Source organism: Haloarcula sp. MBLA0163 (genome assembly GCF_055632435.1).
On sequence record NZ_JBVMVV010000004.1, the window covers coordinates 57,672 to 113,699 of the forward strand.

A 56,028-nucleotide genomic window follows, 5' to 3' on the forward strand; every position below is an offset into this window, starting at 1 on the left:
ACCCATCAAGACGATATCTGCGGTCTCGAGTGCGACATCTGTCCCTGCACCACCCATCGCGACACCCAGCGTCGACGTCGCGAGCGCGGGTGCATCGTTGACTCCGTCCCCGACCATCGCGACGGTTTCGTACCGAGTCAGTAGGTCTTCGATGGCCCGCACTTTCTCTTCGGGAAGCAACTCCGCCTGGACCTCGTCGATTCCGACTTCGTCCGCGATTCGCTGTGCAACCCGTTCGTTGTCTCCGGTGAGCATCACGACCTGTTCCACTCCGAGTGACCGTAACTCGGCGATCATTTCGGCAGCCTCCGGACGAAGTGTGTCGGTAAACGCCAACCATCCGAGCACGTGAGCGGCATCGCCGTTCTCCCGAACGACCAGGACGCTCGTCTTCCCTTCGGCCTCGAGGGCATCCAGCCGATCGAAGCCCTGTTCGAGCCCGTTTATTTCGGTATCGGCGAGGACCGTCTCGAAGTAACTCCGATTCCCGATATGAACCGTCGCGCCTGCTACGACGGCTCGAACACCTTTCCCTGCAGCTGCCTGAAACCCGGTTGTCTGGACGATGTCGAGGGACTGCTCCTCCGCGGCAGTAACGGTCGCGCGTGCCAGATGGTGTTCTGAACGGGCCTGGACCGCAGCTGCGAGGGCGAGTAGGCCGTCTTCGTCCAGTTCGCCGCTTGCCCCTTCGTCACGGACGAGCACATCGGTCAACTCTGTATTTCCCTCCGTGAGTGTGCCGGTCTTGTCGAATGCCACGGCGTCGATGTCCGCTGCTGTCTCGACGTGTTCACCGCCCTTGAACAGGACGCCCTGCCGCCCACCCGAGGCGATTGCCGAAAGCACAGCCGCAGGCGTCGAAATGACGACTGCACACGGCGAGGCGGCGACCATGAGTGTCATCGCTCGGTAAAACGTACTGGTGAACTCACTGCCGAGTACGAGCGGGATGGCGATGGCCGCAGCGGTCAGGCCGAACACGCCCAGCACATACGGCTGTTCGAGCCGGTCGATGAGCCGTTGTGTCGGCGCTTTCTCGCTCTGGGCACGCTCGACCATGTCGATGAGACGGGTGATAGCCGATTCGTGGGCCTGCCGGGTAACTTCGATTTCGAGGCTTCCGCTCTCGTTGATGGTCCCACCGAACACCTCGTCACCACGTGTTTTCGAAACTGGCATGGACTCACCAGTCAGTGACGCTTGGTCTACGGCACTCTCTCCGGCCTGCACGACGCCATCCAACGGAATTCGGTCACCCGGACGAACGACGAATACGTCACCGACCTCGACCTGGTCGATGGGGACGGTGACTTCCGTACCGTCCTCGAGAATCTGGGCCTCGTCTGGCCGCATCTCGACGAGCGATTTGATGGCCCGACGCGACCGACCGATCGCGTAGTGCTGGAGTGTGTTCGACAGCGAGAACAGAAAGAGGAGCATCGCACCCTCGAACGGGGCGCCAATCGAGAGAGCGCCGAGCGCAGCGACGATCATCAGGAGGTCGATATCGACTGCCCGGTGGCGCAGCGTCTCTATCGCGCCTTTGAGGCCGTACCAGCCGCCGAAGACGTACGCGACTCCGTAGCCGGCCCACATGAGTGGTGCCGGCCCACCGAGCCACCCTGTCACAGGGCCGGTCACCATCCCGAGCAGCGTCAGTCCGACGAACACGGTCTCCCGTCTGAGTTCCGAGCGTGTGCTCACGTCCTCGGTCGTCCTCTCAGACTCGTCTCGTATCAGGACGTTCCGGTTCCGGATGGCGTCTCGAATCGTCTCTTCCGACGTGACACTCCCATCGTAGGTGATTCGAGCGTCCCCTGTCCGAAACGAGATGTCGACCTCTTGGACGCCTGAAAGTCCCTCGAGGTGGCGTTCGAGTGCCCGTGCTCCCGCGTCGCCACGACCACCCCGCCGTTCAATGCGGATAGTGCACGTCGAGAGAGACAGGGATTCAGCCTCGGTCACCTTCTCGGTACCTATGGTTTGGTCTGATTTCACGTTTTAGGTATCCCGCCGAGTTTCCGTCCGACTACACACGGTATTGGCTCGTCGAGCGCCCTCAGCAGCGTTACGTTGGGTGGGGACCTCATCCAATGATCGTCACCGGAATCCGTGCCCGTCGGGTGACTCTCTCGGCGACACTACCGAGGAGTGCCCGGTCGATGCCTGACCGGCCGTGGCTACCCATGACGATCTGATCGATGCCGTGGCCATCAGCGTAGCTGAGGATTTCACGCGCCGGCTTCCCGATTTCAGTGACCGTTTCGAGAACGATATCGTGCTCTGCTGCCTGATCTGTAGCCGTCGTGTGAATCGCGTTCGCGCGCTCCTGAGCGGTCTCGTACCACTCCTCTGCGACTGGTAAGCCACCAGCTTCCACATCGATCACGGAGTCGATCGGATTGATCACGTATATCGTGGTGATTGTTGCGTCCGGGAAGTTCTCGAGAGCGTACGTGAGCGCACGCTCGGCAAGCGGCGAGCCATCCAAGGCGACGAGGACGGTATCGGGCATAGGGGTGGATTCGAGACGAGTTGAGAAGAGTGTAGTGCCGAAGACTCAGCAGATGGGAACATGCGGTTTCGTTGAACCCCTCAATCGGTTATACGTCACAACACTCCTGCTGAATACGGGGTGCAAATGGGTCACGCCACTGTAGCTGATGAGATTGATTGTTGCCTACCGGGTGACAATCAGCATCGGCGGCGAGTGAGGTCTCAGTCGATTATAAAGAGCGAGGAGAATACCCGCGCCTTTATGCGCGGGATGAATCCGACAACCCACTCCACACCCATCGTCGATAGCACTACTGGATATTCCACACCTTCAACCCTATCCCTTACAATATACGCGAGTATAAGCGATTATACAGACGTTCAGAATGCTGGAAGTCCACCGCACCCATCGAGCAGAAATCCTCAACCACGGATAGGTAGAGGACTCGCTCGACCGACACGGATGGTCAGCCAGTAAACTCTGGAACGTCGCCAACTACCACTCCCGAGAAGTCTGGGAAGAAACCGGAAAGATTCCTGATCACGAGGAGTTGAAAGATGAGTTGAAAACACATCCAAAGTACAAGGGACTGCACAGTCAGTCCAGTCAGCGCGTTCTGGAGGAACTCGCTGAAGCCTTCAACTCATGGTACTCCAGTGATGACGAACGGGACAATCCGCCCGGCTACCGCAAACGCAACTACTAAGACCAAGAAGGCCGTCGCGTCCACGAAGAACACCCACGCAGCACGGTGACGTGGAAGCAGAACGGTATCCGTCACGATACCAAGAACAACCGTGTGCGCCTGTCAAAGGGTGCGAACCACAAGGAACACCCGAAAGCGTGGGAATACATCCTTGTCGAATACGAGACGCGTCCCGGCGTCACGGTTGAAAACCTGCAACAAGTCCGCGCAGTCTACGACAAAGCGAAGGATCGATGGGAACTGCATCTCGTCTGCAAAGACGAAATCGAGACACCCACCGCGCCCGGCAACGAGACAGCGGGGATCTACCTCGGCATCTCGAATTTCGCCGCCGTTGCATACAGCTCCGAGGATGCCGACTTGTACCCCGGCAACCGCCTGAAACAGGATGGCTACTACTTCCCCAAAGAAATCGCCAAGTGCGACGATAGCGGTGGCGACAGGGCCACTCGACTGCACAAGAAGTGGTCGGAACGGCGCACCCACTTCTTCCACGCCTTAGCGAAACACATCGTCCAACGGTGTGTCGAGAAGGGAGTTGGTCGCATCAACGTAGGAGACTTGGAAGGCGTCCGTGAGAACGAAGATGGTGAGTCGAAGAGCTGGGGTCGGCACGGCAACCTCGACCTGCATGGATGGGCGTTCGACCGCTTCACCTCGATTCTCACCTACAAGGCGAAAGTTGAGGGAATCGAAGTCGAGGAAGTGTCCGAACGCGACACGAGCAAAACGTGTTGCGTGTGCGGTAGGGAAGACGAGAGTCAGCGTGTTGAACGCGGCCTGTACGTGTGTGAAGCGCACGACGATGCGTTCAACGCTGACGTGAATGGAGCGGAGAACATCCGCCTCAACATCAACTGCGAAAGTAACTCCGAGTCCCCTGTTGGGGATAGGAGTACCGGCTGGTTGGCACAGCCCGGAGTCTACCTGTATGACCTCTCCCGAGGATTCCAACCTCAGGCAGAGGTGGTGGACTACAAACCTTAATATCCCAACTGCGGTCGGGATTCCTCCGCCTTTAGGCGGAAGAGGATGTCAACAGCGAGATATCCATCGACACTCGTTGCGATATAGAGCGTAATGTGACCGGTTCCCATACAGAATCCTGAGTGTGCCGGCGAGTAAGTGTCTGCGGTAGTCCACAGCTAGCTGACAACCTCACTGTATCGGCCACGGTTTCAGGGGTGGGATTTAGTCCATCGAAAAAGCACTGTCGCATACACCTTTTGCACATTGTAGAGTAATGCCAGCCGCAATTGAAGCGTTCAACAGAGCTGAATCGGCTAATGAGCTCTCAGTCTGGTCAGTGAGCCATCTGAGTGGCAAGTCCAGAGGGGGTTTCCGATACTGACGAGATAATTAGTGTTCTGACTGTAATTCTCGTCGTAGGGTGATTTGAAACAGTTTCTCGCTCGTTGATTCAGTCGAAAATACGTCTCAATTCCCTGCCAACCCCGCTGTAGTCTCAACTTTCGTTCGGCCGATTTGATATAGCGATATGAGATTTATACACCCGGTAAACGGCTGCCGTGTTGCGATTATAGGTGCTGGACAATTACTGTGCATTAATCAAGTAATGTGCACTGGTTTTACCAACCCCCACGCCGTACGGTAGGCACGAATGGTACAGCACGACCAGCCGCCGTCGACTGACGGACGCCAGCCCCTCTCGGCGGCCATCGACCACTTCGTCGCCGACAAGGAGAAACTCGACGGCTCCGGGAATTACGCCGACATGGCCGGCCGCATCGTACGAAAGTGGGCCGACCAGCACTGTGATCGCGTCGAGTACGTCGATGACGTCTACCCGCGCCACATGGAGAGCTATGCCGACTACCTCGCCAGACGGGCACAGGCTCGTGCCGCAGACCCACACGGAGAGGCGGGGATTACCGGTCGCACGGCCCAGCAGTACTATTCGCTAGTCCGTGCGTTCCTCACCCACTGCCAGAAGTGGGAGTGGATCAGCGAAAACCCCGCTATCGTAGAGCGGGTGACCGACAAGCTACCGGACCGCAGCCTCGGTGAGACCGATACTCAGCAATTCTGGTCGCCGACCGAACGGCGAGAGCTGTGCGCTTTCGCCGACGAACGGGCCCGCGAGGCGATTGACGAGAAGGGCCTCGAGGCGCGAACGGAGGCTCGCGACCGAGGGTTAGTGTACGTTCTCGCGTACACGGGGGCCCGCGTCGGTGAGCTGGTCCGTGACAGCCGCGACCAGCGTCGCACCGGCATCACGTGGGGCGATGTAGACCTCGAAGACAACAGAATCCAGGTTCTCGGTAAGGATCAGCAACGTGAACACGTCCCGCTTCCCGAGCAAGCCCATCCTGCCATTGAACAGTGGGAGCGTATACTCGACCCACCAGACTTCTGGCCGGTGTTTCCGACGCTCCACGCTCCGTCGCTGTACGCCCAACTTCCGGATGATGTCACGGTGGACGAGGACATACTCGACACAATGCGTTCGATGGACGCTCGCCCTCCCTCGATATCCGTCAATGGCGTCCGAAACGTCCTCAAACGGCTCTGTGAGGACGGCGCCATCACGGTGGAGGGGAACAAAGAGTACCTGACTCCACACGGGGCCAGGCGGGGCGTCGGTGAGTTCCTCTATCGGAACGTCGGCTTCGAGGCCGCGCAACGGGCGCTCAGACACGAAGATCCAGGTACCACCTCACAGATGTATTCTCATATCGAGGCTAGCGAACTCGCAGACGTGACCGGAGATGCGTTCGAAAACCACGACACCAACCGGGATGAGTAGACCTCTGTGGTAATTTGTTCGTAATTTCCCTCGTGTACACTGTTCTGAGTGACCGTCAGCTCGCTCAGGCTGGGTTTACGGGGCCGACATATTGACTCTTGACCGAGTCTCCGTCACGCCACTGGAGATAGTAGTACTCACGGTCGTCGATAGTTTTCGTCGTTATAGTCCCTTTCGAGCGACCGATTTCCGCCTTCTCGTAGGCCGAATCCAGCGCTTCTTCCCATGCCTCTTGCTTCTCCCAACTCTCTGGTTTCGACTGTCCTCGATCGTCGTGTTTGTCTCTCTCCGTGCTTTCAGATAACTGCTCCAACAACTGCTCGACCGCCTGAACCGCCTCTCGGTGGCTCTCTTCGATGCCGTCCCCTTCGAGTTCGTCGACTTCGATGTCTCGCAAGTTCGCCCTTGCTTCGAGCACCCGGTCTCGATACCCCATTGTCACAGTCATTCTGTCGCACTTACTTATCGGTCTAGCCTCGCTCGGGGCCGTGGCGGTGCCATCAATCCGATGCCTGTCTCGTGAGGGAACCGGGCCGTGGCTCCGTTAACAACAGTAGTCGACTTTGCTATCTGGCCATCCCATCAAGCTCCTCGAGCTAACAAACTGGACTGACAGTTCGAGCTTTTAGAGTTGGCTGGATGACTTGGATATTACGCCCAGTGAAGTCTAACAGCCAGACCTACTCGCCATACAAGCTGACTAAAGTATATCGCTGGTAAAGCCAGCTCATTTTACAAGCTATAATATCTAGCTATACTGAATAGCTATAGTATGTAGCTATACCGTCTGACTGAGTTTTATAGTCCGCCGGTCTAATGATACGGTTATGCTGGCCTTTACGACGTATTCCGAAGCCGGCGGCGTCGGGAAATCCACACTCGCAGCGAGTCTGGCGGTGGCTGACGCCCGCGACGGGCGCGACGTGCTGGTAATCGACCTCGACCCTCAGGAGGCCTCCCTCTCATACTTGCTTGACGTCGACGACGACAGAGACGACAGTTCGGCTGATTCTCTCGTCCGCCATCTCGTCGAGCGCCCCCGTGGAGAGTTCGACGACCTCATCGAAACGAGCGAGGGCGTCGACGTGATCCCTGCTCACAACAGCCTCTCGATGCTGGGCAAGCATCTGCAGCGGCGTGAGGAGGAGGCCAACGACTTCGGTGAGAACTGGAATCGGAACGTCCAGTTGCTGCGTGTCCTCCGGGAGAACGACGTCCAGGACCGCTACGACACGCTCATCATCGATCCGCCCGCAACGGCCGACGTCAAACTCTACAACGCGATTCACGCTACGCGCTCGCTGGTCGTCCCGTTCGAGCCCAGCGGCAAGGGGTTCAAGAGCGTTCACGGGCTCGAAGATCTCGTCCCCGGCTTGGAGGAGAACCTTGGCATCAACGTCGGTGTGCTCGCTATCGTCCCGAACAACTTCTCGGGAACGAACGACCAGCGAGATATGCTCGAGGAGATTCGAAACAAAGGGTACGACGTCCCGGTGGTGCTCAACGAACGTGGGTCGCTATTCGAAGGATGCTGGCGCCAGCAGTGCTCGGCATTCAAATACATCGAGGAACACCGGAATCGAGAGCGGGACTACGAACTCGAGACGCTGGAGAAGCTCCGGTCTCTGAGTAGAGAGCTGCATGGGACCGTGGAGGCAACAGCATGAAATCCGGTACCGGTGACGACCCGTTTGCCGATGACCCGGCCGAGGACGACGAAGAGCCAGCGGACGAGATTGGGGAGTCGTCATCTGGCACCGATACGGATGCTGACTCCCGCCCCAATAACGAGATGAGTCGGTCTTCGGCTGTAAGGTCTGATACAGGCCGCGATGGGTCAGTCGAAACCGTTTCAGAACTTCCGTACAAATACCGTCGAGACAGTGTCAAGGAATCCCGTACACAACAACCGATGTTCCTGCAAGATACGACAGAGGCACTCATCGAGGACACTGTCGATGAGATGGAGGCCGAATTCGACGAGGACGTTTACAAGACCGACGTCGTCGAAGCGCTGCTCGTCGCTGGTGCAGAGGGGTCGACACCTACGGCCGTCCTACGGCGGTGGGGATACGGTATGAAGAACGGATAATTTGGTCCTAACTCCACGACCTCTTGCGGTTTCAGGACAAAGTAACCAAATCGAATAAACCGGTGAATGCTATATACATGCCAGAGTGTGGGACTACCCCGAGGGTGGGCACCTACTGTTCAGCAAGGGAGGATATCAGGATTTGCACACTGCCACTTCTTTCTGCGGTTGGAATTCGTTAGACAAGTCGTGAAGCGACATTCTGGCTGTGCCAACCAGCCGGCATTCCGATCTGCAAGGCGCTGTTGAAATCCTCGAGATGTGATAGGTCCTGACCCGGCTGCGGTCAATAGAGCAGTCTCTACGTTCCACACATTTCACACGGATGCAACTTCTCAGTTTGTGCTCACATTTGGAGCTTCGGAGACTGGTTGGAAACAATGACCACCAACTATAGTGAGATGTTACACACTGTTGGCTATCCCGGCCACAGGTACTGCTTCGTAATCGTTAACGAGGGTTTTGATACACGTAGCAATATCTGAATACACGGCGTCGAATACTGTCTGTGTATGTCCGTGTGGGTCACGTATCTGCATCCTCGGTCCGGATGCGAAAGTACGCAGCAAAAAGAGCTGTTCTGTTGATTCCGGGTACTGTGTAGTGCAATAGTGATAGTTCCGATAGTCCATTACTAAAATGAGGTCGGCAGTTTCGATGGCTTCAGCTGTGGCTTTGACTGACCGATGGTCGGTGAGATCGATATCATAGTTTTCTGCAGTGTTCCGGGCAATCTCTGGTGAACGAGGATTATTCATTTCAACGAAACCTGCTGAAGTGACACTCATCTCAGTGATCCCATGAATCGAGAGGAGCTTGCGAGCGTATCCTTCTGCGAATGGACTGCGACAAATATTCCCATGACAGAGAAACAAAAGCGTCTCAGCGTCGCGTAAGTGTTGGATTGCAGCGTGGCGGCGTGCTGTCCGAGCACTTCGTGTCGGATGAAGCAGGCTCCAGTAGTATGTACTAATAACTCGTCTCGTTATTTTTGTCCACGTGTACTGTGGCGCTAGTCGAATCAGACTGGTAAGTGACTTCTCGCGGACTCTCGTTAGAAGTTCCGTCAAACCAACCATGCTATCGGCCTATAAGGACAAACGTACTTGCTCGACCGGTGTGTCATCCTTCGACCACCACAGACACTGGACACGGGTGAGTTGATCACCGGATATACAGCCACTACAGAGCATCATAGTCTCTAAGAATCGACTGTATCTCACCACGGAATTGGTCTGGACCTCGACCGTCAAGCCAACCAGACTGGGTCAGAAATTGAAGATCGAGGCCATCTGTCACAGGCATGTACTTGAGGGCGTGATACACGTGCCGATCAAGAGCGACAATGAGGTCGGGATTGCAAAGGTCCAATTCCTGATGAAAGTACGGCCGGATACGTTGAATCTCAGAATGAGCAAGTCCCTGCGCTGGCACAGGGCCCTGTTCTTTCGAGATATGAGTCAAATGTGCATTTGTCAACCCGAGGTCCGACAGTGTCTGGTATAGCAGGATATCGCCAGTGTCAGGGAACGACCTTCCAGAGCGTTTCAACCCGACGAACCAGATATCTCCGTCTCCTTGAAATCCTTTCACATCGTCGTGCTCTGGGAAAAAGAAGAGATCATCTCCCATTTTCGGGTCGGCTTGCATGTCCCGCTGCAGCCGCTTCAGGGGGGTCGGAACAGTTCCAATCATCTTTGCGATCGCTCCTTGAGACCAGTGGGAGTATACAGAGATTTCTGCCTCACGGAGGCTACGTGGGAGTTCGTCTGTCGGTGGGCAAATCTGGATGTCATACTTGTCATCGCTCATAGAACTATCCGCAGTGCATATCGTAATATGGTCTCTATCCCCCATTTGAGCAGTAAAATCGCCGATTTCATCTTGTTTCAACCTATCAGTAGGTCATAGAGTATACACAATCAGGTAGTAAGGTTCGATTTATACGCAGAACTGAATGGTCTCGAATAACGTGTCATGACGCCCAGAATGTCCGGGGGTCAAGATTTAGGTTAGTTGCATAACATTATGGCGTATGGTATTTCCCGATCCGCTTATCGCCAAACAGTCGTTACATGAGAAAGGCGCCGAATGGACGATAATCGGCATCGGCCTGATGTCGCTGATTAGCATACTTCTGTTCGTGAGCGCAGACGTAGAGCCTCCCTTCTTACTGGGGCTCAAACTACTCCTTGGAGTGATTTCGCCTCTCGTGCTTATTTATACAGGATTCCGCTTTGGGAGGGCAAATCTTCCTACGTTTGCGCGGTGGCGGATTACAGTCGCCGTCATCGTCGGGGTCCTGTTTGCAACAGGATTCGGACTATGGCTAATTCAGCACCAAATCATGCAAGGTGGAGAAATAATCGATAGTTGGTATCTTACCGTCACTATCGGATCGTTCGGAGCCATTATCGGGTTAACAATCGCAGTCACCCAGCTTGAACAGCAGTACATACAGTCGCTTTTTCCAAGCCTCGTTCACCGAACCGATACAATTACGCCATCTGCTGTGGCTATGCAACCATCGACGGTCTCACTCACTGATTTTCAGCGCCAAAACGTGGATACGGTACTTTACGAACATCAGCGGTTACAGCTCGCAATCCTCGAATACGTGTATCTACGCAAAGGGCAGACGATCTCAGTTGAGCAAGTGGTTGACGCGCTACTGGTTGATTTCGAAACGACGAATGACCACCAACGCAAGACACTACAAGCAGCACTGACACACACGCACCTTCCGTATCTCGCAAATTGTAATCTTATCGAGTACGACCGAAACGACGGGACAGTCAGTGCCGGTGAACTGAAGATTTAGTTCTATTTCTTTCCTGACCGACGAAGTGCAGGATATGCAGACCTACCGGACGGTTGTTTCAGCGACAGAAGTATCGAACTAATAGGATTTCAACAGAACCGAGACAATAGGATCTCAACAGAGCCATCTGCAAGTAATTCAGAGTGGGGAATGATGGTGAGTCGTGTGAGACGAATCGGTTCGGACGAACACTCTCCTGTCCGTATATTGTCGACGGTACTATGCGTGGTTCGTCGTTTCCGATAGGTCGACTCGGAATCGTACTCGGTACCCTGTGTGGCGTCGTCGGAATGGCGATTCAGGGAGTGATAGATAGCGCCCTATGGACTCTCGGAGGTTACTTTCTCGGGAAAGCTATCCAGAGTACAGTCTGGACCGTCATCGGTGAGCGACCGACGTGAACGTCCTTCAAATCGTTCGACGTATCGAAACCGTCACCAAGATTGGCATCGTCACTACAGGAGCTTGTTCACTCCTTCTGACACAGAGTGCGTCTCCGAACGGTCACTCTCGATTATTCGACGACGTTGTTTCGTTGCCCCCATCCGCAAGCGCTGGGAGTTTCTCCCGTTCGAACCACGCGTACTCCCGTGTGAACTGCTCTCGTTCTTTGAGGGACCACGGATCAGCGTCGGTAACCCGAGGTCCCTCGAGCCAAGAGACGGCGATATTCCAGACAAATATGAGTTGACCGACGGTTAATATCACGACGCCAACTGTCGCGGCCTGATGCAAGAGCGAGAACAGCTCTATCGGGCCGGCAGTAACGTTGTAGGTCGCGTACCGCCGCGGCATCCCGGCGTAGCCCAAAAGAACCATCGGGAAGAACGTGACGTTGGTCCCGATCAGCGTCAACCAGAAATGCCACCGGGCCAACGACCGCTGATACCACCTTCCAGTATACAGTGGGAACCAGTAGTAGATACCCGCGAACACAGCGAAGGCGATGCCCCCCATGATTACGTAGTGGAAGTGTGCCACGACGTGGTAGGTGTCGTGGAGGATGAGGTCGACCGGAATCGCGGCCTCGAAAACACCAGTCACACCACCGATGATGAAGTTACCGACGAACCCGACGCAAAACAGAAAGGGAACTGTCGTCCGGAGACTGCCGTTCCACATCGTCGTGATCCAATTGAACGTCTTGACGGCACTGGGGATTGCTATCGCGATCGACACGGCCATGAAAGACGCCCGAAGCCGTGGATCCATCCCAGTCGCGAACATGTGGTGGGCCCACACGCCGAACGAAAGGACCCCTAGTGCGAGCGTCGAGTAGACGACGAACTTGAACCCGAACAACTTCCGCCCGCAGAACTTTGGTAAAATGTAGCTCACCAATCCCATTGGTGGCAGTACGAGGATATAGACTTCCGGATGACCGAAGAACCAGAACAGATGTTGCCAGAGTAGCGGACCGCCCCCTTCGACGGCGAAGAACGTCGTTCCGAGATTCCTGTCCAACAGCAACATCACGAGAGCACTACCGAGAAGCGGGAACGCGAATAGTATCTGGGCCGACTGCACGAGAACAGTCCAGGAGAAAATATCCAGATTCGCCCACGTCACCTCCTCACTACGTTCGGTGAAAATCGTCGCGATGAAATTTATCGCGCCCATCGTCGCCGCGACGCCCGAGAGATGGAGGCCCAGGAGCATCAAATCGACCGCGGGGTTCGGCTGTTCCACCGAGAGAGGCGCATAGATAGTCCACGCCGTCTGGGCGGGTTCGAGGCCCTCGATGAACGGTGCTCCGAGAATACCGCCCCAGATGAGGATGGCTGCGGCCGGCAACAGCCAGAAGGCGATTGCGTTAATCCTCGGAAACGCCATGTCGTCCGCTCCGATAAGTAGCGGGATGAAATAGTTCGAAAACGCCGCCAATATGGGTGTCCCGAACAGGAACAGCATACTGATTCCGTGGGTCGTCAGCAAGCCGTTGTAGAGATTCGTGCTGAGGAAATCCTGGGCCGGATACAGCAGTTCCAGTCGCATGAGCACGACGGCGACGCCGCCCCACGCGAACGAAACGACCGCGAACACTCCGTAGAGGATACCGATATCCTTGTGGTCGACTGTCGTCAGCCAACGAACGATTCCGCTCGGCTTCTCGGCGTGCCTCTGGACGGTCGATGTCTGGCCACCACCAACCGATGGTGTGTACGAGCGCCAGTTTTCGACGCGGCTGAGACTGGCAGCCACTCCAACCATGAGTAACGCCATCAGAACCGTCCAGACGAGTGATCCAGCAGGTGCCATATTGCGGGTTTTCTTAGGAGTCCCGTTTGGGAGTTGTCCGGAACATCTTCGCTTCGATCATCCATTCGCTCGATTCCCGGTCGGCGAAGCAAGCCCTCGGCGCGTCCGGAACCGGTCGCTGGTTAGCTACGCCTCCCCGGTTGCACAGATAACTGATGGGGCCTCGCGTCGAGGATGCCGTCCATATGTGAGTGGCGAGATGCTATGAAGCGACTACCCACCTAACGGTCCGCGTGACACGCTATTGGGGTCGTTCTTCCGCACGACCGAGAGCGATCTCCTTCGCGGTATCGCTGTCCTCTGGTCTTTGCTCCGTGAGTTCGATCTTCGCTGTCCACTTGATGCTCTCCCAGCAATCGGCGTCGTCATCGGTTGGAATTAGCCGGACTGGACCGCCGTGTTCGACCGAAAGGGGTTGCCCACCGAGTTCGAACGCGAGTAGTGCGTCACGTGCACGGGCTATCGGAAACGAACTCGCGTAGTCCCCGTCCATCGCCTGGACGAGCACGTACGCAGCATCCGGATTCGGAGACGCGCGTGTCAGAACTGCCGCCATACGAACTCCACGCCACGAGAGGTCCTCGGCCCGCCAGCCTTTGACACACGTGAAGTCGTCCGTGAATTCGCCTTCTGGAAGCTCAACTAACTCGTCCCGCGTGAGCTGGAGCGGCTGAGATACGGCTCCAGTAACACGGAGTGTCCAACCTCGGGGGTCGACACTGTCGGGGACTGGATGTGATTCGAGTTGGTCCATCGTTCGAGGGTAATCCGCCGGTACCGAACGCTCCGTAACTATACTGGTCGGAACCGTGATTGTATCGACGAACCGGTTCGGGTGAACACCGAATGTGACAGCGACGATACCGTGTTTCTCATCGAGGTTGCCGCTCACCTCCATGGCGCATTCTCGCGATTCGGACTCCATTTCACATCTGCCGCCATGGAGACCGGTGTCGAACGTGTCTTTCGTGAGATCAAACGACAACCTTCTTTCTCAAATACGTTTAGCAACGTCACGCTGGCGACTGCAGAACCGTGCTTGAGGCGTTTCTTGTTCGGTAGAACCGATACCCAAGTGAACACGATTGCTGTGTACGGCCAGTCGCTCGGCGACTTCACCGTGTCGTACGACCGCATAATTGAAAACAAGGCCCGGTTCAGTGTCGTCCTCGAACCGTAGTCGAGGGTCATTGTTCGGATTTCCCGTCTGTATGGCACGTGATTGATAGCTGAGTGTTCCCAACGAGACAGACGATAGTCACGACTGACGAGGCTATATTTTCAGGAAACGTCTGGTTGGGTAATTACGAGATTTCTCTAGCAACTAGACCTCGTTCTGAATATACAATTAGAACCGCCAAATTCGGTTAAATTCTCGTGAGACTGCTACTGCGTGCCGAGGTACAACTCGGCGACTTCCTCACTATCGAGCAGCGATTCGGCGGTCCCCTCGAACCGATTTTCTCCTTGATCGAGGACGATACCACGGTCGGATTCCCGGAGTGCCCGTCGAGCGTTTTGTTCGACCATGAGGATCGCTGTCCCCGAGTCGTTGATATCGACGATTTTCTCGAAGACGTCGTCGACGAGCTGTGGCGCGAGGCCCGCCGAGGGCTCGTCGAGTATCAGCAGGTCCGGATCGAGCATCAGAGCCGCCCCCATGGCGACCATCTGCTGTTGGCCGCCCGAGAGTGTGCCGGCCGTCTGGTCCGGCCGCTCCTCGAGGACGGGGAATCGGTCGTAGACCTGCTGGACGCGTTCCTCGAAGTCGGCGTCGAGATCGCTATCCCCAAGCGCCCACGCACCCATCTTGAGGTTCTCGAGGACGGTCAGGTTGGGGAATATGTTGTCCGTCTGTGGTACGTGACAGATGCCCTCGTAGATGACTTCCTCCGGAGGAAGGCCAGTGATATCTTTCCCGTCGAGCTTGATAGTCCCGGACTTGATGTTGAGCAGTCCGACGATGCTTTTCAGGAACGTCGACTTCCCGGCACCGTTGGGTCCGATAATCGAGACCATCTCGTCGCTTGCGACTTCGAGGTCGACGTTGTGGACGATCATCAGGTCACCGTAGCCGCTCTCGAGGCCGGACACTTCAAGCAGCGTCATACTTCACCCCCGAGGTAGGCTTCGAGCAGTTGTTCGTCCTGCTGGACGACCTCCGGCTCCCCTTGCACGAGGACTTCCCCGTTGTGCATCCCGATAACGCTATCGGAGATGGACATGATCGTGTCAATGTCGTGTTCGACGATCAGAAACGTTCTGTTCTCTTCGTCCCGAAGCTCCATGATCCGTTCGAGGAGATGATCGGTGAGATCTGGGTTGACACCAGCCATCGGTTCGTCTAGGAGCAACACGTCGGGGTCGGACATCAACGACCGGCCGAGTTCGAGGAGCTTCCGCTGGCCACCCGAGAGATTGCCCGCGTATTCGTCGCGCAACTCCCAGAGTTCGAGGTACTTGAGCAGCTCCTCGGCTCGCTCGCGATGTTCGTTCTCGGTCTCCCTGACCGTACCGAGTTGGGTTAACAGCGGGATGATACGCTCCCCGGGGTTGGCTTGGGCTGCGAGGAGCATGTTGTTCATGACAGTCATCCCGGAGAGCTCCCGGGTTATCTGGAAGGTCCGGATCAGCCCGTGCCCGGCGCGTTCGTCGGGTCGGAGTTCGGTCACGTCCTCACCCTTGAGCATCACTGTCCCCCCGTCGGGGTCAAGGAAGCCGCTCATCAGATTGAACAGCGTACTCTTTCCGGCACCGTTCGGGCCGATGAGGCCGGTTATCTCCCCTCGATTGATCGAGACGGAGACGTTGTCGACGGCGACGAGCCCGCCGAAACTCTTCGTTATGTCCTCCGTCTCGAGGATGGGTCCACTGCCGCTCATCGTGTGGCCTCTCCGAATAGACCGTCCGGTCGGGTGAGCAATCCGATGATCAACAATACGAGGCCGACGACAGGTTTGTACTCCGACGGAATGAAGGCCACACTCACTTCCTGCCCGATTCCGATGACGTAGCCGCCGATAACGGCCCCGGTCGGGTCACCGATTCCCCCGAGAATTACCGCGGCGAAAATCGGGATGAGTGCGATGAACCCCATATTCGGCCGTAGGTTCGAATCGAGCCCGAGCATGATGCCCGCGAACGCGCCGATTATCCCGCCGACCAGCGAGATGTAGATCACCAGGCGTTTAGTGTCGATTCCGCGCAGCCGGGCGAGGTCGGTATCGTCGGACGCCGCACGCATCGCGATGCCGATACGGGTTCTGTGAAGCAGCAGGAACAGGAGGCCGAGAACAACGAGGCTCATCGCGATGATGGCTACCTGTTCCGGCAGGAATGTGATGCCGAAGAGCGACGGTCCTTCCTCGACTGGAACGGCGTAGTACTTCGGGTCAGTCGACCAGAAGATGCGTATCACGTTTCTGAGGATGAACGCCATCCCGATGGAGACGACGAGCAACACGATCGGGTCGCGGTCCATGAAGTTGCTGAAGACGAATTTGTGGACGCCGACCGCGAGGACGCCGCCACAGAGCGCACCGATCAGTACCGATACGACAATCGGGAGGTCCAACCCGACGTTCGCAGCGAATGCGAAGTACGCACCGAACGCCATGTAATCGCCGTAGGCGATGTTGATGAAGTTCAGCAGGCCGAACAGGAGCGTCAGCCCCAGTGCGGCGAGCGCGATTAGACTGCCGACCACTATCCCGTTCCAGATGAACTGTGGATCGATAATCATCGTCACTCACCTCCCCCGCTCATGCCAGCGAGCGACCGCTCCTTGTCGCCGAACATCCCGTACGGGCGGTAGTACAGCACACCGATGAGGAGCACGCCGATGACGATCAGCCGGAGGTAGGGCAGTTCGTTCCCGAGCGGGATATCACCCGGCAGGAACCGGGTAATCTGTCGGATTCCGGTGACGATGACGGCCCCGGCGATTGCACCGAAGTAGCTCCCGGCACCGCCGATGATGACCATCGCCCAGATCGAGAACGTGAGGTTGGGCAGGAACATGGTCGGCTGTATCGCGTAGACGTAGTGCGCCCACAGGGAGCCGCCCAGTCCGGCGATGGCGGCCCCGAGCGCGAAGGATTTGAGTTTGAACCGCCCCGTGTCCTTGCCGAGTGCCTTCGGGACGTCCTCGTCTTCACGGATTGCGTGGAGGACGCGACCGAACGGTGAGTTCGCGAAGTGTCTGAACAGCGCGTAACTTCCGAGCAACACGAGGACGACGAGCCCGAAGTAGAACACATCGTAGGGGAGGACTGCAGGCAGACTCCCGTCGAGTGGCCGTGGGATGTTTTTCAGCGTCTGTTCCCCACTGGTGAGCCACGCCTCGTTCGAGATTAACAGCCGTGCCGTCTCCGCTCCGGCGAGCGTGACGATTGCGAGGTAGTCCCCTTCGAGCCGGATGCTCGTGACGCCCAGCAGGAGCCCGAACAGCCCGGCTGTGATCGGGGCAGCGACCATCCCGACGATTATCGGGAAGTTGAAACCGACGGTGCGACTGGCGAGCAGTCCTGCGTCACCGACCGGTGTCGTCAGAATCGCTGAGGTGTACGCCCCCACTGCAAAGAAGCCGGCGTGTGCGAAGTTCAACAGGCCCGTATCCCCCCAGTGCATGTTCATCCCGATCGCCAGAATCGCGTAGATTCCGATAATTATCAGCGTGACCATGACGAGGGAGAACGACACAGCCATGCTATGCGACCTCCGGTCGTCCGCGTCTTTTAGTGGCCTTACTCGACGCTTTACTCCGTGATTTCCAACTTCTCACCAAGGGTTCGGTGATTATACCCGATACCCGCTCAGCTGTCTCTGGATTCAGATACTGTGGTATACGTTCCATATTATTGAGTTTATTAATTATATGGTGTCGTTGAGTCCGGTGGTTCTGGCTGGCTCGGCGACTGTCGGCCGGTGCAGGGGCGATGAGGATATCCACTCGCCTGCGCGGGAGTTCACCCTGAAACTGCGCCACGGAACGTGGCACGGTATCGCCCCTGCGGACGGCCGAGCTTACTCGGCCAGCTCGTCGGCGGAGTAGGTGATCTGTGGCGTCCATTCACCGTCCACGGCTTGCAGCGCCTGGAACGGACCGAGGACGTTCCCGTTGTCGTCGAAGTCCTGCGGGTTCCCCGCGCCCTGGTAATTGATATCGTTGCCGTTTGCCAGCTCTTCTTTCCCCTCTGGGAACGTCGAGACCTTCGTTCCCGGCGGGTTCGAGATGTTCTTGAGCTGCTCCGGAATCGCCCGACGCTCGACTGCGCCATGTGCCTCCCAGGCGAGCGCGAACTGGTTGACCGCGTCGTACGCGTTCGCGCCGAACGTTCCGGGGGCGCTGTCGGTAACTTCCTGATGGGTCTCTGCGAATTGCTCGTAGGACGGCCCGGGTGCGGGTGCTTGACCGACCATCCCCTCGATAACGTCCGCGCCGACCGTCTCGATGAAGTCTGCGGTGAGGACGTCGTTCGACAGGGTGAGGTTGAAATTCTCTCCCGCACCGAGTTCGGTGTAGTTGTTGATGAACAGTGAGCTAATCTCGGTTCCGGCCGTCATTTGGACGATGTCCGGATCCGCGTCGATCAGCGTCTGAATCTCGCTCCGGTAGGAGTCGGTTTCGAGGGCCAGTGGGGTTTCGTTGACGACCTCGCCACCGAGGTTCTCGAAGAACTCGCCGACTGCGAGCGAGAAGCTCTGGGACCCGCGGTCGTCTTTGAACGCCAGTGCCATCGTTTCGTGGCCGAGCTCTTCGTAGCTGTACCGCGCCGCCGCGCGACCACCGATCGCGTCGCTCGGAACGTTCCGCCAGAACCACTCGCCGCCGACGTCGTCGAGCTGAATCGTTCCGGCCATGATCGTAATCAACGGTATCTGTGCGTCCTGGACCGGCTTGACGAGGTTCGGCACCGTCGAGCTGGATGGACCGACGATCCCGGGGATGTCGTCGTTAGCCGCGAGCGTCTCGAACCCGCTCAGGGCCTCCTGCGGATTGGTCTGGGAGTCCTGTTCGTTTATCTCGATTGTCATCCCATCGAGGACCCCGTCGCTGTTATCGTTGATTTGGTGGAGCGCCGTTTTGTAGCCGCGTCGGGCGTTGCCACCGATCCATCCAAGCCCACCGCTGAAAGGATTGAGCGCGCCGAGTGTGATCGTACCACTGCCGCCAGAGGTCCCCCCAGTGTCGGTGCCTTCAGTGTCACCACCGTCGCTACCGCCGTCACCGCCGTCGCCACCGTCGCTGCCGCCGTCTCCACCATCACCACTACAGCCGGCGAGACCGAGAATCCCGGCCGCACCGACAGATGTGATGAATTGACGACGCCTGGTCGAACGAGTTTGGGTGCTATCGTCTGACATGACATAAAGCAACATTAATCAAAGTTTATTAAATATTGGGATGTGATACTCGTCTGACAGGAGTTCATACAGGCAAGTGCCGCGGCTCAAGCGACGGCCAGATGACCGGGTCCTTCTCGTGCGGCGTCACTCGGTAGTGAAGAGTAGCCCGGTACTCTAGAAGCTCCCAGTTCGGTGTTGTGCGCCCGAGCCCGGAAGATGTGATGGCAACCGAGCCAATCCTCCAGAATAGGTAGTGGTACGCGGACGGTCAGGCGAGCGCTTCGGCTAACTTTTCGACGGGGTGGGGCGGACGTTCGTCCGCTCCTTCGCGGTCGCCTAACTGTGACCGACAGGAGGCGCCCGGCGCGGTCACTGTTTCGGCCGGACTGTCGTCGACTTTGTCGAAGAGGATGGAGCCGATGGCCTTCGACAGCCCGTAGTGTTCGGCCTCGTAGCCGAACGAGCCGGCCATCCCACAGCAGGTGGTGTCCAGCGGGTCGACCTCGTAACCGGCGCGGCGGAGCACCCCGACCGCGTGGTGGTCCTTGTTCGTCGCCTTCTGGTTACAGTGGCCGTGGTATGCGAGTGACTCACCGGGGGCGGCGAACCCGATTGCCTCGTCCAACCGCGCACTGTCGAGATACTCGAGCACGCCGTAGGCGGCCGCCGAGACCGCCTCGGCGTCGGCGCCGTCGAGTAGGTCCCGGTACTCGTCCTGGAACATGACAGCGTCGGACGGCTCGACGAAGACGACTGAGTAGCCGTCGTCCACAAGCGGGCGGAGCCGTTCGACGTTCTCGGCAGCGCGGTCACGGGCGCGGTCCAGATAGCCCATCGAGAACGCCGCTCGGCCACTGGGTGCAAGGTCGCCCGGCACCGTCACGTGGATGTTCGCTGCCTCGAGCACCTCGACGGCAGCTTGGCCCGCCTCAGGGTAGCTGTAGTTCGTGTACGTGTCGGGGAACAGCACGACCTTGTCGTCGGCCTCCGCCTCGGGGACCCGGGCGCCGTTGCGGCGGTCGAACCACTCCTCGAACGACGTCGACCGGAACGTCGGCAGTTCACGGTCAGCGGCGATACCGAGGGTCTTCTCCATCACGGTTCGCGCGCCAGGCACCTTCGAAGCGGCGTTCGACAACGGTGCCAGCGCGCTCCCTATCCGCGAGGCGGTGTCGATGTTGGCGAACAGTTTGCTCCGGAGCGAACCGCCCTCCTCCTTGTGGTGCTGGTGTTTCACCTCGGCTTTCAGCTTCGCGAGGTCCACGCCGGTCGGGCAGTCGCTCTTGCAGCCTTTACAGCCGACGCAGAGGTCGAGCACCTCCTCCTGGAACCGGTCTGAGTGAATCTCGTCTTCCGGGAGTTCACCGGAGATGGCCGCCCGTAGCATGTTCGCCCGGCCGCGCGTGGCCTGTATCTCCTCGTCTGAGGCCCGGTATGTCGGACACATCACGTCCGAGCCGGTCTCCCGGCAGGTCCCACAGCCGTTACACAGCTCGACGAGATGCGAGAAGCCCCCCTCATCGTCGAAGTCCAGCGCAGTCTGCGGTTCGAGCGACTGGTACTCCGCGCCGTACCGGAGGTTCTCTCGCATGTCCGTCTCGGCTGCCGACTCCGGGTAGCCCCGCTCGCTGGCCGTCTCCGAGTCGGTGTAGACGACCTTTCCGGGGTTCATCCGCCACTCGGGGTCGAACGTGCTCTTGAGCTCCTGGAAGGCGCTCCACAGCCCCTCGCCGTACATCTTCGGGTTGAACTCCGTGCGGGCGAGACCGTCGCCGTGTTCCCCCGAGAACGCACCGTAGTGCGCCAACACGAGGTCCGTCACGTCGTCGGTGATGGAGTGCATCTTCTCGATGCCTTCGTCTTCTTTCAGGTTCAGGATGGGCCGGATGTGAAGCGTCCCCGACCCCGCGTGGGCGAAGTAGGCCGCGGAGGTGCCGTGGTCCTCGAGCACTTCCTCGAACTCGTTGACGTACTCGGCGAGCTCCTCGGGCGGGACGGTGGCGTCTTCGATGAACGGATACGGCTTCGGGTCACCCTCGAGGCTCATCAGCAGCGGAATCGCTGCCTTGCGGAGCTTCCAGAGATCGTCCTGTGCCTCCTCGGTGAACGCCTCTAGCACGTCGAAGGCGTCGCCCGATTCCACGAACTCCTCGTTCGTGTCGGCGATTGCCGCCTCGAAATCGTCGACGAGTTCCGAATCCCACTCCAGCATCAGCGCTGCGGCGGCTCCCTCGGGGATCGGCTCCTCGTACTGGGCGTACTCCGTGGACTCGCGGGCGAGCCGGAACACTTCGTCGTCCATCAGCTCCACCGCCGAGACTGGGTAGTCGAGCGCGACCGGCACGGCTTGCATCGCGTCGACTAGGTCGTCGAAGCAGTACAGCGCCAGTGCAGTCTCCTCGGGCTTGGTGACGAGCGAGACGGTCGCTTCGACGATCGTCCCGAGCGTTCCCTCGGAGCCGACGAACAGTTTCGAGAGGTTGATAACCTCCTCGCCGTCGTCGTTCTCGTAAATGACCTTGTGGAGGTTGTAGCCGGAGACGGACCGCTTCAGGTCGGGGTACTTGTCGTCGATCTCCTCCTGGTGTTCGTCGACCAGCGACCGGACTGTCTCGTAGAGCGCCGCTTCCGTGTCATCCTTCGAGATGATGTCGTCGTACTCCTCGGAGTCGAGGACGACCTCGCGTGTGTGCAGCAACGTCCCGTCGGCCAGCACCACCTCCAGTTCCTCCGTGTAGGCGTCCGTGATGCCGTAGCGAACCGAGTGGGCACCGGTCGAGTTGTTGCCGATACCGCCGACGACTGTCGCCCGGCCGGAGGAGGCGGGGTCGGGCGCGAACTTCAGCCCATAGGTCGCCAGTAGGTCGTCGAGGTCGTCTTGCACGACGCCGGGCTGGATCGTTGCCTCCTGAGCGTCAGGATTGACTGACAAGATTTCGTCCATGTTGACGGTGAAGTCGAGCACGATACAGCCCGGCCCGACCGTCTGTCCAGCCAGCGACGACCCGGTGCCGCGGGGGAGGATGGGCACGCCGTGGTCGGCGGCCACCTCGTGGGCCGCCTGCACGTCGTCGACGTCGGTCGGACAGACCACCCCGGCGGGTTTTGCCTGGTAGATGCTCCCGTCTGTCGAGTACAATACCTGTGCGTACTCGTCGAACTGGACGTCCCCCTCCACTCGGTCGCGGAGGTCTGACGCCAGTGCCTCGTACGCGGGCACGTCCGGCCTGTCGTGACCGAGCGAGCTTGCCGACGTGTCCCAGTCGGCCGTCTCTTGTCTGTCTCCAGCGGCCATAGTTCTCTGGTGGGAACATTAACCCAAAAACCCTTTGTCAAATAATGTCTCACGTGGGGACTGTTCTCGGTGTTCTATCAATCGTACCTGACAGAGTCCTGTCCGAGCGTAGAGCAGACGCCCCCGTACGGTAGCCGGTAAGGATTTGAGGCCAGGGCGACACGACGCCGACTATGACGTTCCTACACGTCTGTCTGAACGTGGCCGACGCAGAACGCGCCGCCGACTGGTACGAGGCCAACCTCGGCTTCGAGCGATCGTGGGAATTCAACACCGACGACGGCACCCACAACCTCTACGTCGCCGACGACGACGGCGTCGAACTTCAGCTGTCCGATACCGACGGCGAAGACGAGTTCGAGGCGGGCACTGCCTACGATCACTTCGCGGTGAAGGTCGACGACGTCGACGCTGCTTTCGAGGAAATCGACCACCACGGCGTCGTGAGCGAACCGGCTGACCAGCCCGCCGCCGGCGCGCGGACCGCCTTCGTGAAAGACCCCGACGGCCACACGGTCGAACTTATCGAACCGCTGGCGGAGTGACGACGACCCAGGCCGTCCGGAAGCGTGGCAGCGTCCCCGGCAACGATTCGATATCCTCCGGACTCGTTAGCGAGCCCTTTTGTCAGGGCCTTTCCGAATGATTAATATTTTGGGATGGGCAGGCGAAAGGGCCTCACGACCGCCATGACCGTTCAACGACACTACGACCGCGAGTTCGTCCGAACGTTCTTCACCTCGCCGACTGCCGTCGAGGGCGAGGACGACTCAGCGAAGATGATCCGCAGCGCTGCTCAGCTACGCGGGATGCAGGCTCCGGACGTGTGGATACCGGACAACGAGGACGCCACAGCGCCAAATATGCGCGACGAGGGCGTCGAGAACATCATCGACGTCGTCTCCGAGCACGGCGCGGACTTCCCAGGCGAGATTCACCCCCGCGTCGTCTGGCACCGAGAGGACCCCTCGAAGCGGCACGACGGGTTCCAGTACATGATGGAAATCGCCAACCCGGAGAACGGAGCTGTCGACCACATCGACGGCTTCGTCATCCCCGAGGTCGGCGACATCGACGACTGGAAGAAGGCCGACGAGTTCTTCACCATCGTCGAAAACGAGCACGGCCTCAAGGAGGGAAGCCTCTCGATGTCGGTCATCGTCGAGTCCGGCGAGGCGGAGATTGCCCTCAACCGCATCCGTGACGAGATGGGCAAGCCGTCGAACAACCTCGAGCGGATGTTCATGCTCGTGGACGGCGAGGTTGACTACACGAAGGACATGCGCGCGATGACGCCGACGGGCGAACTGCCCGAGTGGCCGGAACTCCGGCACAACACCTCGAAGGGCGCCAGCGCCGCGGGCCTGATCGCTGTCGACGGACCGTACGACAACATCCGCGACGTTGAAGGCTACCGCGATCGGATGGAGGCCAACCGCGCCAAGGGAATGACCGGCATATGGTCGCTCACACCCAAGCAAGTCGAGGTGGCGAACAAGGCTCCACTCCCCCCGAAGACAGGAACGTGGCTGCTAGAGGTCGGTGGCGAAGACGTCGAACTCGCCACAGAGGACGGTCGCGAGGTGTACGACGGCAACGACGTCTCTCTCGAGGAGACGGCCGACGGCTACGTCCTCGCTATCGACGGTGACGAACACGAACTCACCGAGTCGGAACTCGTCGACGAACTGCTCGACCGTACCTCCTACGTGCCGAGTATGGACGACATGGTGGAGTCGATGGAAGAGTTCGAGGCCGCCAAGGAGGCCGGGAAGGGTGCCATCGCGATGTCGCAGGCCGCCACGCTCGCAATCGATGGCGTCGAGGTCGATCTCAGCAAGGACCGGATGTGGGACGAGGCGACCTACCAGGCCGCCCAGACCCCCATCGACCTGTTCCAGGACGTCTACGAGCACCGTCCGGACCAGCACGAGGAACTTGAGGAGATGTACGGCGCCGAAGTCGTCGAGCGAGCGACCCAGGTCGGGGACTGACAACCGACGCCGGGTATCGAGCGGGCCGGCCCACCGGTCGGTGTCCGGGTGACGGCGCTCATCCAGACGAACCCCGGTCATAATTACGAGAGCCGACTGCAGGCGGTTCCTGTGCCGTGAATCAATGGTCGTACGCGGGCGGTACGGAGAGCGCCCGCACGCCCGGACTGGTCAGTCGCGGGCGACGCGGAAAGCGGCAGCGGCGAGCGGGGCGGGAGTGACGGACACAACAACCGCGACCGTCTCTCGACGCCCTTGCGTACCAATTCCCCGGCCCGTGCGACCACATGGCATTCGAAGGACTGGCGGCCCGGAACAGAGAGGTAGCCGTACCACTCGATACGCGCTGCTGTCGGGGCCAGGACAGAGAAGCATAGATACCTATACCGGTGGCTGGCTGTCGTGACAGCTGGGTAGGAAACACTCTCCACCGATGTCGGGGATTATTTTAGAGACCGGAACTGTTGGCCCACGTACAACCGGATGGTGTCACTGTTAACCGTCGCGGGCATCGCTGTGGCCGTATTCGTTGGGTTCAACATCGGCGGCTCGTCGACAGGCGTGGCGTTCGGGCCGGCGGTCGGCTCACGCCTCGTTCGGAAGGCGACCGCCGGGGTCCTCTTCGTCGGCTTCGGGTTCCTCGGGGCATGGACCGTCGGACGGAACGTCATCGCGACGATGAGCAGCAGTATCGTGCCGGCAGCTCAGTTCACGCCCATTGCAAGCGTCGGGGTTCTGTTTTTCACGGGCGCGTCGCTGTTGATATCGAACCTCTACGGCGTTCCAGCCTCCACGTCGATGACGGCTGTCGGCGCCATCGTCGGGTTGGGTCTCGCGTCGGATACGCTCAACCAGGCGCTGATGTTCGTCATCGTCTCGGCATGGATCGTCGCCCCACTGGTGAGCCTCGCCATCGGGCTCGTGGTGGGGCGCTACGTCTACCCGTATCTCGACCGCTACGTCGCGTTCACGAAGTTCGATCTCCACTTCGTCCAGCTCGACCGCTCAGGAGCGATTCCACGCCCATCGATCAACCCGAACGCCTCGGCACAGGACGTCGCCGGGTCACTCTCAGTGGTCGTCATCGGCTGTTATATGGCGTTCTCGGCGGGTGCGTCGAACGCGGCGAACGCCGTGGCGCCCCTCGTCGGGGAGGGCGGCGCCCTGACTGTCGATCAGGGGGTCCTGCTCGCGGTGGCGGCCTTCGGCCTGGGGAGTTTCACCATCGCTCGTCGGACTCTGGAGACGGTTGGGGACGACATCACGGAACTCCCCATCCTCGCGTCGTTGATCGTCTCCGTCGTCGGTGGGACGGTCATCACGATCCTCTCCTACTTGGGAATCCCTGCGAGTCTCGCGGTCAGCACAACGTCGGCGATCATCGGGCTCGGTTGGGGGCGAGCGAGTCGGGCTGCGACCCTCGCGGAGTTAGCGACGCCGACGCCCGAAAAGCCGGAGATGGACGTCGCGACCGGGGCGCTGGTTACGTCACGCGTCGAGGAGGCGCCCGCGAGTCCGACCATCGGGGACATCGCTCGACACGAAGATCCAGTGGAGGAACCGGAGGAGATCTCGAGCGTTCCGGACATCGGTGCGGAGGGACCGGCCGACCTCGACGAGCGGAGCCTCTTCGACCCAGCGGCAGCTAAGCGTATCGTCGCGATGTGGGTGTTGACACCCTCGCTAGCCGTCGCCGCCTCCTACCCGGTGTTCGCAGTGCTGCTGTAGCGGTGGGCGGACGTTCTACGAGCGTTGATACACGCCCGATACGGTCGGTGGCGAACGACACAGAGGTCCAGCGAACGCAGTGGGCGGGACGTCGGTGAACTTTGCTCACCGGAAGGTGGCAGCGGCGAACGGGTTGGGCTGGTACGTCTACTCCTGTCCAGCCGGCCACGACATTTGGCGACTCAGATTTTGGTCCTGGTGGACTCAGAAAGGGCGAGGCCGCCCCCCGATCCAGCAAGCACCCTGGGACGAGGCCCGCAGCGGCGTTCTCGTGAGCGAAGCGGACGAGGCCAGCGAGACGCAGTCTCGCGCGGTCCATGGGTGACCGGCGTTGTAGCGCGTGGCTGACGGCCACTCGGAGGCCGGTCACGCGTCGAGGCGCTGGAGCAATTGCGTCACGTAGGGACTGTTCTCCCAGTTGCGGTGCGGGCTGATCGTCGTGAGCAGCGTTCGAGCTACTTTGTGACTCAGATGTCCGTTCCGGGCGTAGTCGACGATGAGCCGCGGGGTCGGGACGATCCGCGGGCTCTGTAGCACGGCGTGGATGAGTGGGAAGTTCGTTCCTCCTCACTGACCACCGCTACTACGTCTACTCCGAGGAGCTCGACGCCGTCTCGCCGGCGGCGCTCTGCTGTCACATGCTGGTAATCGACGACACCAGCCGCCACCGCTCGTACTGTCTCCTTCTGCTCAGCCACGTCGACGTCGACGAGGCGGACCTCCGAGAACAGGCGGCGAAGTATGGCCCCGAAGACGAGATCGACGCCTTGCTTCGCTACCTCGAGACGCACGGCGAGGTCGACGATGCCCGGCTCCCGGCGTGGGACGAGTTCCAGGAGCTGGCGGCTGACTACGAGGTGTGACTATCCTGAGACCGAACATCGTCACCAGCCATGCCGTCTGCCAGCGTCAGTTCGGATCGTAGGGATTCGTTGCTGTATCGAGCCGATAGACGTCTTCGACAGCGTCAAAATCGTCGTCAAACGCATACAGGTAGCCGAGCCCCTCGGTTTGCATGTACGCGACAATGCAGGCATCGACGAACGAGAGGGGTTCGTGTTGGCGGAAGAGGGCCTTCCCTGTCGCGAGGGCGTCGGTGGTGAGTGAGTCGATGTGGAAGCGGGCGTTTTCTTCGATGCGGTCGAGGAGATCGACAGCCGCGTCGTGGCCGGCGTGGGTCGTGAGGCCGTTGAGCGTTTCCGCGAGTACGTAGTCGAGGACGACTGCCTCCGGGAGCGTTCCATTGTCGATGCCCTGGAGCACGGGAAGCGCGGCATCGTGGGATCCATCCCGCCGGTATGCGGCGGCAAAGAGGACTGTCGTATCAATGAGCGCACGAGGCATTTACTCGATGTCGACGCCCCAGGCGTCGTGATCGCTCGTGACATCGGTCGGCTCCTCACCAGCGTAGCCGTCGAAGTCGGAGAACGTGCCCGTTTGCTGTTGGATCACTTGGACCCGGATGCTCCCGTCGTCTTCGAGATGCCAACGGAGTTGATCACCATCGTCGATATTGAGTTCACGCCGAATTCGGGCAGGGATGTTTGCCTGGTTTCCAGACACCTTGCTTTCGGCGTCAATTCTGTCGCTGCTCATACTTCCCGGTATGTGGCCGACCGTGAAAAGCCTAGTGTGCCGCCACACTACCCCGTAACAGTAAAGCGATTCCGACGAAGAGAATGGTGATCTACCATGGGTTCGTTGGGAGCCGGCCGTCTGGTCGGGGAATGCGGCCCCGTTTGATCTCGTGATCGACGCGACGTAGGTGCTTGCAGCCGCCTTCGGGCGAGCGCTGCTGCCAGTCGGGACAGGTACACGATTCGTCGATGACGTCGACTTCGTACCTGTTGCCGGACGCGGACTACACCTCGTAGCGGCCACCTTTCGAGAGGAATAACTCCGCGGTGAACTGCCTATCCTATTCCTCTCCGCGCTTTATCAGTTCCATGCCGCCGACAGCGTCGGAGAACTCGAGGTGGTTTTCGAAATCGGTCGTCAGTGAAAGCTAACCGCCCGGTTGGTCGCCCCTGAGAACGAGAGGGCCCGGACCGACACTGGCGGCGTATACGGCTGCCGAGAGACAAGCAATACTAAGATTCTGTACTCCCTCAGTTTTTCACTGGGTGTACCTGCCGATGAGGGAACGCAGTTGTTCCTCACCCTGCACCCCGACGATTTCTTCGACCTGTTCCCCGTCGACAAATAGTATCAGTGTCGGAACGCCCCGGACGCCGTATGTGGCTGCGAGTTGCTGGTTAGCATCGACATCGACTTTGGCGACCGCCGCATCAGTCTCTTTGGCCAGACGCTCAACCACGGGTTCGAGCATTTGGCATGGGCCACACCAATCGGCGTAGAAGTCAGTGAGGACGACGTCGTATTCTGCTACGATCTTGTCGAGCTGGGACTGGCCGTCGACGTGGAGGGGTTCGTTCGTGCTCGCGCTAGCAGCATCGGATGCAGTATCTGTTGTCATCACAAGTACGTATGCACCAGCAGTTATTAAGAGTTTTGGATAGAAATCACAATACTACCCAATATAAACTGACAGTGAAAATGGTGGCCAGAATCTCGCACTGTGAGTAATTTTCTGTCCCAAAGAGAGTATCAGAACCTGGGAGAGAGAAGCGAGAGTATTAGCTTTCGGCGGCCGGGACCGCAGTTTCAGACTCTTCGTACTTTGTCTCGAATTCCTGGATGAGCTGCCCCATTTTCGCGTACCAGTCGTTTAGCATTCGCTGCATGTCGTCGGCGATTTTGGAGGGGTCAGTTGGTGAGTAGACGTGGTAATAGCCACCCTGATCGTAGTTTATCTGATTTTTCTCGATGAACCCGGTTTGCAGCAATCGCTGAACGGCACGGTAGGCTGTCGAGCGCTCGCGGTCGACTGCGTCAGCGATCTCGTCGACGGTCAGCGGTTCTTCTGCCTCGACGAGCGCCCGAAAGCACTCCTTGTCGAGTTCTTTGAGGCCGTGGAAGCACTCCAGCAGCCCCTCGCACTCCATGTCCTGGCGGAGTTGTTCAGACATCGAATCTGGCATCGTTATCGTTGCTATGTAGATACTGAGCCACTAAAAGACTTTTGCACAGTTCGCACAATTTCGGGGAGAACCCGGACCGTCTTCCATGACGTCCTTCCTCATTCCGACTCTCCCAGGTGCAGGCGGCCCCTGCGTACCGAACTCGGGATTGGCCTCTGCCATCCTACGGTACACGAGTACAAGGATGATTCCGGCGACGAGCAGGCTGATACCACTGACGAGTCCGCCCCGATGGCTCCCGAGGCGTTGCTGCCCCGGGTAATGGCACCGGCGAATTCGAAATGCCGGCAGAGGTAAACGGCGTTGCGCCGCTCGAGACGGACAGAGTATCTTCCAATGAACAAGTTGGCGAGCGCTGCACTGGCTAAGAGAGCAGTGAGAGCGAGATACAAAGGAGTCGGTTAGTCTGCACCAGTCGCGGCGGTGTCACGCGCCCCACGCTAGCTTCGCCAGTAGCCCTGAGCATATGCGCCGACGAACATCCCGGCGAGCGCCCAGAGGATGGTGACGTTGCCGACACCGAGGCTGGCGTAGGCCGCGCCGGGGCAGATGCCCGACAGCCCCCAACCAACGCCGAAGACGGCGCCGCCGACAAGGACGTTCCGGTCGAACGGCTTCAAGCGTCGCTCGTAGGGGTCGCCAGTGAGCGGTGCAGCATCTCGAATCCTCGGCAGCAGGGCGAACGCAATTCCGGAGACGATCGCGGCGCCGAACATCACGAACGGGAGGCCAAGGTCGTCGAACTGCAGGAAGTTCAACACGACTTCCGGTCGTGCCATGTGGCTGAATCCCAGTCCGAACCCGAATACGATGCCGCCGACGAAGATTAACGGCTTGAACAACGGGTGCTTGTCGCTCATGGGCTCACCCCCAGCGCGGCTACGACCTGGGCCGTACCGATGGCTACGGTCAGGAACGTCAGCACGCCGACCAGCGACGTCTTCGACGCGGAACCGACGCCACAGACGCCGTGTCCGGACGTACAGCCCTTGCCGATCCGAGTGCCGATGCCGACCAGGATGCCGCCGACGAACAGTCGCCACGGCTGGACCTCGGTCATCCAGAGTGTCACGCCAGCGACCTCGTACAGTTGGCCGGTCGTTCCGGGCTCGTACAGCGAACTCGTGACCAATCCAGATTGGAACGTAGCAGCGAACGCCAGAGCTCCCAGGATGATGCCGGCTGTGAAGACGAGCCGCCAGTCCCGGGAGCCGACGTACTGTTTGAACCGCGACTGGTCGGAAACGTACGACAACGTCGACTCCAGGAAGGTACTCGCCCCGGCCGGGATGCCCGTCCCGATGTAGATTAGGACGGTCCCGAGGCCGACGAGAAGTCCCCCGACGGCGTAGCGACTGATTCCGTTGGGGAATAGCTCGGCAAGCGCCTGGAGCAGTACGGGGTCAGTAACCATCGGCGTCGTCAGTCACCCGCGAGCGAGTCCTGACTGGCTGCGCAGTTGTTCGGCCCGAGCTCCAGAGTAAACGCTTCCTCGTCGTCGACGGCGTTCTGGCCGAGGTTCGTCGCGATGATGTCCTCGTAGTTGGCAGGCCGCGGTGGCATGTCTGCAAGGATCAAATCGACGAATTCGGACTTCTCCATCGTGAGCGCGTCCATCTCCTCGACGAGCTCGCCGATTGGTGCGGTAAAGGTGCCGTCGACAGCGGGCTCGGCGGCGTCGCTGAAGTGGGCACCACCGACGAGCGTGTCGTCGGGCAGTGTCAGAACGCGCTCTTGCAGGGATTCGTACAGCACACGCGCGGCGTCGGGCGCACCATCGTCGCCCTCCTCGAGATCGGGGCGAGCGACGCTCTCGATGAATAGCCCGTCGCCGGTCGCAAGCAGGCTGTCGCCAACGAGGTACGAGGTCATCCCGGTCGTGTGGCCGGGCGTGTGGACAGCCTCGATGGTGGCGTTTCCGACATTGAAGATGTCGCCGTCTGCGGCCGTGGTCAGCTCGTCGGTGTACGTGATGCCGCGGTCGACGGCAGCCTCAGGGATGACGCCCTCTACGCCCTCAGCGTCGAGGTCGCGGACGCCAGAGATGTGGTCGGCGTGGATGTGTGTGTCCAGCGCGTACTGCAGGTCGACACCGAGATCTTCGGCGTCCGCGAGGTAGCGATCGGTGAACGCCCGCAGCGGGTCGATGACCGCGGCCTCACCGTCGCCGTACAGCAGGTAGCCGAGACAACCCGAGGAGGGGCGCTGGTACTGCAGTAGCGTGCCGGCACCGTCGTAGCGTTCGACTTTGACAGCCTCGTATATGCTCGCCCAGCCGTTCATGCCGTCCTCGAGGTGGTTCACCTCGTAGCCGAGCTCTGCGAGGGTACCAGCGACGTACTCGCTGGCGCCGCCCTTCGCACACAGGACGGTAACCTCCCGGTCCGCCGGTATCTGCTCGAGAACGTCCGCATCGACGTCGTCCTCGAGGAACTCGAAATATGGGACGTTAATCGACGTGACGTTGTCGCCATCGATGCGCCATTCCTCGTAGTCCGATTGCATACGCGCGTCGAGAAGCGTGACGTCCTCGCCAGCATCAATACGACTCTTCAGCGTTTCTGGGTCGATAGATTCGACGTCGACATCCGGAGTCGGGAAGTCGTCGGCGTTCATGTTGTGCAGTCGCTTCTACTGGGCCGACGTACAAAAGAATTTGCATAGTAGTTCCCTTACTAAGCAATACTACTGGACCTCTACTCCTCTCAGAAAGACTCATTCTACAAATTCACCGTTCTAAATCCCTCTCACCTGTGGACCGGGGCAGGTAGTAGTTCACAATATACACAAGAATCGACAATGTTTTAATTGTGCAGGGGGTATTGTGTGATAGCTCCAATACAGACTAACGGAGCAGATAACCAATGAGTGCTGAATTCGACATCACAGAGACGCTCGACGTCAAAGGTGCATCGTGCCCCATGCCAGTTGTAAAGACGAAGGCCGCCATCGATGAACTCGCCGAAGGTGAGGTCCTCGAAGTGCTGGCGACCGATTCGGGGAGTATGAGTGACATCGACGGGTGGGCGTCCGGCACTGAAGGCGTCGAACTCGTCAATCAAATGGAGGGGGACGACGTATACAAACACTACGTCCGCAAGACAGCGTAACGATGAGTACGGACACACCCGACGCCTCAGCCGAAGACACACCCTCCCGTGCGGAGCTGGCCGCACGCGTGGACGAATTGGAGGACGCACTCGCCGAGGCAACCGACGAGGACGACGGCAAGAAGATGAGCATCATCGCAACGAAGGGAACGCTGGATATGGCGTACCCGCCACTCATCCTCGCCAGCACTGCGGCTGCGTTCGATTACGAGGTGACAGTCTTCCATACGTTTTGGGGACTGGACATCCTCCACGAAGAACGCTCGAAGAACTTGAAACTCAGCTCCGTCGGGAACCCTAACATGCCCGTCCCAAACGCCGTCGCGGCGCTCCCTGGGATGGACCGCGTGACGACGAAGATGATGGAGAAGCGGATTGCGGACAACGACACGGCCACTATCGAGGAACTCCTCGAGACGAGCCTCGACATGGGCGTGGAGTTCCAGGCCTGTCAGATGACCATCGACCTGATGGACTACGACGAGGACGACTTCTACGATGGTGTCACTACCGGTGTCGGCGCGGCGACTGCTCTTCAGGATATGGCCGACGCCGACATTCAGCTCCTCGTCTGACCGTTGATGAATACACTCAAAGACCCGGTCCCGCAAATCGTCGACGTCGTTGCAGAAGCAGAGGGCCTCGAGCCAGTCACACTCGACCCGCCGCTAGCCGAGGTCGTCGACATGGATGCGCTCGAAACATTGATCGAGCATTCGACGGCATCTGACCTCGAAATCCGATTCACGTATCGTGGTCACGACGTCGTCGTCGACGACAGCGGTCGCGTACAGGTCAAGTGAACTACCCCATCCTACTCGCACTATTCGTCTCTGCTATTCTGGTTGCCATTGTAGACTCTACGTACCGAGGTGATTGATTGTCTTGGGTACACTGTACAATATTATTGACATCCCTCTGGAAAATCGACCGGCACATCAGATATCGCTATCGGGGGCCGAGGTAGCTGTTGGTCGCTATAGAAATGGAAGGAGGAAGTCCACGACCTTCATCGTAGACTGAATCCATCACTAGGATTGGCCGTCGCTCCGTTCCCGGCCGATGGCGCCTGCAAGCGCCAACAGGTAGCCCAGCCCATACTGGACATCCTGATCACGTAAGCCGCGAAGTAGGCCGACACCCCCAACCTGCTTGGGTGACTTCCGCTCCGCTTCACCAACACTCTCTAACAGAGTTTCGATGCCATCACGAGTGTCATCGTCAGACGTCGTCTGCGCAATCTCGCCGAGCGCGGCTCCGGTGCCGGCTAGTGACGTGATCATCTCGTCGTCGAGCGCTGCAGTTACCAGTGACCCGACCTCCGCGAGTTCGGCCAGATCGTCGAGGGTGCCGCTCCGCTGGAGCTCAAGCAAGGTTTCGAGTGCCTCACGCAGTTCGTCACCGTTCTCACCGATTGTCTCGGCCAGCACCACGGTCTCGTCGGTCGCAAGTCCGTCAGCGGACTCTGCCAATGTCGAACCCGTCGCCGATAGCTCCCGGACCATCTCGTCGTCGAGCGCGCTCTCGCCCAGCGAGAGTACATCCAGTAGCTCGTTGACGGCGTCGAGGTGGTCAACGAACTCGAGAACAGCCTCGGGATTCTGTTCGATTGCCGACTCCAGATCAGCCCGCTGGGATACCTGTTCTTCAGACATTATCAGAGCAGTCCTCGTGCGGTCAGCCAATAGGATTCGTTGTACGCCAACTTCGACCAGTGGAGTTTCTCCGAGGGCGACGCTGGCGACGGCGGATTCTCGTAGTCGAATTCGACGAACGAAGCTGCGTCCATCCCCGTCTCGATGAAGCACAGCGTCTTTCCATCGTAGGTCGCTGTCGCCGGGCGGCCCCGTATCTTGCTGGCGAGGCGCTGTCCGACAACGCTGGCCTGGTAGTGGGCGACGCTGCCCGCATTCGGGACACCGGTGTCGGCGGTGTCACCGAGCGCGTACACGTTCTCAGCGGCCTCGGCTTCAAGCGTTCGCTTGTCGACGTCGACCCAGCCGTCGTCGCCGAGGCTGGCCTTCTCGATCAGGTCGACGCCGGCATGGGGTGGGATCGCCACGAGTAGGTCATAGTCGAGTTCGGTCCCCTCCATCGATGTGATGGTCTCCGCTTCGGGGTCGACCGATTCGGCGTTGAAGAACGTCTCCACCTTGATATCGCGTTCCTCCATGATGGGACGGGCCCACTCGGCGATGTGGGGATTACCATGGACACGCTGGATCGGGTATGTGTAGGTGATGTCCACGTCCTCCCGCAAGCCCCGCTCGCGGAGCCAGTCGTCGGCCATGAAGACGAACTCGAGGGGTGCCGCTGGACACATGTGGGGTGTCCCGATGACGCTCAACACTAGATCGCCATCCGTGAACTCAAGCAGTTCGTCGCGCAGTTTAGTTGCCCCCGACTCACTGTAGTAGTCGTACCCGCCCTCCGTGAGGCCGGGAATCCGTTCGGGCTCCAGTGTTGATCCGGTCGCGAGGACGAGGTAATCGTAACCGATTGACGAGGCGCTCTCGTCGAATTGGAGCCGTTGGGTCTCGGTGTCGATGTCGCACACGCGGTCGATCTTCAGGTCAACGGCGTCGTCGACGAGCTCGTCGAGCGACCGGCGGCCGTCATCCGGTTCGCGTTGGCCAAACGGCACGTACAACCAGACAGGCTTGTAGATGTGATCCGGATCGTCGTTGACTAACGTGATGCGAACGTCGCCGGTGTCGAGCTCCCGTTCGAGTCGGTCGGCGAGATCGTTCGCGAGGACAGTTCCACCGGTCCCCCCGCCAACGATGACGACGTGCTCAGTCATGCTTTCTCCACGTAGAACGCATTGTGGTCGTCAAACTCCTCAACCGCTAACAGCTCGTTGCCGGCTTCCTCGGCCCACTCGGGAACGTCGGTGAGTGACTGGTCGTTATCGCTCAGAAGTCTTATCACGTCACCGGAATCGACACTCCGAATCTTTCCGATGAGGTCCATCAGTGGACCGGGGCAGGCTGCGCCTCTAGCATCGACGGTTTCGTCGGGTTCGATGTCAGTCATAGATCTCTCACAGTCAGTAATTGGGAGGGGAGCGTATTAGTATTGTGCGACGTTTCCAAGATTCTGAAAATCTAATCTCGAGACCGTCAATGTTCACTCGCCGAAGACTCACAGAATAGTCGAGAGCCCATCGCTTGAAGAGGTGTCCGTAGTTGTATGGCGGCAGGTCGACCTGCCGATGGAACACGGACAACGAGGCCGTGTGCACGATATCTTCGGTTTCTCCGTGCGCTATTCGAAGTCCGGTTGGGGCCCCACGAGGCTTGGCCTCGACAGTCGTCGTTTCGCGCGCCCGCTCGTGCCAGGTGATGATTACCAGCCTTCCGCCAAGTTCCATCTCGTCGCAAATATTCTGGACAAATCCTTTCTGGTCGTCAACACCGTGGAATGTGTTCGCCAAGACAAGTGTGTTGACACGTCGGGGAGTACTGTGGGCAGATTTCGCGCGCCGCACCGTATTGGCACGATGTTTTCGAGATTATGGTGTTCTGCGATGCGCTTCCCTCCAGCAGGGGCATAAGTCCCCCGCTGGAGGGGCGTTCAGTCAGTACGCCCAGAAGTCGGGGATCATGACCGTGAACGCGACTGAGGTAGCGTCCGATATGCCTGTCTCGGCAGAACGAGAGTCCACCGACAAGCCCACCGATTCAGCGGTGGGTAGCTGACAGTGGAAAGTAGTGTGACGGGTGACTCCCAGAGTGATTCTCGAACACCACAAAAATCCAGTAGCCATGAAATGAACTAAGAGACACAATCCATTTGAGACTGCACCCCCGCAGGAAAAATACGAAGGAGTTTTGTTCTATAAGCCCAATATAGCACACGGATGGTACTCCCTATCGACCCGACACAGATTGACCCTGCAGACATCGGTGAAGAACAGGAAACGCTCGAGATGAGTCATGAAGACGCCATCGAACACGTCCGTGACGTGTTTACGGATGCCGGCTTCGGTGTCCCCGTCGAGTTCTCTCCATCCGAGATGCTCAACGAGAAAGTCGACGCGGGCCGGGACCCCTATTACGTGCTCGGTGCGTGTAATCCCGAAGTCGCCGACCGCGCGCTTGATGCGACCGACAACAAACTCGGCGCGCTCATGGCTTGTAACGTCGTCATCTGGGAAGAAGAACCTGGCAAGCAGGTTGTCTATCACGTCTCAATCATGCGGATCGCCCGACTGGTCGGAATGGCTCCGGATAACGAAGCGATGGCAGACATCGTCGCCGATACTGGTGAACTCGTCGACGAGGCATTCTCGAACCTCTAATCCAGAGTCTCACACGATTGATGTCGATTGTGCCGACAAACTTCGGGCTGGCCTGGCCACCATGGGCTTGACGTGGTTTTTGCAAGTCCCACGCCGTCGAATCCTGGCTGGGAAGTCTACCCCGGAAATGAATATGCGATTCACAGGAGTGCTCGATCCATTACCGGCCGAGCGTCGCTCTATATCTGTTCCAGTGTAGTTGCTGTGTGTGGAACGCTCCTTCCTTGGACTGCACATTGCTCTCCGGATTCATACGACCCCGACCGACAATCGCCTAAGATCTGCCCAGACTGGGTGTGAGCCTTGCAATCGAATCTCGGTGAACTCGCCAGTGATGATTTCCTCCGTATCTATTGTTGGCCTGGACCCGCCATCGAACTCTCTCCCCCAAATGATATACTAACTCCGCTCATCCGTAGCACATTGTTGATTTCACAGTGTCGCTCGAACAGCGTGCTTGAGAGCATCTCGGCCGGGTTTCCGAAACAGCTCTCGGCGCAGCTGAAACGCTCTGAGATACTGTGTTAGCTTGTCTTTGGAGATTCCTCGGTGGGGCGAGAGCCACCGTCGCACCTGCGACGCGTGGCTCTCGCAGGTGTTGACGTGGACCTCGTCGTCGGCGTATTCGCCGTCGCCGTGGACGACGTATTCGCGGTCGAATGCGTCGTCGTCTTCGAGCGGTTCGTACGCTCGAAAGCCGTCGGTATAGACGGTGAGCGACTCCTGCTGGCGGTCGGCCAGCAGGAGTCGAATCGTCGATTCGTCCGCGGCTTTCGACGGGATCACGTACCGCTGTCCGGTGCCGCGGTCAGCGAGAATGAACACCGGTGGCTTGTCGCCGCTATACGAACCACGCCCGCGCGTGGACAGGCCACGCGAGCGCGACTCCCGGTCGCGCTCGCGGCCTTTCTTCCCCGCAGAAACGTACACTTCGTCGATTTCGACGGGTCCGACAAGATCGAGAGAAGGCGCATCGAGCGCTCTGGCGAAGCGCTCGATGCGCCGGTGCATCGTTTTGTGTGTTACTCCGATTTCGCACTGTAGTTGGCGGAGACTCGTGTTAAACCGGAGGAACGCGTAAATTGAGAACAACCACCGACGGAGCGCAATCTTCGAATGAGCGAAGATTGTGCCGGTCTTGTCGTTGAACGTTCGGTCGCAATTCTTACAGAGATACCGTTGAAACTCTCTGTAGCTGCCGTTTCTGACCGTCCGGTCAGAACGGCAGCGAGGACAGGTAACACCGTCACGCCAGCGAACCTGTTCCAGCAGGTCCGCTGCGACCGATTCCGACCCAAACACATCTAGCGGAATCATTCGTGTCGGGCACCGCTGACGCGGTGCCCTTGTCCTCTTCGACTCCGCAGCTACCGCTCTGCAGTATCAACAATCTTCTACGCAAGAGCGACGACGATAAGTAGCCCGCCCGCGGTAGCGATGGCCGAGTTGAACACTAGCAACACCACCAGTTGACTGGCGCTTTTCAGACTGTTGAGCCACGTTACGGTACTCGGGTAGCCGGCGGCGCTGACCAGACTCGAGACGACCTGTGTCAGCGCTGTCGAGACAGCAAAGAGGACAGCCAACCCGAACAGGTCACGACTGAATACCGCGAGCGTCGTCAAAGACTCCAGATTGGCGTACGCGAGCGCGCTTGCCAATGTGATGTAGCTGATCGCGAACAGGATAGCGAGCCCGAGATAAGCATCGACGGGTTCGCCACGCTCGCTACCGATTTTCTGCACCGTCTGGCTGATGCCTCTCACCGGCCGGAGCACCAGCGCGATGGTAAGCGCGATGAAAAAGTAGCGGCCGGTGGCGGTCGGCGACGTGACGAACGCGTAGACGACACCGCTGAGGACGTACAACGACGTCGAGAAAACCGCACCACCGGCCGTCCGAATAGAGGATTCGAGCAAGTCGACGTCGTTGCCGTTGCGCACCTCGACCATCACCCGCTACTGTGGAAGACAGCCCCAAAGCACTCTCGCTTGTCAGGAGTCGTCGTCTGATGGGGGCCGACTCGAGAGCCGGTCAAAGCGGTCCTGAGCGGCCTCCCGCCGATTCTCAGTCGTCTCGGGGTCGTAAGTCCACTCGATAGCGGTTCCGTCTGCAATCGTCACCGAGAGGATTGCGTCGGCGTGCCGTCCGTCTTCCGGTAGGACTGACGCCTCCAGCACGGTGTCTCCGACCTCTTCGCCATCGTGTTCGAAGAAGACAGTCGCTAAGCCGTCCTCGACCGAGTCGACGACCGCGATATACTGTCCGTCCTCGAGCGTGTCGAGTTCAGTCATTCGTACGTCTCCTGTCGCACGACGTCCCCGTCACTGTTTCGCACAGTGACCGTATCGCCTCCGTTGTTCCAGACTGGTGACTCAGCGTCCCAGTAGAGGTCCGTGTCCGTATCGGTACCGCTGCCAGTGTGCACCGTCACCGTCGCCCCCGCGTCGAGCGTGTAGTCTGCTGGGAACGTGTAGGTCTTGCCCACCTCGTCGGACACGGTCCAGCCACCCAGGTCGAGTGACTCGTCCCCACTGTTGCGGAAGACGACGTACTCGTCGTCAAGGTTCTCGCGGTCGTCGCCACTGGCGTCGGCGTGAATCGTCTCTATCGATAGCGTCCCCGTATCGGTTGAGCCACCGTCCGTCGAGACCGTGTGCGTGCCTGTGGCTGAGGTCGCAGCGTTGTACCTGGCCCGTTCGACCAGCTCGCCGCTCGTTCCCGGCGCGACTGGGTCGCCATCCCGGAGGTCGAGCGGGTCGGTCGGCGCCGATCGCTGCGTCCGAACAGAGACTGACTGCCCGTCACTCACGAGAACGATGTCACCGTGAGTGGCAGTCCAGTACGCTGGCAGAGACCGGTCGGCTAGGCGCCGCAACACCTCTTCGGCGGGATGGCCGTATTGGGAATCGTACGCACTGGAGATGACCACTGTCTTCGGATTGACTGCATCGAGCAACGATTCGCCCGTCGAACTCGACGAACCGTGGTGACCAGCTTTCAGGACGGTTGCCTGAAGTTGCTCGCCGTACCGGTCCACGAGATAGGCCTCTTGATCGTCTTCCGCATCGCCGGTCAACAGGAAACTCGTCTGCCCATGGGTGAGTTTGAGGACGATACTGTTCTCGTTACGAGCCTCGTCTTCGAGATACGGCTCTGGTGGGCCCATGACCTGAACCTCGACGCCCTCGAAGGGAATCGAGTCGCCCGCACGTGTCTCGTACAAGGTGACGCCGTGCTGTTCGACGGCATCGAGATACTCGCCGTACGTCTGCGTACTCGCGGCGATACCCGGGTCGTAGACGGCGCCGATACCGCCGGCTTCGGTCTCGTAGTAGTCGATGACAGCGGCGTTCCCCCCGATGTGATCGGCGTCGTTGTGCGAGACGATCATGTAGTCGATACGGTCGATATCGTTCTGTCGGAGGTACCGCAGTACGTACTCGCCGTCGTCGCGATAGTGACCGGTGTCTATCAACATCGTCTCACCGGTCGGTCCGACGACGAGCGTACTCACCGACTGGCCGACGTTGATGAAGTGGACCTCCACTGTTCCGTTAGCGGTGGTCGTCGACGTGGTGGGCGTCGTCTCCGTCGGTGTCGTCGATTCGACGGTGTCCACTGCCGGCGCTGCACCCGAACAGCCAGCTATGAGCACGACGAGTAGCAGAGAGGCCACCAGCACAGACGGCGACCAGCGAAGCATGAATCCAGTCTACGTGCGTCGTCGGTATAGGTGATGTGGCCCGTCAAGAAGCACAGCGGCGGCGATGATAGGGCGGACACAGTTCGCCGGCACTGGCTTGCCACATCGGCTCACTCGAAGCGAGCGACGGCACGGACCGGTGCTCCGTCAGAGGCTGTGATTTTCAGGGGGAACGCGAGGAGTTCGAAGCGCTCGGGCACCGCCTCGAGATTGGTGAGGTTCTCGAATATGAGATGGTCGTTACCGAGGAGCGTGTGGTGGACGGGGAATCCTGCTGGTTCGTCAGGGGCCGCACTCCGGGTCGGCGTCGGATCCGGGTTCAACGCGTCGACAGCGACATCGTAACCCTGTTGCAGACAAAAATCGGCGGCTGCCGATGTCAGATAGGGATGGTCCCGATAGGTGGCGTCGCCCCAGTGAGTGTCCCACCCAGTCCGAACTACGACCACGTCGGCGTCGGTGGCTGGCAGATGTTCCGGGCCGATTGGGGATCTCGGGTCGAGTCCGCGGCAGTCGGCCAGGACGGCGTCGAGTGCGAAACGCTCGACTGGGAACTCGTCGATGGTCGCACCGTCTGACTCGGTGTGGCTCGGCGCGTCCACGTGTGTGCCCGTGTGACTACCGCAATCGAGTCGTTTTACCCGGTAACCATCTTCCGGCATATCTGCGTGCGCCTCGATCGAGACGGCCGGGTCGTCAGGGTAGATCGACATCCCCGGCTCTACAGTTTGTGTCAGGTCATGGGCCTTCATGGCCCTAAATGCGTACCGTTGACACAAATAGGTAGCGTATGTCACAACCCCCTATATTTTAGTAGGTTCATGCAAATGGTGAGGTTGATGTGGCAAACCATTTCCACCAGAATCGGTCACAGGGACCACGCACCGTCAACCGGGGGTCGGTACCATGGTTAGTTCCACCGGCGGATACGCCCTGATCGGCGTCTGGGCGGCGCTGATGATCGGACTCGCGTACTTTATTTTCAGACGACAGAGCGTCAACGACACCAAGGAGTTCATCACCGCGGGTGGTCGTGCTCAGGTTGGGCTAACGACGGCGAGCTTCGCGGTGACGTGGATGTGGGCAGGGGACATCCTCGGTGTGCCCCAGTACGTCGGTTTCGTCGGCGTCGCCGGTATCTGGATGTACGCCGGTCCCGCTGTCCTCTCCTCGTTCGTCGTGATGCCGTTCGCGCTGCGGATGCGCGAACTGTTCCCACAGGGACTGACCTACAGCGAGTACTTCATCAAACGGTTCGACAAGCGAGCCCACCTCGCTGTCATCTTCGTCGTCCTGTACACGATGGTTCTCGGTGGCGTCATCCAGCTATACGTCGGGGGGACCGTCATCGGTGGTCTCGCCGGCATCGACCCGACGATCGTCATGGCACTGCTGATGGCTGTCATCGGCGTCTACATCCTGCTCGGTGGGCTGTGGGGGTCCATGACGACGGACTTCGTCCAGTTCATCAGCGCCATCGCGCTGACGCTGGTGTTCGCACCATTGCTCGTCTTCGAGGTTGGCGGCCCCTCTGTCGTCTACCAGGATATGGTCACGAATCTCGGCGACCAGTCGAGTGCCTTCCTGAGCATGGCTAACTTCGCGCCGATTGAGGGATTCTTCCTGCCGTATGCGCTCGGTTTGGGTGTCTGGGGTATCGTCAGTCTATCCACGTGGCAGCGCATCTTCGCGGTTCGACGGGACAAAACCACCCGCTTCCTCACAGTGGGCGGTATCGGGGTGTTCTCGACGATAGCGATGTACAGCCTCATCGGCTTCGTCGGGCTGGCTGCGTTACCAGACGTCGCGCCGGGCGCCATCGCGACCGAGGCGCTCGCGCTGCTGCCCGGATGGGCGGCAATCATCTTCCTGCTCGTCGCGCTGATGGTGCTGGGCTCCTCGACCGACTCGTACTTGACCGCTATCGCCAGTCTGTTCTCGCGGGACATCTACTTCCGACAGTTCAAACCCGATGCCGACGACGAGAGCCAGCTGCGCGTCGCCCGTATCGCGAGTCTCGCGTTCGCCCTCATCATTTTCCTGGCGACTGAGTTCGCCCTCCAGAGCGGCGTGACGTTCATCCAACTGCTGCTCATCGGCGGTATCGGTTCGACGGCGCTGGTCGGGCCCTTCGCTCTCTCGCTGTTCTGGTCACGAACCAGCACAGCTGGCTTCGTTTCGGGGGTCATGTTCAGTCAGGTGGTCACGGCACTCCTGCTGGTGGTCTCGTTCGAAGTGTACGCCGTGCCAGGTGTCCCGGCGCTGAAACTGTGGGAGGTCATGCTGGTCGGGCATCTAGTCTCCACGTCACTGACTGCCGTCGTCAGTCTCGCCAGCCCCGACGACTTCGACTTCGATAGTGTCGCGGGTGATACTGTCGTGGCCGACGGAGGTGACGACCGATGATGAGCGAATCGATGTTCGTCGGGATGCTAGCGCTGTTCTGGATCGCCGAATTCGTGTTCGGGGCCATCGTCGTCTATTGGTTCGTCAAGCAGGGGTTCGCCGATGATGGGACTGCGAGCGGTACAGACTTCCCGCTCGAAGACCCGAGTCTCACGAAGCAGTCGCTCGGTATCTGGGGGCTGTTCTTCCTCGCTATCGTCGTCGGTATCATAGTCGGAGCCTGAGAGCGAGGAAGCGCCTCGGGGTGGTGTCCGCAGGTGCTCACTTTGATCCGCTTTCGAGCTAAAATTCCGCCGCAGTCACTCCTGCAGCCTCGAACTGGTTTCTCCTGAGAGTGCCATAAAGCGTCGTCCATTCGTCGGCGATGCCTCGTTCCGTCAGCAGGCCGAGGCCGATCTCTCCGACCGCACTGTACGTCAGCGAGCAGAACTCCCAATCGGGAGCGTCACCGGGGAAGGGCCCGTCTTCGCGTGGCCGGCGGATATCGACAACACCACCGAGCGAGCTACGCGTTTCGACGGCGAAGTCGCGGCCCTCTTCGTACCGAGTCAACGGGAATTCTCGGTTGTCGATGATGAGGCGTGCCAGATCGCCGTCTAGTGCGGCCAGGGTGTCAGTCCGCCCGGCCTCCAGCAGGAGCGTCACGATGTCGATGGTCGCTCCTTCGCCGTTTATGACGTCGATGTAGCGTCTGATGCCCCCGCCCGCGGCATCGGGGGACTGAGAGAAGACCGTAGATGGGTCCGGGTCGGGGTCGTACTCGGCGATACCGCCGGTGATTAGTTGGGTACTTATGCCTCCGGACAGGAGGACGCCGTCGAGCGTGAGCGAGGAGGGGAGGGCCAACCGATAGTCGCCGGGCTCGGTGACGTCGGCCTCCGATACTGCCACCGGACACGGGCCCAGCGGGGTCTCTTCGAGGCTGGAGAGGAGGTCAAGCGCCCGGGCCACAGCCTCATCGTCGAGGTACGCCGCAGCCACCACGAGCTCACCAGTGTCTTCTAACGGATCGTAGGTCACGCGACTGGTCAGCATCGCGATCCGTGCCCTGATACGCTCTCGGCGTGCGTTCACATGTCCCGTCTGGAGTGCGGCGCTGCCGGCTTCGGTCAGCCGCCGTCCCTTGCCGGGAACCTTCTCCGTGAGGCCACGTTCGTCCATATCCGAGAGGGCCAACCGGATCGTCCGACCTTGTATCGTATAGCCATGCCGCTGCATGAGTTCCACGAGCCGGATCGATCCGATCGGCTCGTTCTGACGGATGAGGCGCAAGAGGTCGTAGGTCCGCTCGTCGAGATCCCCGTCCATACGGTGTGGGAATCCGTGCGGTTACTCATAGTTTCCGGACGGGCGACGGAATCTTTATGAGATACCGCACGTTCAAATCCACTAAGGTGGAAGCATCTTTCCACGTCAAACCACTCAAATATGTCAGATAAAATGACTGGCGGGCCCGACCAAGACGCGGTCGACGGGAACGACGACGTCGTGGGTCGATACGACGACTACGTGATGCCGATCTGGAAGAGTCTCAACGTCCCGGTCAAACGGGCGTCTAACTGTACTGTGGAGGACTATGAGGGCAACGAGTATCTCGACGTGTTCTCCGGTATCTCCGTGACGAACGTCGGTCACAACAACGAGGCCGTCGTAGAGGCGGCCAAAGCGCAACTCGACGAGTTCGTACACGGTTGCTCGTACGTCCATCCGAGCGAACAGGTGGCACGTCTGGGCGAGCGACTGGCCGAAATCACGCCAGGTGACCTTCAGAAGTCCTTCTTCTGTAACTCCGGGACGGAGGCTGTCGAAGGTGCGATCAAACTCGCACGGAAGTACACCGGGAGCAAGGAGGTCCTCGCCCTCGAGATGGGGTTCCACGGCCGAACCCTGGGGAGCCTCGCGTTGACCGGCAACAAGGCCTACAAGAGTGAGATGGCTCCGACCATAAACGACGTCGCGCACGTCGCGCCGCCGTACGCGTACCGCTGTCAGATGTGTAGTGGCGGTCCGTGTTCCTGTGCTTGTGCCGACGACCTAGAGCGAGTCATCGGAACCCACACCGCCGGTGACTTGGCGGCCGTCGTCGTCGAACCAGTGATGGGTGAAGGTGGAATTATAGTTCCACCAAATGGCTGGCTACAACGGGTCAAGGAAATCACCCACGATCACGGCGGCCTCTTGATCGTCGACGAGGTCCAGACCGGGTACGGACGAACCGGCGAGATGTTCGCCTCCGACCACTTCGACGTTGTCCCCGATATCCTTCCGCAAGCGAAGGGCATCGCCAACGGGATGCCGTTGGGGGCGTTCACGGCGTCCGCTGAAGTCGCAGACGCCTTCGAGGCGGGCGACCATCTCTCGACCTTCGGGGGCAACCCCGTCGCCTGTGCCGCCGCGCTCGCGACCATAGACGAGTTGGAAGACGGCATCGTATCGAACGCCAGCGAACAGGGCGCGTGGCTCTCCAGCCAGTTGGCCGATCTAGAGGCGGAGTTCGATGTCGTCGGTGACACCCGCGGCCTCGGCCTGATGCAGGGTGTCGAATTAATCGATCCCGACGGTGATACCGGTCCGATGGGGGTTGCGCCAGAACCCGCCCCGAAAGTCGCAAAGCAGGTCGGGAAGCATCTCAAGGACAGCGGCATCATTATGGGCGTCGGTGGGTACCACAAGAACGTCATGCGGTTCCAACCGCCGCTGACTATCAGTCGGGACCAGCTCTCGCGAGCCGTGGATAGCCTGCACGATGCCTTGACGGAGGTGGAGGTGTGAGTCGGCAACACGACAGCCGTGTGGGCGATCTTGGCCCCGGGGTAGAACTCCCATACGCCGGTATCCAGACGTTCCTGAAGTCCGACCACCGCGACGTCGTCGAACTAGATGGCTACGATGCGGGCGTCGTGGGCGTCCCCTACGATGGTGCCGTCAGTAACCGTCCGGGCGCCCGGTACGGCCCACAGGCCATCCGCCAGGCCAGTAGCTGGTGGGCCTATCTATCGGGATACAAGGGCGGGCTGACGAACATGCGGACCGGCAAACAGGTCGACTTCTCCGCGCTCTCCGTGGCCGATTGTGGCGACGTACCGGTGTTTCCGATGGACCGCGAACGCACTGCCGAGAGTATCGAGGCCCACGTCGCGGCTATCGCCGATCAGTCGTTCCCAGTCATGCTCGGTGGGGACCACTACTGTACCGCCCCGTCGTTCCGCGGGTTCGCCGAGGGGTCGGGCTACGACGACGTCGGGTTCGTCCAGATAGATGCTCACACCGACACCAGCACCGGGAGTCCGGTATTCGGCGACGAGTTCCACGGCTCAAGCACGGCTCTCGTGGCGGACTCACCGTACTGTGAGTACGAACACATCAGTCAGGTCGGTATCCGAGGGTACGAGTCCCCGGACTTCTTCGAGTTCGCCGAGGAGAGTGGTTTGAACCTCTTCACGATGCGAGACGTGGCGGACCGTGGCATCGGTCCGGTAGTCGAAGACGCTATCGCCGCCGCCGCTGCAGAGACGGACGCGGTCTACGTCACCTTCGACATCGACGCCGTCGATCCGAGCGTCGCTCCCGGCACTGGGACCCCCGAGCCGGGCGGACTCTCCGCTCACGAGGCGCTGACTGCCGTGGAGACGTTGGGACGGCACGAGGCCGTCGAGGGTGCGGACCTCATGGAAGTCGCACCGGGATACGACGACAGCGAGGGAACGCAGCGACTCGCCGCGTACCTGCTCGTGACCCTCCTGGAACGACGATTCGCAGAATGACATTCGAAACAACCAATCCAGCGACTGGCGACAGTATCGAATCGTACGACCCACACGACGAGGCGGCAGTCGACGCTGCCCTCGACGATGCCGTAACGACGTTCGAGGCTTGGCAGGACCGCTCCGTCGAGGCTCGGCAGGAACTGGCCGCGGAACTGGCGACCGTTCTCCGAGCGCGTACGGACGAGTATGCGGAGTTGATGGCTGCGGAGATGGGCAAGCCCGTCGATCAGGGCGTCGGTGAAGTAGAGAAGTGTGCTTGGCTGTGTGAACACTATGCCGAGCGAGCCGGCGAGTATCTACAGGACGAGCGTATCGGCACGGAACCGAACGCGGAGACGTACGTCGCGTACGAACCGCTCGGCCCGGTGCTGGCAGTCATGCCGTGGAACTACCCGTTCTGGCAGGTATTCCGGTTTGCTGTCCCCGCACTGACAGCCGGGAACGTCGCGCTGCTGAAACACTCTCCGACCACGTTCGGATGCGCCGAAGCCATCGAGACAGTGTTCCGGGACGCCGGGTATCCGGAGGCGGCATTCCAATCACTCCGTGTAGAGGCCGACCGGGTCGAGAACCTCATCGCCGACGACCGCGTACGGGCCGTGACACTAACCGGAAGTACGCGGGCAGGTCGTGCGGTCGCCGAGGCGGCAGGTCGGAACATCAAGAAGACGGTGCTAGAACTGGGCGGTAGCGATCCCTACGTCGTTCTCGACGACGCCGACCTGGACGATGCCATCGACACAGCGGTCACTGCTCGTACCCAGAACGGTGGCCAGTCGTGTATCGCCGCCAAACGGCTACTTGTCCACACCGACGTCTACGACGAGTTCACCGACCGCTTCGTCGAAGCAATGTCTGCTCTGACTGTCGGCGACCCGACGGACACCGAGACCGACGTGGGACCACAGGCGCGCGAGGACCTATTGGAGACACTGCACGAGCAGGTGCAGGCGAGTGTCGATGCTGGGGCGACGCTCCGGTGTGGCGGTGACCCACTCGATGGTGACGGGTTCTATTACCCACCGACAGTCCTGACAGACGTTCCAGCCGGCTGTCCGGCCCGGACAGAGGAACTGTTCGGCCCGGTGGCGACCGTCGTCGAAGTCGAGGACGAGGCCCAAGCAGTCGCACTCGCCAACGACACCAACTATGGCTTGAGCGCGTCTGTCTGGACCGAAGACAGAGAGCGCGGTCGGCGTGTCGCAGAGCAAATCGATGCTGGGGCGGCCTTCGTCAACGAGATGTCGAAATCGGACCCACGCCTCCCGTTCGGCGGGGTCAAAGATTCCGGTTACGGCTCCGAACTGTCTCACCACGGCATCAAGGAGTTCACCAACGCGAAAACCTACTGGATACAATGAGTCACGAATTCGCTGTAGGCATGCGGGAGCGGCACGAAGAGGCGATAGCCGAGGCGACGGCCGACCAGGAGTTTCCACTCTGGATAGACGGGGAGGCACGAGCGGCTGAGAGCGGCGATAGCTTCGCTACGCGTGACCCGGCCGTCGGCCTCGAAATCGCCTCCGTTCCCCGTGGTGACACACCCGACGTCGATGCCGCTGTCAACGCCGCTCGGACAGCGTTCGAAGGCGAGTGGGGCGGACTAGACCACACGGAGCGAGCCGACCGGTTGCTCGCATGGACCGACCGACTCCGCGAAAATACCGACGAGCTGGCTCGCTTGGAGTCACTCGACACCGGCAAGCCGGAAGCGTTCGCGGCTGCCGAAATCGAGGAGGGAATCGACTACATCGAGTATTACGGTCACCTCCTTCACGGCGATACCGACGAACGGATCCCAGTCGGGGCGGACACCCACGCCTACAATCGGAAGGAACCGTACGGCGTCGCCGGCCTCATCGTCCCGTGGAACTATCCAGTGTTGCTCACGAGTTGGAAGCTCGGGCCAGCACTCGCTGCAGGCAACTCCGTCGTTCTGAAACCCGCGGAGTCGACACCGCTCACGTCGACCCGATTGGCACAACTGGCAGACGGTATCCTTCCGGACGGGACTCTGAACGTGGTCCATGGGTTCGGCGACGAGGCCGGCGCAGCGCTCACGAGCCACCCAGGCGTTGACAAACTTTCGTTCACCGGTGAGGACGCCACTGGTGAACTCGTTATGAGCGCCGCGGCGAGGAACATAACACCGGTGACCCTCGAACTCGGAGGGAAGTCCCCGTTCGTCGTCTTCCCGGACGCGGACTTGGCCGCCGCCGCCGAGACGGCCGCCGAAGGTATCTTCTACAACGTCGGACAGTCCTGCGACGCGTTCTCACGAACACTGGTCCACGAGGACGTCCACGACGAGTTCCTGGACCTGTTCATCGAGGCTGCCGAGGAGTGGACCGTCGGCGATCCCCTCGAAGACGGGACGATGGTCGGCACCCTATCGTCAGAACAGCAGTACCAGAAGGTTCGCGAGTACGTCGATGTCGGCCGCGCGAGCGGTGCGGAACTCGTCCACGGTGGTGAGGGTATCGCCGGTGACGGCTGGTTCCACGAACCCACTATCTTCGACGGCGTCGACAACGACAGTAGACTCGCCCAGGAGGAAGTGTTCGGTCCTGTGGCCTCCGTGATCGAATTTGCCGACTACGAGGAGGCCATCGAGCTTGCTAACGACGTCGACTATGGGTTGGCATCCGGCGTGGCGACCGAAGACGTCTCGCTGGCCCACCGGGCGGCGGCCGACATCGATGCGGGCACGGTGTGGGTGAACGACTACGCGCGATTCGCTCCCGGACTTGCGTTTGGTGGGTTCAAGCGTTCGGGCATCGGCCGTGAATGTGGCGCCGAAACGCTGGACGAGTATCGGCAGAACAAATCTGTCGTGCTGAAACTCGACTAAGGTCAAAACGGATTGACCGAGACTCTTTGGCGATATGCGAACGTATCGGGTACCCACCACTGACCGGTGGATTTCTCACGCGACTCCGATCCAAATTTCGAACCGAAAAGAATCGCTTCGAGGCCAGGCGCCTGAAAGATTCAGATTGCTAAATAGAAGATGAAATACCACGACCGCCCACGTTTCATTGTAATGTAGCGTTCGAAACTGGAGCAAAACAGATTTTTCAGATGATTCTGGCAGTGTATAAGACAAAACTAGCCCGGTATTCCATCCAGCCACTGCTATATGAGTATAAAACAGAATTGATAGTCGAACGAAGGAAAGAAATCAGCTCTAATCTACGAAATGGACCGATGCAATCTTGAATCGAATGGTGTATGTCTGATTTGGATGATACGTGATCGAACTCTACTTGTCCTTATCTATAGTTCTGGAAGACAGACCATTCAGGCCGTGAAGAGTGTAGCTCTATATAACAGGCGTACTACTGTTCCCCGGGCAGCGTAGTTGGCAATGGATGCCCACCATAGTGCACTAGGAGCAGGCCAAAGAAACTAACAAGAGTATGTGTGTTATGACGGTGCCCTGGATGATCGCTTCGATAAACGTCGGTGCGCGTGCAACCTGCCATCTGGACCAACGAACGACTGCGAGTTGTGTCTGACCCACATTCGGTCGATCGCAGCTGCCGGAAGGATGTCGATGAAATCCGTAAAATGGAGTCCAGATATACTTGATACTGAGTATTGACTGTTGATATAATATAAAATCAGTCAAAAGATACCACGCTCACTGAAGGGTCTGACTGATTTTATCGCGTGATGATACCACGCTGAGGGTACGTCTCTTGTTACCATGGTTCAATACCGGGGTTTATTTTAGGCATTTTGTTATCTAATCAGAGTATATTGGGCAGAAATGATTGTCTCAAGGAGCCTGTGATTCTGCCGAGACGGAGGGAGTTCTACTCACCCAAATATTTAACGTGCGCCCTGACGCAGTATAGCCTGATGCCCGACTACAGCTCAGATTTCGACGGGGACACCGTCATAGTCACAGGAGCCACCTCTGGAATCGGCCGAGAAATCGCAATTAGATTCGCGGACGCTGGGGCGACAGTTCTCAACGCGGACATCGAGTCCGAACCAAAGGATGCGGACACTCCGACTCATGAATACATCCGCGAGGAAGGTGGGTCGGCAGAGTTCGTTCAGACGGACGTCTCGAACGCCGACGACGTCCGCGCGGTGGTCGAACGTGCCCGAGAGTACGGTGGTGTCGACGTGATGGTGAACAACGCAGGACTGTTCATCGGAGGGAGTTTGCTCGACGTTAGCGAAGAGGAGTTCGAGAAGATACACCAGGTGAACGCCAAGGGGGTGTTCTTCGGGTGTCAGGCCGCAGCACAGGATATGATCGACCGTGGAACCGAGGGTGCAATCGTCAACACGGCATCGATCAGTTCGTTCGTCGCCCAGCGCGATCAGATACAATACGACTCCACGAAGGCCGCGGTAAAGATGATTACCCGGGGTGCAGCACTCGAATTAGCGGACCACGATATTCGCGTGAACGCAATCGGTCCCGGCCAGATAGCGACCGAATTCATCGACGGCTGGTCCGAGACGGCGCCCGAAGCAGCGGCCAAAAACGAGCTCATCAAACCGGTCCCTGCCGGACGGGCGGGCACACCAGAGGATGTCGCGGGAGCAGCGCTCTTCCTCGCAAGTGACGACGCTGACTACGTGACTGGCGAGGTACTGATGGTCGATGGAGGGTGGCGGATAATCTGATCCTCATCGCCCGGTAGGAGAATAGTTATGTGGGTGGGTTCACAGTCACTAGGTGGAGCCAATGACTACAGAGTCACTCCTCGACACTCCGTCGGGGAACGCAGTCGTCGTAGCGCTAGACCACGGACTGAGCCTCGGTGCGCCCGAGGGATTCAAGAACCCGATAGAGACAATCGACAAGGTCCTCGCGGGCGAACCGGACGGCGTTCTCGTCGGTCCGCACATGGCCCGTCACTACCAGGACCGCTTCGCGGAGGCCGACGTCGACGTCATCCTCACCGCCGACGTAGTTACGTGGTCGACCAGCCCGGGCCGAGACCACGATAAGGACCTCTGGACGCCAGCGTTCGACGCCGAGTTCCTCGCGGAGCTCGACCCGGTCGGCGTCAAGACGGTGCTCGTGTTCGGCCGCGACGACACCGAGACCTTCCGCCGGAACGTCGAGTACATCGCTGAGCTCGCCGAAGACCTCCGCGGGACGGGCATCCCGCTGGTCGTCGAGCCGGTCATGTGGGGCCGACGCGTTCCGGACAAGCTAGAGACGGATGTGGAGTTCGTCGAAGACGCGATGCGCATGGGCTGGGAGTTCGGCGCGGACATCCTCAAGGCACCCTACACTGGCAGCGTCGAGACGTTCGAGCCGCTCGTCGAGAACTCGCCGGTTCCCGTGATGATCCTCGGTGGCCCGGCAACCGGAACCACCCGCGCTATGCTGGAATCCGTCGAGGGGGCCATGGAATCAGGTGCCCGCGGCCTGATGATCGGCCGCACCATCTGGAAGTCCGACGACCCCGAGCGGACGGTCTCCGCGCTCAACGAGATCGTCCACGAGGGCGCGTCCGTCGAAGAAGTGTGGGACGAAGCGGAGTCCCCAGCAGTCGCAGGTAGCCGGGAAAGCTAAATACGAGTCGGCGTTACGCGTAGCCATGCCAACCACGCCGATGCACCGACCGAACGACTCTGGGGGTGTCGTGCCGTGACCACTCCGGAAAAACGCCGTCGGTCCATCACCGAGTTAGTCACGAAACATGGCGGGCTCTCGGTCGACGAGTTGGCGGACCGGCTGGATGTGTCCGAGTCGACCGTCAGACGTGACCTCCGCAACCTCGCCGAGCGAGACCTCGTCGAGCGGACGCACGGTGGCGTCGTTCCGGTGACGAACGTCGGCATCGAACGGTCGTTCAATCGGCGCCTCATCCAGCATCTGGACCGCAAACAGGCCATCGCAAATCGCGCCGTCGAGGAAATTTCTGAAGGCCACGTCGTATACTTCGACGCCGGCACGACGACGATGCAAGTCGCAAAGGCGGCGCCGGACGACAACTCGACCATCGCCGTCACGAGCTCGCCAATGCTGGTACTTGAGCTATCGAAATCGGACGGCACGGTGAAGATGACCGGCGGTGAGTACCGGCGCGAGACCAAAGCGTTGGTCGGGCCGACCACCGAGGACTACATCAGTAACTCTAACTTCGACCTCGCGTTCCTCGGCGTCAACGGCATCGATTCAGACGGGACGCTGTCGGCACCGAACGAGTCCGAGGCCAAAATCAAGCAACTCGTCGTGGAGCAGTCGGCTCGGACCGTCGTCGTCGCCGTCGCGGAGAAGTTCGGTGAGCAGAGCTTCCGTCGATTCGGATCTATCGAGGATATCGACCTCTTCGTCACCGACGAGCGTGTCCCCGAGGAGTACCGTGACCTGTTCGAGGAGACGGAACTCGTCGAGGGCGTCTTCGAATCGGGGTCCCAGGATTGACGCGTGGCTTCCTCCGATTACCGGTGTGAGCAAAATATTTATGATTCAGTGGACTGTCGGGAGTATCATGTTCGATTCAAAGGAAGTCGTCGAACTGTCCAACCCGATCAGTGAGCAGATCCCTGTGTGGCCCAGCTTTCCACCGATCGAACTCGAACAGACGTCTCTGGCCGCACGCGACGGATTCACGATGGAACGACTGGAGATGCGGAGCCACACTGCGACACACATCGACGCCCCGGCCCACTTCATCCCCGAGGGGAAGACTTTGGACGACTTCTCCATCGACCGGTTCATGGGTGAGGGTGTGGTTATCGACCTGACGCCCAAGGAGCCAGAGGAGGCGATCACCAGTGCAGACATCGAAGCCTACGAGTCAGAGATCCAGCCCGGTGACGTCCTCATGCTCCACACGGGCTGGGACCAATACTACGGGCAAACGCCCGAGTACCTCTTCGAGTTCCCCTACCTGACCGGTGAAGCCGCTGAGTACATCGCCTCCCTCGAACCCAAGGCCGTCGGAACGGAGGGTGCGAGTGTCGGCGGCTGGTACGACGAAGTCCCAGCACACGGGCCGTCGACCGACGTCCACCCGGCAGATTCGCACCTCCCGCTGCTCGAGAACGACATCATCCCCATCGAGGAGTTGCGGAACCTCGACCAAGTTCTCGACGGAGCGGACAGTCGGCGCGCGGACTTCTTCTTCCCGCCACTCAACGTCCAAGGGACGGGCGGGAGCTCAGTTCGTGCTTTCGCACTGGTGTAGTCTGACCCACGATTACACACGGCGTTTGAATCCGGGAAGCAGAACGAAACTGCGCCTATCGAGCGAGTCGGACGGCTGTCGACACCGCGTCTATCATGCTCTGCTCGGAAGCGACTCCCTCGCCGGCGATGTCGAACGCGGTGCCGTGGTCGACGCTCGTCCGGACTATCGGCAGTCCGATGGTGACGTTGACGCCGCTCACTGCATCGCCGTCGCCGGTGAAACCGAGCATCTTGATCGGGATGTGGCCCTGGTCGTGGTACATGGAGACGACGCAGTCGAACTCGCCCGACGCGGCTCTGACGTAGACCGTGTCCGGCGGTAGGGGACCGGTCACGTCGACGCCCGTCTCGGTGGCGCGGTCGACGGCCGGTTCGATGACATCCGCTTCCTCGTCGCCGAGGAGGCCACCGTCACTCGCGTGGGGGTTCAACCCCGCCACGGCGACCGAGGGGTCGTCGATGCCGAGGTCACGCAGCGCCTCGTCCGTGACGGCAATCGTCGACGCGACGTCGTCGACGTCGAGGTCACAGGCCTCCCGCAACGGGATGTGCGTACTCACGTGTGTCACCGTCAAGTCGTCCTCGATCAACATCATCGAGTAGTCGTCTGTGTCGGTGTAATCGGCGAGCATCCCAGTGTGGCCCGCGTACTCGCTCCCCGCCATCCGGGTCGCCTGCTTGTTGATGGGGGCAGTCGTTATCGCGTCTATCTCGCTGGCCTGTGCCAACTCGATTGCTCGCTCGACGTACTCGAGGCTCGCCTCACCGTTCTCTTGCGAGAGCTCCCCGTACTTGTGGTCGGACACGTTGTCGAGGTCTATTACCGGTAGTTCATCGGGGTCGCCCGCCGCCTCGGACGGCGAGTCGACCCGACGGACGGTCAGGCCGGAGGCGAACCGGTCTACTGCGTCTTCCAGAACGGACGCGTCACCGATGACGACGACAGTCGCCGTCTCGACTAGTGTCGGGTACGATTTGACGATGACTTCGCTTCCGATGCCCGCAGGGTCACCCATGGTAACGCCTACAGTTGGCTTTGAATCACTCATCACGAAGACCGAGACGAGCGAGGGACTTAATTATTGCCTGCTCGCCGCCGAACCCGCCAGCCTTCGTCACGACCGCCGTCCCGTCCGCTGCACCCCCTTCGACGGCCGCGAGGGGAATCCCCGATTCGATTTCTTCGCCGGCCATATTGAGCGCCGTCGCGTCGAGACTGTCGAGAACCGCCCGAGCAGTTTCGCCACCTGTGAGAAAGAGGTTCGACGACCGTCCGTCGCCGACGACCTCGGCGGCGCCGGTCGCGAGCGCCTCCGTGACCCGACGCCGGACTGCCGACCCGTCGATGCCCGCCTGCTCGCCGGCCGCCATCGCCCGGTCGACGTCGCTGCGCGCGTCGGCGCTGACGAGCAGCACGCCCTCGTGTTCGTCGACAACACTGCGTCCACGGGACGCCAGTTCGCTCCCCGCGCCTGACGGGTCGGTGACCGCCATCTCGAGGTCGAGGCGTCGTCGGCGTTCGGTCGATACCGCCCCGACCTGTTCGAGCGTCTCCGGGGCGACGCTGCCCGACACGCCCACCACTGACCGGGTTTGGTCGACGTTGATTCCGGCGCCGGACGCTGCACCGGGGACGGTGATATGGCGGGCGAGGCCACCACTCCCGACGTACAGACACCGCTCGGAGAGTTCGTCCGCTGCAGCGGCGAGTGTCGCGAGGTGAGTGTCCGTAACGGCGTCACAGGTGACGAGAACGGGACGAGCCGTGGACATCGCCGTCTCGAAGGCCTCACGCACGGCGGCCGAGCCGCGTGCGACGGTCTGGACACCGACATGCTCGACGGGGTAGTCGCTCGACGCGAAGAATTCGGGGAGAGAGTCGTGTGTCGGTGGTCGCTCCTCGTCCTCGCCGGGCGGTGAATCGGTCACTAACTGACCATCGACGAGGTGATACCCGCTTGCGGTCAGGCGTCCGTTGCCCGGGAACGCCGGGGCCACGACGACGAGTGCCGGGTCG

52 protein-coding genes and 4 pseudogenes (2 of these 56 running past the window's edge) are annotated in these 56,028 nt (G+C 59.9%); 23 read left to right on the top strand and 33 right to left on the bottom strand.

The window, feature by feature from the left end; genetic code table 11:
- Positions 1-1,965 carry the 5' portion of a heavy metal translocating P-type ATPase gene (locus ACV7GQ_RS19055; protein ID WP_470313533.1) on the bottom strand. Its footprint begins 216 nt before the window's first position, so the window shows 1,965 of its 2,181 coding nt (coding positions 1-1,965); the start codon lies at positions 1,963-1,965; its stop codon lies beyond the left edge, outside the window.
- Positions 1,966-2,086: 121 nt separating this feature from the next.
- On the bottom strand, positions 2,087-2,515 hold the full coding sequence (locus ACV7GQ_RS19060; RefSeq protein WP_470313534.1) for a universal stress protein: 429 nt from the start codon (positions 2,513-2,515) through the stop codon (positions 2,087-2,089).
- A gap of 367 nt (positions 2,516-2,882) precedes the next feature.
- Here ACV7GQ_RS19060 and ACV7GQ_RS19065 point away from each other — a divergent pair.
- Positions 2,883-4,190, top strand: a pseudogene (locus tag ACV7GQ_RS19065) (RNA-guided endonuclease InsQ/TnpB family protein).
- Between the two features lie 634 nt (positions 4,191-4,824).
- Entirely contained in the window at positions 4,825-5,970 is a 1,146-nt protein-coding gene (locus ACV7GQ_RS19070) for a tyrosine-type recombinase/integrase (protein ID WP_470313535.1), read from the top strand.
- A gap of 64 nt (positions 5,971-6,034) precedes the next feature.
- Here ACV7GQ_RS19070 and ACV7GQ_RS19075 read toward each other — a convergent pair whose 3' ends face one another.
- Positions 6,035-6,406 carry a DUF6788 family protein gene (locus ACV7GQ_RS19075; RefSeq protein ID WP_470313536.1) on the bottom strand — a complete coding sequence of 124 codons (372 nt, stop codon included), beginning with the start codon at positions 6,404-6,406 and terminating at the stop codon, positions 6,035-6,037.
- A gap of 391 nt (positions 6,407-6,797) precedes the next feature.
- Between ACV7GQ_RS19075 and ACV7GQ_RS19080 the strand changes: the two genes are divergently transcribed.
- Complete coding sequence (locus ACV7GQ_RS19080) at positions 6,798-7,637, top strand: ParA family protein (protein ID WP_220619246.1); 840 nt, start codon at positions 6,798-6,800, stop codon at positions 7,635-7,637.
- Positions 7,634-8,062 carry a DUF7970 domain-containing protein gene (locus ACV7GQ_RS19085; RefSeq protein WP_470313537.1) on the top strand — a complete coding sequence of 143 codons (429 nt, stop codon included), beginning with the start codon at positions 7,634-7,636 and terminating at the stop codon, positions 8,060-8,062. The genes ACV7GQ_RS19080 and ACV7GQ_RS19085 overlap by 4 nt, the downstream gene beginning before the upstream one ends.
- 404 nt (positions 8,063-8,466) lie before the next feature.
- On the opposite strand, the gene ACV7GQ_RS19090 is transcribed toward ACV7GQ_RS19085, so the two are convergent.
- Complete coding sequence (locus ACV7GQ_RS19090) at positions 8,467-9,141, bottom strand: arsenate reductase/protein-tyrosine-phosphatase family protein (RefSeq protein ID WP_470313538.1); 675 nt, start codon at positions 9,139-9,141, stop codon at positions 8,467-8,469.
- Positions 9,142-9,244: 103 nt separating this feature from the next.
- A complete protein-coding gene (locus tag ACV7GQ_RS19095) occupies positions 9,245-9,874 on the bottom strand; it encodes a hypothetical protein (protein ID WP_470313539.1) in 630 nt (209 codons plus the stop codon).
- A gap of 223 nt (positions 9,875-10,097) precedes the next feature.
- Here ACV7GQ_RS19095 and ACV7GQ_RS19100 point away from each other — a divergent pair, with 223 nt between their 5' ends.
- Positions 10,098-10,883, top strand: coding sequence for a DUF7344 domain-containing protein (locus tag ACV7GQ_RS19100; RefSeq protein WP_470313540.1), 786 nt, complete (start codon positions 10,098-10,100; stop codon positions 10,881-10,883).
- 504 nt (positions 10,884-11,387) lie between these two features.
- On the opposite strand, the gene ACV7GQ_RS19105 is transcribed toward ACV7GQ_RS19100, so the two are convergent.
- The 8 genes from ACV7GQ_RS19105 to ACV7GQ_RS19140 form a co-directional block, all read right to left on the bottom strand.
- Positions 11,388-13,106: a cbb3-type cytochrome c oxidase subunit I gene (locus tag ACV7GQ_RS19105; protein WP_470313541.1), complete on the bottom strand. Its 1,719-nt coding sequence runs from the start codon at positions 13,104-13,106 to the stop codon at positions 11,388-11,390.
- A gap of 277 nt (positions 13,107-13,383) precedes the next feature.
- On the bottom strand, positions 13,384-14,040 hold the full coding sequence (locus ACV7GQ_RS19110; protein WP_470313542.1) for a molybdopterin-dependent oxidoreductase: 657 nt from the start codon (positions 14,038-14,040) through the stop codon (positions 13,384-13,386).
- A 488-nt stretch (positions 14,041-14,528) separates the two neighbouring features.
- A complete protein-coding gene (locus ACV7GQ_RS19115; RefSeq protein WP_470313543.1) occupies positions 14,529-15,251 on the bottom strand; it encodes an ABC transporter ATP-binding protein in 723 nt (240 codons plus the stop codon).
- A complete protein-coding gene (locus tag ACV7GQ_RS19120; RefSeq protein ID WP_470313544.1) occupies positions 15,248-16,024 on the bottom strand; it encodes an ABC transporter ATP-binding protein in 777 nt (258 codons plus the stop codon). The genes ACV7GQ_RS19115 and ACV7GQ_RS19120 overlap by 4 nt, the downstream gene beginning before the upstream one ends.
- Positions 16,021-16,884 carry a branched-chain amino acid ABC transporter permease gene (locus ACV7GQ_RS19125; RefSeq protein ID WP_470313545.1) on the bottom strand — a complete coding sequence of 288 codons (864 nt, stop codon included), beginning with the start codon at positions 16,882-16,884 and terminating at the stop codon, positions 16,021-16,023. Before ACV7GQ_RS19125 ends, ACV7GQ_RS19120 begins: the two co-directional genes overlap by 4 nt.
- Positions 16,885-16,886: 2 nt before the next feature.
- A complete protein-coding gene (locus ACV7GQ_RS19130; protein WP_470313546.1) occupies positions 16,887-17,849 on the bottom strand; it encodes a branched-chain amino acid ABC transporter permease in 963 nt (320 codons plus the stop codon).
- Between the two features lie 318 nt (positions 17,850-18,167).
- On the bottom strand, positions 18,168-19,508 hold the full coding sequence (locus ACV7GQ_RS19135) for an ABC transporter substrate-binding protein (RefSeq protein ID WP_470313547.1): 1,341 nt from the start codon (positions 19,506-19,508) through the stop codon (positions 18,168-18,170).
- Between the two features lie 250 nt (positions 19,509-19,758).
- Positions 19,759-22,785, bottom strand: coding sequence for an FAD-binding and (Fe-S)-binding domain-containing protein (locus tag ACV7GQ_RS19140; protein ID WP_470313548.1), 3,027 nt, complete (start codon positions 22,783-22,785; stop codon positions 19,759-19,761).
- A 173-nt stretch (positions 22,786-22,958) separates the two neighbouring features.
- Between ACV7GQ_RS19140 and ACV7GQ_RS19145 the strand changes: the two genes are divergently transcribed.
- The 3 genes from ACV7GQ_RS19145 to ACV7GQ_RS19155 all read left to right on the top strand — a co-directional run bounded on the left by ACV7GQ_RS19145 (position 22,959) and on the right by ACV7GQ_RS19155 (position 26,507).
- On the top strand, positions 22,959-23,330 hold the full coding sequence (locus ACV7GQ_RS19145) for a VOC family protein (protein ID WP_470313549.1): 372 nt from the start codon (positions 22,959-22,961) through the stop codon (positions 23,328-23,330).
- 144 nt (positions 23,331-23,474) lie between these two features.
- Positions 23,475-24,779 (top strand): malate synthase AceB, encoded by a 1,305-nt coding sequence (aceB, locus tag ACV7GQ_RS19150; RefSeq protein WP_470313550.1) that lies wholly within the window; start codon positions 23,475-23,477, stop codon positions 24,777-24,779.
- Between the two features lie 483 nt (positions 24,780-25,262).
- Complete coding sequence (locus ACV7GQ_RS19155) at positions 25,263-26,507, top strand: inorganic phosphate transporter (protein WP_470313551.1); 1,245 nt, start codon at positions 25,263-25,265, stop codon at positions 26,505-26,507.
- 366 nt (positions 26,508-26,873) lie between these two features.
- Here the strand turns inward: ACV7GQ_RS19155 and ACV7GQ_RS19160 are convergent.
- A pseudogene (locus ACV7GQ_RS19160) lies at positions 26,874-27,074 on the bottom strand (hypothetical protein); the annotation flags it as partial.
- Between ACV7GQ_RS19160 and ACV7GQ_RS19165 the strand changes: the two are divergent.
- Positions 27,068-27,370, top strand: a pseudogene (locus tag ACV7GQ_RS19165) (transcriptional regulator TrmB); the annotation flags it as partial. The pseudogenes ACV7GQ_RS19160 and ACV7GQ_RS19165 sit on opposite strands and share 7 nt — an antisense overlap.
- Positions 27,371-27,416: 46 nt before the next feature.
- On the opposite strand, the gene ACV7GQ_RS19170 reads toward ACV7GQ_RS19165, so the two are convergent.
- From ACV7GQ_RS19170 to ACV7GQ_RS19205, 8 genes and pseudogenes are all read right to left on the bottom strand, one after another.
- Positions 27,417-27,851, bottom strand: coding sequence for a PIN domain-containing protein (locus ACV7GQ_RS19170; protein ID WP_470313552.1), 435 nt, complete (start codon positions 27,849-27,851; stop codon positions 27,417-27,419).
- Positions 27,852-28,103: an AbrB/MazE/SpoVT family DNA-binding domain-containing protein gene (locus ACV7GQ_RS19175; RefSeq protein WP_470313553.1), complete on the bottom strand. Its 252-nt coding sequence runs from the start codon at positions 28,101-28,103 to the stop codon at positions 27,852-27,854.
- 91 nt (positions 28,104-28,194) lie between these two features.
- Positions 28,195-28,398: pseudogene (locus ACV7GQ_RS19180) on the bottom strand (hypothetical protein); the annotation flags it as partial.
- Between the two features lie 225 nt (positions 28,399-28,623).
- Positions 28,624-28,983, bottom strand: a complete 360-nt coding sequence (gene trxA / locus ACV7GQ_RS19185; RefSeq protein WP_470313554.1) for a thioredoxin — start codon at positions 28,981-28,983, stop codon at positions 28,624-28,626.
- 160 nt (positions 28,984-29,143) lie between these two features.
- Positions 29,144-29,548, bottom strand: coding sequence for a helix-turn-helix domain-containing protein (locus ACV7GQ_RS19190; RefSeq protein WP_470313555.1), 405 nt, complete (start codon positions 29,546-29,548; stop codon positions 29,144-29,146).
- A 440-nt stretch (positions 29,549-29,988) separates the two neighbouring features.
- Positions 29,989-30,408 (bottom strand): DUF6691 family protein, encoded by a 420-nt coding sequence (locus ACV7GQ_RS19195; RefSeq protein ID WP_470313556.1) that lies wholly within the window; start codon positions 30,406-30,408, stop codon positions 29,989-29,991.
- Positions 30,405-30,962, bottom strand: a complete 558-nt coding sequence (locus ACV7GQ_RS19200; RefSeq protein ID WP_470313557.1) for a YeeE/YedE family protein — start codon at positions 30,960-30,962, stop codon at positions 30,405-30,407. Before ACV7GQ_RS19200 ends, ACV7GQ_RS19195 begins: the two co-directional genes overlap by 4 nt.
- Before the next feature lie 8 nt (positions 30,963-30,970).
- Positions 30,971-32,164: an MBL fold metallo-hydrolase gene (locus ACV7GQ_RS19205; RefSeq protein ID WP_470313558.1), complete on the bottom strand. Its 1,194-nt coding sequence runs from the start codon at positions 32,162-32,164 to the stop codon at positions 30,971-30,973.
- 248 nt (positions 32,165-32,412) lie between these two features.
- Here ACV7GQ_RS19205 and ACV7GQ_RS19210 point away from each other — a divergent pair, with 248 nt between their 5' ends.
- Genes ACV7GQ_RS19210 through ACV7GQ_RS19220 form a run of 3 tightly spaced genes read left to right on the top strand, consistent with a single transcriptional unit; the run spans position 32,413 to position 33,461 of the window.
- A complete protein-coding gene (locus ACV7GQ_RS19210; protein WP_470313559.1) occupies positions 32,413-32,658 on the top strand; it encodes a sulfurtransferase TusA family protein in 246 nt (81 codons plus the stop codon).
- Between the two features lie 2 nt (positions 32,659-32,660).
- Positions 32,661-33,233: a DsrE/DsrF/DrsH-like family protein gene (locus ACV7GQ_RS19215; RefSeq protein WP_470313560.1), complete on the top strand. Its 573-nt coding sequence runs from the start codon at positions 32,661-32,663 to the stop codon at positions 33,231-33,233.
- Between the two features lie 6 nt (positions 33,234-33,239).
- Complete coding sequence (locus ACV7GQ_RS19220; protein WP_470313561.1) at positions 33,240-33,461, top strand: HalOD1 output domain-containing protein; 222 nt, start codon at positions 33,240-33,242, stop codon at positions 33,459-33,461.
- A 228-nt stretch (positions 33,462-33,689) separates the two neighbouring features.
- Here ACV7GQ_RS19220 and ACV7GQ_RS19225 read toward each other — a convergent pair whose 3' ends face one another.
- From ACV7GQ_RS19225 to ACV7GQ_RS19235, 3 genes are read right to left on the bottom strand one after another with little or no spacing between them, the layout of a single operon-like run.
- A complete protein-coding gene (locus ACV7GQ_RS19225; RefSeq protein ID WP_470313562.1) occupies positions 33,690-34,313 on the bottom strand; it encodes a helical membrane plugin domain-containing protein in 624 nt (207 codons plus the stop codon).
- Between the two features lie 2 nt (positions 34,314-34,315).
- Positions 34,316-35,461, bottom strand: coding sequence for an NAD(P)/FAD-dependent oxidoreductase (locus ACV7GQ_RS19230; RefSeq protein ID WP_470313563.1), 1,146 nt, complete (start codon positions 35,459-35,461; stop codon positions 34,316-34,318).
- A complete protein-coding gene (locus ACV7GQ_RS19235; RefSeq protein WP_470313564.1) occupies positions 35,458-35,694 on the bottom strand; it encodes a sulfurtransferase TusA family protein in 237 nt (78 codons plus the stop codon). Before ACV7GQ_RS19235 ends, ACV7GQ_RS19230 begins: the two co-directional genes overlap by 4 nt.
- Positions 35,695-36,520: 826 nt before the next feature.
- On the opposite strand from ACV7GQ_RS19235, the gene ACV7GQ_RS19240 reads away from it, so the two are divergent.
- The gene (locus ACV7GQ_RS19240; RefSeq protein ID WP_470313565.1) at positions 36,521-36,961 is read left to right on the top strand and encodes a DUF302 domain-containing protein; all 441 of its coding nucleotides are present in this window, start codon (positions 36,521-36,523) and stop codon (positions 36,959-36,961) included.
- Between the two features lie 432 nt (positions 36,962-37,393).
- Here the strand turns inward: ACV7GQ_RS19240 and ACV7GQ_RS19245 are convergent, their stop codons facing one another.
- From ACV7GQ_RS19245 to ACV7GQ_RS19265, 5 genes are all read right to left on the bottom strand, one after another.
- The gene (locus tag ACV7GQ_RS19245) at positions 37,394-38,278 is read right to left on the bottom strand and encodes an IS1595 family transposase (protein WP_470312633.1); all 885 of its coding nucleotides are present in this window, start codon (positions 38,276-38,278) and stop codon (positions 37,394-37,396) included.
- A gap of 77 nt (positions 38,279-38,355) precedes the next feature.
- Positions 38,356-38,913: a hypothetical protein gene (locus tag ACV7GQ_RS19250; RefSeq protein WP_470313566.1), complete on the bottom strand. Its 558-nt coding sequence runs from the start codon at positions 38,911-38,913 to the stop codon at positions 38,356-38,358.
- Positions 38,914-38,955: 42 nt separating this feature from the next.
- Positions 38,956-39,255: a DUF3006 domain-containing protein gene (locus ACV7GQ_RS19255; RefSeq protein ID WP_470313567.1), complete on the bottom strand. Its 300-nt coding sequence runs from the start codon at positions 39,253-39,255 to the stop codon at positions 38,956-38,958.
- Positions 39,252-40,667 (bottom strand): lamin tail domain-containing protein, encoded by a 1,416-nt coding sequence (locus ACV7GQ_RS19260; RefSeq protein WP_470313568.1) that lies wholly within the window; start codon positions 40,665-40,667, stop codon positions 39,252-39,254. Before ACV7GQ_RS19260 ends, ACV7GQ_RS19255 begins: the two co-directional genes overlap by 4 nt.
- A gap of 110 nt (positions 40,668-40,777) precedes the next feature.
- Positions 40,778-41,419, bottom strand: a complete 642-nt coding sequence (locus ACV7GQ_RS19265; protein WP_470313569.1) for a cyclase family protein — start codon at positions 41,417-41,419, stop codon at positions 40,778-40,780.
- Positions 41,420-41,573: 154 nt separating this feature from the next.
- On the opposite strand from ACV7GQ_RS19265, the gene ACV7GQ_RS19270 reads away from it, so the two are divergent.
- Positions 41,574-43,073 carry a sodium:solute symporter family protein gene (locus tag ACV7GQ_RS19270; RefSeq protein WP_470313570.1) on the top strand — a complete coding sequence of 500 codons (1,500 nt, stop codon included), beginning with the start codon at positions 41,574-41,576 and terminating at the stop codon, positions 43,071-43,073.
- Positions 43,070-43,297, top strand: coding sequence for a hypothetical protein (locus tag ACV7GQ_RS19275; protein WP_470313571.1), 228 nt, complete (start codon positions 43,070-43,072; stop codon positions 43,295-43,297). The genes ACV7GQ_RS19270 and ACV7GQ_RS19275 overlap by 4 nt, the downstream gene beginning before the upstream one ends.
- Positions 43,298-43,355: 58 nt before the next feature.
- On the opposite strand, the gene ACV7GQ_RS19280 is transcribed toward ACV7GQ_RS19275, so the two are convergent.
- On the bottom strand, positions 43,356-44,381 hold the full coding sequence (locus ACV7GQ_RS19280) for an NrpR regulatory domain-containing protein (RefSeq protein WP_470313572.1): 1,026 nt from the start codon (positions 44,379-44,381) through the stop codon (positions 43,356-43,358).
- Between the two features lie 132 nt (positions 44,382-44,513).
- Between ACV7GQ_RS19280 and ACV7GQ_RS19285 the strand changes: the two genes are divergently transcribed.
- The 8 genes from ACV7GQ_RS19285 to ACV7GQ_RS19320 all read left to right on the top strand — a co-directional run bounded on the left by ACV7GQ_RS19285 (position 44,514) and on the right by ACV7GQ_RS19320 (position 54,009).
- Entirely contained in the window at positions 44,514-45,845 is a 1,332-nt protein-coding gene (locus tag ACV7GQ_RS19285) for an aspartate aminotransferase family protein (RefSeq protein WP_470313573.1), read from the top strand.
- Positions 45,842-46,837, top strand: a complete 996-nt coding sequence (gene speB / locus ACV7GQ_RS19290) for an agmatinase (RefSeq protein ID WP_470313574.1) — start codon at positions 45,842-45,844, stop codon at positions 46,835-46,837. The genes ACV7GQ_RS19285 and speB overlap by 4 nt, the downstream gene beginning before the upstream one ends.
- Positions 46,834-48,201, top strand: coding sequence for an NAD-dependent succinate-semialdehyde dehydrogenase (locus tag ACV7GQ_RS19295; RefSeq protein ID WP_470313575.1), 1,368 nt, complete (start codon positions 46,834-46,836; stop codon positions 48,199-48,201). The genes speB and ACV7GQ_RS19295 overlap by 4 nt, the downstream gene beginning before the upstream one ends.
- A complete protein-coding gene (locus tag ACV7GQ_RS19300) occupies positions 48,198-49,691 on the top strand; it encodes an aldehyde dehydrogenase family protein (protein ID WP_470313576.1) in 1,494 nt (497 codons plus the stop codon). The genes ACV7GQ_RS19295 and ACV7GQ_RS19300 overlap by 4 nt, the downstream gene beginning before the upstream one ends.
- Positions 49,692-50,704: 1,013 nt before the next feature.
- Entirely contained in the window at positions 50,705-51,487 is a 783-nt protein-coding gene (locus tag ACV7GQ_RS19305; RefSeq protein WP_470313577.1) for an SDR family NAD(P)-dependent oxidoreductase, read from the top strand.
- A gap of 61 nt (positions 51,488-51,548) precedes the next feature.
- Positions 51,549-52,388, top strand: a complete 840-nt coding sequence (locus tag ACV7GQ_RS19310; protein WP_470313578.1) for a class I fructose-bisphosphate aldolase — start codon at positions 51,549-51,551, stop codon at positions 52,386-52,388.
- Between the two features lie 75 nt (positions 52,389-52,463).
- The gene (glpR, locus tag ACV7GQ_RS19315; protein WP_470313579.1) at positions 52,464-53,243 is read left to right on the top strand and encodes an HTH-type transcriptional regulator GlpR; all 780 of its coding nucleotides are present in this window, start codon (positions 52,464-52,466) and stop codon (positions 53,241-53,243) included.
- 67 nt (positions 53,244-53,310) lie between these two features.
- Positions 53,311-54,009 carry a cyclase family protein gene (locus ACV7GQ_RS19320; protein ID WP_470313580.1) on the top strand — a complete coding sequence of 233 codons (699 nt, stop codon included), beginning with the start codon at positions 53,311-53,313 and terminating at the stop codon, positions 54,007-54,009.
- A 55-nt stretch (positions 54,010-54,064) separates the two neighbouring features.
- Here ACV7GQ_RS19320 and pdxA read toward each other — a convergent pair whose 3' ends face one another.
- Positions 54,065-55,060: a 4-hydroxythreonine-4-phosphate dehydrogenase PdxA gene (pdxA, locus tag ACV7GQ_RS19325; RefSeq protein WP_470313581.1), complete on the bottom strand. Its 996-nt coding sequence runs from the start codon at positions 55,058-55,060 to the stop codon at positions 54,065-54,067.
- Positions 55,053-56,028, bottom strand: the 3' portion of a protein-coding gene (locus ACV7GQ_RS19330; protein WP_470313582.1) for a four-carbon acid sugar kinase family protein. 293 nt of this gene lie beyond the right edge of the window; the window shows 976 of its 1,269 coding nt (coding positions 294-1,269); its start codon lies beyond the right edge, outside the window; its stop codon occupies positions 55,053-55,055. Before ACV7GQ_RS19330 ends, pdxA begins: the two co-directional genes overlap by 8 nt.

Bases quoted from the DNA above. Each gene is read 5' to 3' on its own strand.
- ACV7GQ_RS19060 (WP_470313534.1), bottom strand. From the start codon at position 2,515: ATGCCCGATACCGTCCTCGTCGCCTTGGATGGCTCGCCGCTTGCCGAG.
- ACV7GQ_RS19070 (WP_470313535.1), top strand. From the start codon at position 4,825: ATGGTACAGCACGACCAGCCGCCGTCGACTGACGGACGCCAGCCCCTC.
- ACV7GQ_RS19075 (WP_470313536.1), bottom strand. From the start codon at position 6,406: ATGGGGTATCGAGACCGGGTGCTCGAAGCAAGGGCGAACTTGCGAGAC.
- ACV7GQ_RS19080 (WP_220619246.1), top strand. From the start codon at position 6,798: ATGCTGGCCTTTACGACGTATTCCGAAGCCGGCGGCGTCGGGAAATCC.
- ACV7GQ_RS19085 (WP_470313537.1), top strand. From the start codon at position 7,634: ATGAAATCCGGTACCGGTGACGACCCGTTTGCCGATGACCCGGCCGAG.
- ACV7GQ_RS19090 (WP_470313538.1), bottom strand. From the start codon at position 9,141: ATGGTTGGTTTGACGGAACTTCTAACGAGAGTCCGCGAGAAGTCACTT.
- ACV7GQ_RS19095 (WP_470313539.1), bottom strand. From the start codon at position 9,874: ATGAGCGATGACAAGTATGACATCCAGATTTGCCCACCGACAGACGAA.
- ACV7GQ_RS19100 (WP_470313540.1), top strand. From the start codon at position 10,098: ATGGTATTTCCCGATCCGCTTATCGCCAAACAGTCGTTACATGAGAAA.
- ACV7GQ_RS19105 (WP_470313541.1), bottom strand. From the start codon at position 13,106: ATGGCGTTACTCATGGTTGGAGTGGCTGCCAGTCTCAGCCGCGTCGAA.
- ACV7GQ_RS19110 (WP_470313542.1), bottom strand. From the start codon at position 14,040: ATGGAGGTGAGCGGCAACCTCGATGAGAAACACGGTATCGTCGCTGTC.
- ACV7GQ_RS19115 (WP_470313543.1), bottom strand. From the start codon at position 15,251: ATGACGCTGCTTGAAGTGTCCGGCCTCGAGAGCGGCTACGGTGACCTG.
- ACV7GQ_RS19120 (WP_470313544.1), bottom strand. From the start codon at position 16,024: ATGAGCGGCAGTGGACCCATCCTCGAGACGGAGGACATAACGAAGAGT.
- ACV7GQ_RS19125 (WP_470313545.1), bottom strand. From the start codon at position 16,884: ATGATTATCGATCCACAGTTCATCTGGAACGGGATAGTGGTCGGCAGT.
- ACV7GQ_RS19130 (WP_470313546.1), bottom strand. From the start codon at position 17,849: ATGGCTGTGTCGTTCTCCCTCGTCATGGTCACGCTGATAATTATCGGA.
- ACV7GQ_RS19135 (WP_470313547.1), bottom strand. From the start codon at position 19,508: ATGTCAGACGATAGCACCCAAACTCGTTCGACCAGGCGTCGTCAATTC.
- ACV7GQ_RS19140 (WP_470313548.1), bottom strand. From the start codon at position 22,785: ATGGCCGCTGGAGACAGACAAGAGACGGCCGACTGGGACACGTCGGCA.
- ACV7GQ_RS19145 (WP_470313549.1), top strand. From the start codon at position 22,959: ATGACGTTCCTACACGTCTGTCTGAACGTGGCCGACGCAGAACGCGCC.
- aceB (WP_470313550.1), top strand. From the start codon at position 23,475: ATGACCGTTCAACGACACTACGACCGCGAGTTCGTCCGAACGTTCTTC.
- ACV7GQ_RS19155 (WP_470313551.1), top strand. From the start codon at position 25,263: ATGGTGTCACTGTTAACCGTCGCGGGCATCGCTGTGGCCGTATTCGTT.
- ACV7GQ_RS19170 (WP_470313552.1), bottom strand. From the start codon at position 27,851: ATGCCTCGTGCGCTCATTGATACGACAGTCCTCTTTGCCGCCGCATAC.
- ACV7GQ_RS19175 (WP_470313553.1), bottom strand. From the start codon at position 28,103: ATGAGCAGCGACAGAATTGACGCCGAAAGCAAGGTGTCTGGAAACCAG.
- trxA (WP_470313554.1), bottom strand. From the start codon at position 28,983: ATGACAACAGATACTGCATCCGATGCTGCTAGCGCGAGCACGAACGAA.
- ACV7GQ_RS19190 (WP_470313555.1), bottom strand. From the start codon at position 29,548: ATGCCAGATTCGATGTCTGAACAACTCCGCCAGGACATGGAGTGCGAG.
- ACV7GQ_RS19195 (WP_470313556.1), bottom strand. From the start codon at position 30,408: ATGAGCGACAAGCACCCGTTGTTCAAGCCGTTAATCTTCGTCGGCGGC.
- ACV7GQ_RS19200 (WP_470313557.1), bottom strand. From the start codon at position 30,962: ATGGTTACTGACCCCGTACTGCTCCAGGCGCTTGCCGAGCTATTCCCC.
- ACV7GQ_RS19205 (WP_470313558.1), bottom strand. From the start codon at position 32,164: ATGAACGCCGACGACTTCCCGACTCCGGATGTCGACGTCGAATCTATC.
- ACV7GQ_RS19210 (WP_470313559.1), top strand. From the start codon at position 32,413: ATGAGTGCTGAATTCGACATCACAGAGACGCTCGACGTCAAAGGTGCA.
- ACV7GQ_RS19215 (WP_470313560.1), top strand. From the start codon at position 32,661: ATGAGTACGGACACACCCGACGCCTCAGCCGAAGACACACCCTCCCGT.
- ACV7GQ_RS19220 (WP_470313561.1), top strand. From the start codon at position 33,240: ATGAATACACTCAAAGACCCGGTCCCGCAAATCGTCGACGTCGTTGCA.
- ACV7GQ_RS19225 (WP_470313562.1), bottom strand. From the start codon at position 34,313: ATGTCTGAAGAACAGGTATCCCAGCGGGCTGATCTGGAGTCGGCAATC.
- ACV7GQ_RS19230 (WP_470313563.1), bottom strand. From the start codon at position 35,461: ATGACTGAGCACGTCGTCATCGTTGGCGGGGGGACCGGTGGAACTGTC.
- ACV7GQ_RS19235 (WP_470313564.1), bottom strand. From the start codon at position 35,694: ATGACTGACATCGAACCCGACGAAACCGTCGATGCTAGAGGCGCAGCC.
- ACV7GQ_RS19240 (WP_470313565.1), top strand. From the start codon at position 36,521: ATGGTACTCCCTATCGACCCGACACAGATTGACCCTGCAGACATCGGT.
- ACV7GQ_RS19245 (WP_470312633.1), bottom strand. From the start codon at position 38,278: ATGATTCCGCTAGATGTGTTTGGGTCGGAATCGGTCGCAGCGGACCTG.
- ACV7GQ_RS19250 (WP_470313566.1), bottom strand. From the start codon at position 38,913: ATGGTCGAGGTGCGCAACGGCAACGACGTCGACTTGCTCGAATCCTCT.
- ACV7GQ_RS19255 (WP_470313567.1), bottom strand. From the start codon at position 39,255: ATGACTGAACTCGACACGCTCGAGGACGGACAGTATATCGCGGTCGTC.
- ACV7GQ_RS19260 (WP_470313568.1), bottom strand. From the start codon at position 40,667: ATGCTTCGCTGGTCGCCGTCTGTGCTGGTGGCCTCTCTGCTACTCGTC.
- ACV7GQ_RS19265 (WP_470313569.1), bottom strand. From the start codon at position 41,419: ATGAAGGCCCATGACCTGACACAAACTGTAGAGCCGGGGATGTCGATC.
- ACV7GQ_RS19270 (WP_470313570.1), top strand. From the start codon at position 41,574: ATGGTTAGTTCCACCGGCGGATACGCCCTGATCGGCGTCTGGGCGGCG.
- ACV7GQ_RS19275 (WP_470313571.1), top strand. From the start codon at position 43,070: ATGATGAGCGAATCGATGTTCGTCGGGATGCTAGCGCTGTTCTGGATC.
- ACV7GQ_RS19280 (WP_470313572.1), bottom strand. From the start codon at position 44,381: ATGGACGGGGATCTCGACGAGCGGACCTACGACCTCTTGCGCCTCATC.
- ACV7GQ_RS19285 (WP_470313573.1), top strand. From the start codon at position 44,514: ATGACTGGCGGGCCCGACCAAGACGCGGTCGACGGGAACGACGACGTC.
- ACV7GQ_RS19295 (WP_470313575.1), top strand. From the start codon at position 46,834: ATGACATTCGAAACAACCAATCCAGCGACTGGCGACAGTATCGAATCG.
- ACV7GQ_RS19300 (WP_470313576.1), top strand. From the start codon at position 48,198: ATGAGTCACGAATTCGCTGTAGGCATGCGGGAGCGGCACGAAGAGGCG.
- ACV7GQ_RS19305 (WP_470313577.1), top strand. From the start codon at position 50,705: ATGCCCGACTACAGCTCAGATTTCGACGGGGACACCGTCATAGTCACA.
- ACV7GQ_RS19310 (WP_470313578.1), top strand. From the start codon at position 51,549: ATGACTACAGAGTCACTCCTCGACACTCCGTCGGGGAACGCAGTCGTC.
- ACV7GQ_RS19320 (WP_470313580.1), top strand. From the start codon at position 53,311: ATGTTCGATTCAAAGGAAGTCGTCGAACTGTCCAACCCGATCAGTGAG.
- pdxA (WP_470313581.1), bottom strand. From the start codon at position 55,060: ATGAGTGATTCAAAGCCAACTGTAGGCGTTACCATGGGTGACCCTGCG.